This window comes from Inquilinus limosus, from assembly GCF_051487185.1.
GTDB classification, from domain to species: Bacteria; Pseudomonadota; Alphaproteobacteria; order DSM-16000; family Inquilinaceae; genus Inquilinus; species Inquilinus limosus_F.
In genome coordinates, this window is sequence record NZ_JAHVDK010000003.1 from 55,400 (window position 1) to 110,360 (window position 54,961).

The window sequence follows — 54,961 nt, forward strand, 5'->3', positions numbered from 1 at the left end:
CAGCGCGTCGAGACCCGGCTCGTAGATCGGCATCTCGTTGCGCTTCAGCTGCTCGATCCGGCCGGCGTCCTTGTCGACGCAGACGACGTCATGGCCGAACTCGGAGAAGCAGGCGCCGGAGACGAGGCCGACATAGCCGCTTCCGATCATCGCGATACGCATGGGGGCGCGTACTCCAGGGTTCCGCCGGTCGGACCGGCCGGGTCACAGATAACGGGCGACGGCCTCGCGCAGCGCGGCGGACAGGTCCGGCCGGTCGAGCCCATAGGCCAGGTTGGCGGCGATGAAGCCGACCTTGTCGCCGCAGTCGAAGCGGTCGCCTTCGAAGCGCACGCCGTGGAAGGGCTGGCTGCCGATCAGCCGGGCCATCGCGTCGGTCAGCTGGATCTCGCCGCCGGCGCCGCGCTCCTGCCGGTCGAGATGCCCGAACACCTCCGGCTGCAGAATGTAGCGGCCGACGATCGACAGGTCGGACGGCGCCTCTTCCGGCTTCGGCTTCTCGACCAGGCCGGTGACCTCGGCCACCGTGCCGTCGTCCTTGCCGATCGCCAGGATGCCGTAGCGCGAGGTCAGCTCCTTCGGCACCTCGCGCACCGCGATCATGTTGCCGCCATGCGCCTCGTAGGCCTTGACCATCTGCGCCAGCAGCGGGGTGCGGCACTTGAAGATCTCGTCCGGCAGCAGCACGGCGAAGGGCCGGTTGCCGACCAGGTGGCGGGCGCACCAGACGGCGTGGCCGAGGCCCAGCGGCTGGGCCTGGCGGACGAAGCTGAACTGGCCGGGCGGCAGCTCGGCATCGCGCGCCGCCTTCAGCTGCTCCGGCTTCTTGCGCGCCTCCAGCGTGGCGTACAGCTCGGCATGCTCGTCGAAATGGTCCTCCAGCGCCGTCTTGCCGCGGCTGGAGACGAAGATGAACTCCTCAATCCCCGCGGCCTTGGCCTCCTCGACGGCGTATTGCAGCACCGGCTTGTCGACGACGCAGAGCATTTCCTTCGGCACCGCCTTGGTGGCGGGCAGTGACCGGGTGCCGAGGCCTGCGACGGGGAAGACGGCGACCTTGAGAGATGCAGACATGAATGCCTTCTCTGAAACTCGGGACACCCGGTATGAACGCTTCACGTCCTGCCTTGTGCCATAGAGCGAAGCGAAAGGGAAATCAGCCAGAGTCTAGGCCGGTTCACCCAGTCGGAGGAGGCGGTCCGGCGCCGTTACGGCAGCACCAGCGGCGCCAGATACTGCCGGATATTGGCCTCGAACTGACGGTCGAAGTCGTTCATCCCATCCTGCAGCAAGACGCCCTCGGCCCGCGCCTGGTCGGCGGCGCTGGAGCCGTCGGTCAGGGTGGTCGAACGCTCGACCTTCACATCGGCATAGCCGCCGGTGAAGTTGAAGACAGGACCGACCTCAAGGCGGGCGGCCAGCCTCAGGGTCAGCTTCAGCGACGGCTGGTCGCGGAACACCGCGGTCAGCCCGCCCTGTGTCGCCAACGGCTCCTGGGTCAGGCTGGCCTCCTGGATGATCAACCGCGCTTCTGTGAGCCCGCCGGCTCGGCCGCCGGCCTGTAGCCGGGCGGCGCCCCAGCTGCGGATCGCCGCCGCCGGGCTCTGCGCCAGTTGGGTGGCCCCCGGCAGTGCTGCCCGGTCCACCGTGTCGATCCGGGCGACGTCCAGCCGGATCGGCGGGCGGCCGGCGAAGCTCACCGGCGCGACATTGCCCAGCTCCGGGCCGCCGCAGGCGCCGAGCAGCACAAGGGCGGCGCCGGCCAGCAGGCTGCGGCGGGTCGGGTGGGTCATCGGGTCCTCCGGTCGGGTTAGAGCCTGGGCTTTCAGGCGGCGTAGAGCGCCGCGAGTTGATCCCGGTCGAAATCATACCGGGTGTTGCAGAACTCGCAGGCGACCTCGACCCGGCCGTCGACGGCCAGGCTCTCGATCTCCGCCTTCGGCATGGACTTCAGCATCGACGCCACCCGCTCGCGCGAGCAGCGGCAGGCGAAGCGCATCGGCTGGGTCGGGAAGACCCGCACCCCATCTTCGTTGTACAGGCGGTACAGCAGGGCCTCGCCGGACAGGCCCGGCTCGGTCAGCTCGGCATCGGTGGCGGAGCCGAGCAGCACCATGGCGCGGCGCCAGTCGTCCTCGCGGTCGGTCGGCACCTGCTTCTCGGGATCGGGCAGGCGCTGCAGCATGATGCCGCCGCCGCGCCAGCCGGCCTCACCGTGCCGGACGGCGGAGCGCAGCCCGGCCTGCAGCTGCTCCGACTGCCGGAAATAGTGCTGGGCGCATTCCCACAGAGTCTCGCCCGACAGCGCGACGATGCCCTGGTAGCGCTCGGTGTCGCTGCCCTGGTCGACGGTAAAGGCCAGATGGCCGCGGCCCAGCAGCGCCGGCACCGTGGTGGCGGCGCCGGACAGCCGGGTCGCATCGAACATGGCGTTGGCGCGGACCGCGCCGTCGGTGGTGACGTCGGCGACCAGGAGGCGCACCGGCCCGTCGCCCTTCGCCTGCAGGGTGAACACCCCGTCATATTTCAGGGCGCTGGCCAAGAGGGCGGTCAGCACCACCGTCTCGGCCAGGAGATGGGCGACCGGCTCGGGATAGGCGTGGCGGCCGAGGATGTCGTCGAGCAGCGGACCGAACCGAACCAGCCGGCCGCGCAGCCCGGACGCCTCGATCTGGAAGGGGAGGACGAGGTCGTCGCCCCCCATCGTCGGCAATGCCATCGTCACATCGCTCCCAGGCACCACAAGAGGATGCCCTTCTGGGCGTGCAGGCGGTTCTCCGCCTCGTCCCAGACCACGGATTGCGGGCCGTCGATCACCCCGTCCGTCACCTCCTCGCCGCGATGCGCCGGCAGGCAGTGCATGAACAGCGCGTCCGGCTTGGCCTGCGCCATCAGCCGCTCGTCGACCTGGTAGGGCCGCAGCAGGTTGTGGCGCGACGGCGCGTCCTTGTCGCCCATCGACACCCAGGTGTCGGTGACGACGATGTCGGCGCCGCGCACCGTGGTCTCCGGGTCGGTGCCGACCGAGACGCGGGCGCCCTGGCGATGCGCCCACTGGATCAGGTCGGCCGGCGGCGACAGCTCGTCCGGGCAGGCGAGGCGCAGCTCGAAGTCGAACATGCCGGCGGCGCGGATCCAGGACCGGGCGACGTTGTTGCCGTCGCCCGACCAGGCGGCGATGCGCCCGGCGATCGGCCCGCGCTTCTCCTCGAAGGTCATGACGTCGGCCATCAGCTGGCACGGATGGGTCTCGTCGGTCAGGCCGTTGATCACCGGCACCGTCGCGTTCTCGGCCATCTCACGCAGCCGGTCCTCGTCCGAGGTGCGCAGCATGATCACATCGACATAACGCGACAGCACCCGCGCCGTGTCCCCGATGGTCTCGCCGCGGCCGAGCTGGATCTCGGTGCCGGTCAGCATCACCACCTCGCCGCCGAGCTGGCGCATCCCGACCTCGAAGGAGACGCGGGTGCGGGTCGACGGCTTCTCGAAGATCAGCGCCAGGGTGCGCCCGGCCAGCGGCTTCGCCCGCTCGCCGCGCGGGTCGGTGCGCTTGAGGTCGATCGACCGGTCGATGATCTGCCGCAGGTCGCTCTTGGACAGGTGGTGCAGATCGGTGAAGTGCCGGACGTCAGCCATTTGCCGCCGCCTTCACCGCCCGGGCGGCACATACCTTGTCAAGGATCGCGACCGCCTCGGCGATCTCCGCCGCGCCGATGGTCAGGGGTGGCAGGATGCGGATGACGTTCTCGCCGGCGCCGACGGTCAGGAGGCCCGCGGCGCGCAACTCGGGGACCAGCTCGTCGCTCGGCTGCACGCATTTCAGGCCCAGCATCAGCCCCATGCCGCGCACCTCCTCCAACACCGTGGGATGGCGGGCGACCAGCGCCTCCAGCTCGGCCTCGAGCTGCCGGCCGGTGCGCTCGACCTGATCGAAGAAGCCGTCGGCCAGGACGATGTCGAGCACCGCATTGCCCACCGCAGTGGCCAGCGGGTTGCCGGCATAGGTCGAGCCGTGGGTGCCCGGGGTCATGCCGCAGGCCGCCTCCTCGGTCGCCAGGAAGGCGCCGAGCGGGAAGCCGCCGCCGATGCCCTTGGCGACGCACATCACATCCGGCGTGATCCCGGCCCATTCATGGGCGAAGAACCTGCCGGTCCGGCCGTAGCCGCACTGGATCTCGTCGAAGAACAGCAGCAGGCCGAACTCGTCGCAGACGCGGCGCAGCTCGCGCAGAAACTCCGGCGTCGCCGCCTTGATGCCGCCCTCGCCGATGATCGGCTCGATGCAGATCGCCGCGGTCTCGTCGGTGATCGCCGCGCGCAGCTCGTTCATGTTGCCCCAGGCCACCTGGTCGAAGCCCTCGACCAGCGGACCGAAGCCCTTGATCAGCTTCTCGCCCTTGGCGGCCGAGATCGCGGCCAGGGTGCGGCCGTGGAAGCTGGAGGTGACGGTGATGATCCGCCAGCGCTTCGGGTTGCCGCGGGTGTAGTGATACTTGCGCACCAGCTTGGTCGCGCCCTCCCAGGCCTCGGCACCGGAATTGGTGAAGAACACCGTGTCGGCGAAGGTGGCGTCGACCAGCCGCTGCGCCAGGCGCTCGCCCTCCGGGATCCGGTACAAGTTCGAGGTGTGCCACAGCTTGGCGCCCTGCTCCTGCAGCGTCTTCACCAGATGGGGGTGGCAGTGGCCCAGCGCCACGACCGCGATCCCCGCCGCGAAATCCAGGTATCGTCGCCCGTCCGTCCCGAACAGATACGCCCCTTCGCCCCGCTCGAAGGCGAGGTCGGCACGCGCATAGGTCGGCATGACAGCGGGAATCATGGACAGGCTCGCTGAGAGTGAGTCTCGGTCAGAGTCTCGTGGTTGCGGGAAGGCTGCGACTAAGCCCAGTTTATGCGGCGCTTGTCAACGCGCGCGGGGGCCGTTATAACGCGCGCTCCTTCGGGCGGCGAGGCCGGGGTCCGAACCCCGGGGCATGCCCAACCGCCCTTTCACCGTCTTCCTTCGGAAGGACCCGAAATGCCCAAGATGAAGACCCATTCGAGCGCCAAGAAGCGCTTTCGGCTGACCGCCTCCGGCAAGGTCCGCTTCAACTCCGCCTATCGCCGCCACCGCCTCTTGACCAAGGACAAGCAGGCGAAGGAGCGGAACCAGGGCACCAAGATCATGTGCGACGCCGACGCGACGAAGGTGAAGCGCTATCTGCTGGTGAACGGCTGAGAACGGAGCGCTGAGAGATGGCACGAGTTTCCCGCGGCGTCACCAGCCACGCCCGCCACAAGAAGATCCTCAAGCTCGCCAAGGGCTACCGCGGCCGCGCCTCGACCAACTATCGCGTCGCGATCGAGAAGGTCGAGAAGGCGCTGCGCTATGCCTATCGCGACCGGCGCAACAAGAAGCGCGACTTCCGCGGCCTGTGGATCCAGCGCATCAACGCCGGCGTGCGCGAGCACGGCCTGACCTATTCGAAGTTCATGCACGGCATCAAGCTCGCCGGCATCGACATCGACCGGAAGGTCATGTCCGACATCGCCACGCGCGAGCCGGAGTCGTTTAAGGCCTTGGTCGAACAGGCCCAGGCCGCGCTGAAGAACGCCGCTTGATCCCGTCCCGCCAGGGGCGGGGCAGGACAGAGCGAAGAGAAGCGGGGGTCGGGCCTGTGGCTCGGCCCCTTTTTTCATGGCCGTGAGGCGGCCAACCGGTACGACCATCGGGGATGCAGGCGATGGAACAGGTAGAGACGCTGAAGCGCGAGGTGGCCGAGGCGCTGGCCCAGGCCCAGGACCTCGCGGCCCTGGACGCGGTGCGGGTCGCGGCGCTGGGCAAGAAGGGCAGCCTGACCGCGCTGATGGCGGGCTTGCGCGACCTCGACCCCGAGGCGCGCAAGGCCTTCGGCGCGGCGCTGAACGTGGCGAAGGACGAGATCACCGCGCTGCTCGACGCCCGCAAGGCCGAGCTGGAGCGGGCGGCGCTCGATGCCAGGCTGGTGCGCGAGACGGTCGACGTCACCCTGCCGGTTCGGCCGGAGCGGACGGGCCGGATCCACCCGATCAGCCAGACCCGCGACGAGATGGTGGCGATCTTCGCCGAGATGGGCTTCACCGTCGCCGAAGGCCCGGACATCGAGGACGACTGGCACAACTTCACCGCCCTCAATATCCCGCCGGAGCATCCGGCGCGGCAGATGCACGACACCTTCTACCTTCCGGACCGGCCGGACGGGAAGGCGGCGCTGCTGCGCACCCACACCTCGCCGGTGCAGATCCGCACCATGCTGTCGCAGAAGCCGCCGATCCGGATCGTCGCGCCCGGCCGCACCTTCCGCTCGGACTACGACCAGACCCACACCCCGATGTTCCATCAGATCGAGGGGCTGGTGATCGACGAGTCCACGCATATGGGCCATCTGCGCGGCTGCATCCTCGAATTCTGCCGCGCTTTCTTCGACGTGCCCGACCTGCCGGTGCGCTTCCGCCCCAGCTTCTTCCCCTTCACCGAGCCGTCCGCCGAGGTCGATATCGGCTGCTCGCGCAAGGGTGGCGAGCTGAAGCTGGGCAATTACGGCGACTGGCTGGAGATCATGGGTTGCGGCATGGTCCATCCGAAGGTGCTGGAGGCCTGCGGCATCGATTCCAGCCGCTACCAGGGCTTCGCCTTCGGCATGGGGATCGAGCGGCCGGCGATGCTGAAATATGGCATCCCCGACCTGCGCACCTTCTTCGAGGCCGACCTGCGCTGGCTGAAGCATTACGGCTTCGTGCCGCTCGACGTGCCCAGCCTGGCCACCGGCCTGACCCGCTGAACCCGCCCGCCGCATCGAGACCGCGACCATGAAGCTCACTTTGTCCTGGCTGAAGGACCATCTCGACACCACGGCGTCGCTGGGCGAGATCACCGACGCGCTGACCAGCCTCGGGCTCGAGGTCGACGGTGTCGAGGACCCGGCCGCCGCCCTGGCGCCCTTCACCATCGCCCACGTCAAATCGGCGGTGCAGCACCCGAATGCCGACCGGCTGCGGGTCTGCATCGTCGACACCGGCAAGGGCGAGGTGCAGGTGGTGTGTGGCGCGCCCAATGCCCGCACCGGCATGAAGGGCGTGTTCGCCCCGGCCGGCTCCTATATCCCCGGCACCGGCGTCGTGCTGAAGGCCGGGACGATCCGCGGCGAGGCCTCGAACGGCATGCTGGTGTCGGAGCGCGAGCTCGGCCTGTCGGACGAACATGACGGCATCATCGAGCTGCCGGAGGACGCGCCGCTCGGCGCCTCCTTCGCCGCCTGGCGCGGCCTCGACGACCCGGTGATCGAGATCGGCCTGACCCCGGACCGGGGCGACTGCGCCGGCATCCGCGGCATCGCCCGCGACCTCGCCGCCGCCGGCCTCGGCACGCTGAAGCCGCTCGACGAGACGCCGGTGGCCGGCAGCTTCCGGACCGACCTGACCGTCGACCTCGACTTCCCGGCCGAGGCCGCCTCGGCCTGCCCGATGTTCGTCGCCCGGGTGTTCCGCGGCGTGAAGAACGGCCCCAGCCCGGCCTGGCTGCAGGCGCGGCTGAAGGCGATCGGCCTCAGGCCGATCTCGGCGCTGGTCGACATCACCAACTTCTTCACCTTCGACCGCAACCGGCCGCTGCATGTCTTCGACAAGGGCAAGGTCCGCGGCGGGCTGTGGCTGCGCCTGTCACTGGGCGGCGAGACGCTGGAGGCGCTGAACGACAAGACCTACACGCTCGGCGCCGGCGTCACCATGATCGGCGACGACAGCGGCCCGCTCAGCCTCGCCGGCATCATGGGCGGGAAGTCGACCGGCGTGGAGGGCGACACCACCGAGGTGATCCTGGAGGCGGCGCTGTTCGACCCGGTGCGCACCGCGCTGTCCGGACGGTCGCTGGGCATCAGCAGCGACGCCCGTTACCGCTTCGAGCGCGGCGTCGACCCGGCGGCGGTGATCGCCGGGATCGAGCAGGCGACCCGCATGATCCTGGAGCTCTGCGGCGGCGAGGCGTCGCAGGTGGTGGTCGCCGGGCGCGAGCCGGACTGGCGCCGCAGCCTGACGCTGCGGCCCGACCGGGTCGAGAGCCTGGGCGGCGTCGCCGTGCCGCGCGACCGGCAGAAGGATATCCTCTCGGCGCTCGGCTTCGGCGTCTCCGACGGCGCCGACGGCGTGATCGAGGCGGCGGTGCCGTCCTGGCGCGGCGACGTGGAGGGCGAGGCCGACCTGGTGGAGGAGGTGCTGCGGGTCAACGGCTACGACGCCATCCCGGCGGTGCCGCTGCCGAAGCCGTCGGCGCTGACCCAGCCGGCGCTCAACCCGGCGCAGAAGGCGCGCGAGCTGGTGCGGCGGACCCTCGCCGCCCGCGGCCTGGACGAGGCGGTGACCTGGTCCTTCATGGACGGGCGCGACGCGGCCTGGTTCGGCTTCCAGAACACCGGGCTGAAGCTCCTGAACCCGATCGCGTCGGACCTCGACACGATGCGGCCCTCGGTGCTGCCGAACCTGGTCCGGGCCGCCGGCCGCAACGCCGCGCGCGGCCTGCCCGACGCGGCGCTGTTCGAGATCGGCCCGGCCTATCGCGACGCCACCGAGACTGGCCAGGCCATGGTCGCCGCCGCGGTCCGCGCGGGGCTCAGCGGCCCGCGCCACTGGGCGCAGCCGCCGCGGCCGGTCGACGCCTTCGACGCCAAGGCGGATGCGATCGCGGCGCTGGAGGCGGCGGGCGCGCCGGTGGCCAATCTCCAGGTCTCGACCGATGCGCCGGACTGGTACCACCCGGGCCGCTCCGGCTGTCTGCGCCTCGGGCCGACGGTGCTGGCCCATTTCGGCGAGCTGCACCCGGCGGTGCTGGCGGCGCTGGTGGTCGACGGGCCGGTGGTCGGCTGCGAGGTCTTCCTCGACGCCGTGCCGCAGCCGAAGAAGAAGGCGGGCACGGCCAAGCCGCTGCTGAAGCTGGCCGCCTTCCAGCCGGTGGTGCGCGACTTCGCCTTCGTCGTCGACGAGGCGGTGCCGGCCGACCGCATCCTCAAGGCGGCGAAGGGGGCGGACAAGACGCTGATCGCCGATGTCGCGCTGTTCGACGTCTATCGCGGCCCGGGCATGCCCGAAGGCCGCAAGTCGCTGGCGCTGGCGGTGACGCTGCAGCCGGTCGAGTCGACCCTGACCGACGAGGCGATCGAGGCCGTGGGCAAGAAGATCGTCGCGGCGGTCGAGAAGCAGGGCGGCACGCTGCGGGGGTAGGCGCGTCGGATTGCGAAATTGCTGAGATTGCTGTATTTTGCAGCAATCTCAGCATGAGGCCCTTCCGTGTCCTCCTATTCCACCAGTGATCTGTCCCGCAAATCCGGCGATATCATCGCCGAGGCACTGCGGCACCCGGTGACGATCACCCAGCGCAGCAAGCCGCGCCTCGTCCTGATGAACATCGAGGACTATGAGAAGCTGATCCGCGCGGCGGATCCGCGCCGCGTCTACCGGACCGATCAGGTCCCGGATGAAATCCGGGACCTCCTGCTCCCCGCGCTGGACGAGATCCTCGAGGGGAAGGACGATGACGGCCCCTAGATCTGGCCTTCTGATCCGGTATCCGTATCTCTGGGCCCGACAGCGCGACGCCGGTGAAACCGAAGGCCGCAAGCATCGTCCCTGCTGCTTGGTCGTGCCGCGCCTAGACCCGGCGAGCGGCAAGACCACTCTATTTCTCCTGCCAGTAAGCACACTCGCGCCGGGAAGCGATCAGCGGGCCGTGGCGATTCCGGAAATCGAGCGGCGCCGCGCTGGGCTGACTGACTGGAAATCCGGCTGGGTCTATGTCAGCGAGTTCAACTACGATATCGCGGAGATCTCGTTCTACTACGAGCCCGGCACCGAGCCGATCGGCGCCTTCAGCCAGAGATTTCTGAAGCTCGTCGTGTCCGAGTTCCGGGCCGCGCTTACCGAACGACGCTCGGGCAAGGTCGACCGCACCCGCGAGTAGCAGCCGCCGGACGGACGGGCGAATTTATCGGCGGCGCAGCGGCCGCGGCTTCGGCAGGGGGATGTCGGCCAGGGCGCGCGGCACCGGCTCATAGACCACCCGTTGGGCGCGGGGCGCCACGGCATGCATCGCGATCATCGCGCCGATGCCGTCGCTGCCGACGGCGCCGTCATCCTCGGCGTCGCCTTCGGCCGCCGCCATCAGGGGATCGTCCGCCGAGTCCGGCCGGCGGTCCGGCACCGGCGGCTGAAACGGCGTGGCGGCCGCCTTTGGCGCGGCCGCAGCCGGCGCCTCCGCGACATAGGCGCCGGTGCCCCCATGCGACTCGAAGCCCTCATCGAGGAGCTCCGCCATCCGGGCGTTGCGCGCGGTCGGGCTGGTGCCGCCGAAGATCACGCCGATCAGCCGGGTCTTGCCGCGCATCGCCGAGGCCACGAGGTTGTAGCCCGCGGCCCGGATGTAGCCGGTCTTCATCCCGTCCATGCCGGGATAGGTCTGCATCAGCCGGTTGTGGTTCGGGAAGTTTCGGCCGCGATAGCGGAAGTTCTTGGTCGCGAAATAGGGGTAGTACTGCGGGTAATCGTTGATCAGCGCCCGGGCCAGCACCGCCATGTCGTGCGCGGTCGAGACATTGTCCGGATCCGGCAGGCCATTGGTCGAGGTGAAGGTGGTGCGGCTCATGCCCAGTGCCCGCGCCTGCTGCGTCATCATCCGGGTGAAGCGGGATTCGCTGCCGCCGATCGCCTCGGCCAGCACCACCGATGCGTCGTTGGCGGACTGGGTGACCAAGCCCAGGATCGCGTCTTCGACCCGGACCCGGCTGCCGGCCGGCAGGCCGAGCTTGGTCGGCGACTGAGAGGCGGCGTAAGCCGAGACGGGCAGCCGCGTGTCCAGCGCGATATCGCCCCGCTCCAGGCTGCGGAACGTCAGATACAACGTCATCAGCTTGGTCAGCGACGCCGGGTACAGCTGCTGGTTCGCATTCTCCTCGTGCAGCACCTCGCCGGTGCGGGCGTCGATGACATAGGCGGCATAGCGCGGCGCCGCCTCTGCCCAGGCGGGCAGAAGCGCCAGGGCGAGGCAGGCGAGAACAACTGCCGCCGATCGCGCAACGAAACGTGCCATGCCGACCCCCCGCTCACGCCGCTTGCGGATCTCGGTTCAGGCGTGATTTCAGAACTTTAAATTAACCCGTTGATTTTTGTCCATAAACCAAATGACAGACCCGGCAAAAAGATGCCGGCCCGGTCGCGTCCGCCAGATTGCCCGGCCAATCTGACAACATCGCCCGCCCTGGCGCAACGTCTTGGGTCGCCGGGCCGGCATTTGTCCGTCATGTTGCGCTGCACAAAAATCGTTGACAGTTCGAATCGATCTGCCCATATTTGTGGCATGTTGCAGTGCAGCATGGCTGGGCGGCGCCCTCCGGCGGCGACGGTCGGCTGCGAAGATCGATTTCCGCTGGAGCCGTTCGTCATGACCACCGCCAAGAGCCGTGCCGGCGCGAGCAAGCTCGCCGCCGTCGAGACCACCACCGAGACCGTGAGGGACACCGTGGCAGACACCGTCAAGGCCGGCCAGGCCGCCGCCGAGAAGAATTTCGCCCAGGGCCTGACCCTGGCCAAGGACCAGTTCGAGAAGGCCGCCCAGGCCGCGACCAAGAATTTCGACGAGCTGGTCGCGCTGGCCAAGGGCAATGTCGACGCCGTCTTCGCGTCGGCCACCGTCGTCGCCCAGGGCACCGAGCAGATCACCCGCGCCTGGTTCGCCCTGCAGCATAACGCGGCCGAGCAGGCCGCCGAGGCGGCGCGGTCGCTGTTCGCGGCCAAGACCCTGCGCGAGGTCGTCGACCTGCAGTCGGCCTATTCCAAGACCGCCTTCGACGGCTTCGTCGCCGAGAGCAGCAAGCTGTCGGAGCTGGGCCTGAAGGTCACCAACGAGGCCGTGGCGCCGATCGCCGCCCGCGTCAACGTCGCGGTCGAGACCCTGTCCAAGCCGATCGCCGCCTGATCCGGCTCCTCCCCGGACCGGCGTCCCCGACGGCCCCGGCGACCTGCGTCGTCGGGGCCGTCTGCATTTCAGCTTTCCGCGATCTTTCGCGTTCCGGGTCTACACCTCCGGCCCCCGCGGCACTATCATCATGGTCGGGTTCAAAACCGGCAGCACGCATCCCATATCCATGAGCGACACCGAACGGAAGGATGATCGAGGAGGCGGCAACGACGCCGGCACCGGGGTTGTCGTTCAGACCAGGCCACGGACGAAGAAGCCGTCCATGTACAAGGTCCTGATGCTGAATGACGATTACACGCCGATGGAGTTTGTCGTCCATGTCCTGGAGCGCTTCTTCGCGAAGAGTCGCGAGGAAGCCACCACCATCATGCTCCATGTTCACCGTCGGGGTGTGGGCGTCTGCGGCGTTTTCACCTACGAGGTGGCGGAGACGAAGGTGGCGCAGGTGATGGACTTCGCGCGCCGCAATCAGCATCCTCTACAATGTATTCTTGAGAAGGCCTGACCAGAGGTCTGGTGGGCCCTCCCGGATGGGGACGACCGATGCTCTCGCGGAATCTGGAGCAGACGCTGCACAGGGCCCTCGCTTTCGCCAATGAGCGACGGCACGAATACGCGACGCTCGAGCACTTGCTGCTCGCGCTGTCCGAGGACCAGGACGCCGTCGCGGTGATGCGCGCCTGCGGCGTCAACCTCGAAAAGCTGCGCCGCGACCTCGTCGGCTATATCGACACCGAGCTCGCGACCCTGAAGATCGACGGGATCGAGGACGCGAAGCCGACCGCCGGCTTCCAGCGCGTGCTGCAGCGCGCCGCCATCCACGTCCAGTCCTCGGGACGCGAGGAGGTGACCGGCGCCAACGTGCTGGTCGCCCTGTTCTCCGAGCGCGAGAGCCATGCGGTGTACTTCCTGCAGGAGCAGGACATGTCCCGCTTCGACGCCGTGAACTACATCAGCCACGGCATCGCCAAGGCCGGCGCCTCGGGCGGGGCGCGGCCCGGTGCAGGGGAATCGCGCCCGGTCTCGGGCGCCGACGAGGATGCGCAGGCGGAGAAGGTCGTGAAGAAGGGCTCGGAGGCGCTCAGGACCTATTGCGTCAACCTCAACGAGAAGGCCTCGAAGGGCAAGATCGACCCGCTGATCGGCCGCGAGGCGGAGATCGAGCGCACGATCCAGATCCTCTGCCGCCGCTCGAAGAACAACCCGCTCTATGTCGGCGACCCCGGGGTCGGCAAGACCGCGATCGCCGAGGGCCTGGCCCGCCGCATCGTCGACGGCGAGGTGCCGCCGGTGCTGGCCGACGCCACCATCTTCGCCCTCGACATGGGAGCGCTCCTGGCCGGCACCCGCTACCGCGGTGATTTCGAGGAGCGGCTGAAGGCGGTGATGTCGGAGCTGGAGAACCTGCCCGGCGCGGTGCTGTTCATCGACGAGATCCACACCGTGATCGGCGCCGGCGCCACCTCGGGCGGGGCGATGGACGCGTCCAACCTGCTGAAGCCGGCCCTGGCCTCGGGCGCGCTGAAGTGCATCGGGTCGACCACCTACAAGGAATACCGGAACTACTTCGAGAAGGACCGCGCCCTGGTGCGCCGGTTCCAGAAGATCGACGTCAACGAGCCGTCGGTCGAGGATACGGTCAAGATCCTGCAGGGGCTGAAGAGCTACTACGAGAAGCACCACCAGGTGCGCTACACCGCGGATGCCATCCGCACGGCGGTGGAGCTGTCGGCCCGCTACATCGGCGACCGCAAGCTGCCCGACAAGGCGATCGACGTGATCGACGAGGTCGGCGCCGCGCAGATGCTGCTGCCGCCGTCGCGGCGGAAGAAGACCATCGGCGTGCGCGACGTCGAGGCGGTGGTGGCGAAGATCGCCCGGATCCCGCCGAAGAGCGTCAGCCGTGACGACAAGGCGCTGCTGCAGACCCTCGACCGCGACCTGAAGACGCTGGTGTTCGGCCAGGACCAGGCGATCGATGCCCTGTCGGCGGCGATCAAGCTGGCCCGCGCCGGCCTGCGCGAGCCGGAGAAGCCGATCGGCAACTACCTGTTCTCCGGCCCGACCGGCGTCGGCAAGACCGAGGTGGCGCGGCAGCTGTCCCGGCTGCTCGGCATCGAGCTGGTCCGCTTCGACATGTCGGAATACATGGAGCGGCACTCGGTCAGCCGGCTGATCGGCGCCCCGCCGGGCTATGTCGGCTTCGACCAGGGCGGGCTGATGACCGATTCGGTCGACCAGCACCCGCACTGCGTGCTGCTGCTGGACGAGATCGAAAAGGCGCATCCGGACGTCTTCAACATCCTGCTGCAGATCATGGATCACGGGAAGCTGACCGACCACAACGGCAAGTCGGTCGATTTCCGCAACGTCATCCTGATCATGACCACCAATGCCGGCGCGACCGAGCTGACCAAGCAGTCGATCGGCTTCGGCGCGACCCGCAAGGAGGATGCGGACAAGGAGGCGATCAACCGGATGTTCACGCCGGAGTTCCGCAACCGCCTCGACGCGATCATCCCCTTCGGCCATCTGACGCCGGAGATCGTCTCGCAGGTGGTCGACAAGTTCATCATCCAGCTCGAGACGCAGCTGGCCGACCGCCACGTCACCATCGAGCTGTCGCCGGCGGCGCGGCAGTGGCTGGTCAAGCGCGGCTATGACGAGCTCTACGGCGCCCGGCCGATGGCCCGGGTGATCCAGGAGCACATCAAGAAGCCGCTGGCGAACGAGCTGCTGTTCGGCAAGCTGGTCAAGGGCGGCCAGGTCCGGGTCGACGTGGCGGAGGACGGCGAGAGCCTGGCCTTCGACTATGTCGAGAACCCCTCGGCCTCGACCTCGGACGACGCGACCAAGGAGACCGAGCTGGCCTGACCGCCGGTCCGGTCCGAGACGAAAGGGCGCCCTCCGGGGCGCCCTTTTTCTAACCGCGCATCGCCTCCTCCAGCACCGCGAAGATCCGCGGGCTGGCGGATTGGGCGACGTTGAAGCGCAGGAAGCGGCCGGCGGTACGGGAGGGGCTGAAGACGTCGCCCGGCGCCAGGACCACGTCCCGGGCCAGGGCGCGGCGCGCCACCTCCGCCGAATCGAGCCCCTCCGGCAGGGCGGCCCACAGGAACATGCCGCCGCGCGGCTCGACCCAGGGCATGAGGCCGAGGGCGGCGAGCCGCCGCGCCGTCTCACCCATCGCCCGGGCCAGCCGGCCGCGCAGCCCCTCGACATGGCGGCGGTAGCTGCCGTCGGTCAGCAGCCGATGCACCAGCCGCGCCGCCAGCGCGCCGTTGGAGAAGCTGGTGGCGAGCTTGAGGTCGGTCAGCCCCTCGATCCAGTCCGGCCGGGCGGCGATGAAGCCGCAGCGCACCGCGGCCGATAGGGTCTTCGAGAAGCTGCCGATATGGATCACCCGCTGCAGCCCGTCCAGCGCGGCGAGGCGGGGCGACGGCTCCGTCTCGAAATCGGCGAAGATGTCGTCCTCGACCACGACCAGATCATGGGCCTCGGCCAGCATCAGCAGCCGATGCGCCACCTGCGGCGCCAGGCTGGCGCCGGTCGGGTTGTGCAGGGCGGCGTTGGTGACGAAGAGCCGCGGCCGGTGCTCCGCCGCGGCGCGGGCGAAGGCGTCGAGATCGGGACCCGCCGGGGTGCGCGGCACGCCGACCCCCTTGGCGCGGTGGGCGCGCAGCACGCCGAGGAAGTTGAAGTAGCAGGGGTCGTCGACCAGCACGGCATCGCCCGGCTCCAGCAGGAAGCGGCCGATCAGGTCGATCGCCTGGGTGCCGCCGTCGGTCAGCAGCATCTGACCGGCCTCGGCGGTGATGCCACGCTCCGCCAGCCGGCCCGCCAGATGCCGGCGCAGGGGCGCGAAGCCCAACGGCGAGTCGTAGTCGACCAAGCCTTCGCCCTCCGAACGGGCCAGGCCGCGCAACGCCCGCCGGATCGCCGGGTCGGGCATCCAGTCGGCCGGCAGCCAGCCGCAGCCGGGCTTCAGCACCTGTTCCCCGGCCTCCGGCGTCTCCAGCGCCTGGCGGGCGATCCACAGCGGGTCGATGGTGCGGTCCAGCCGTCGGCCGGGCTCAGCCAGGGTCAAAGGCTGCGCCCGCCGGGCGACGTAGAAGCCGGATCCGGGGCGGGCGGCGATCGCGCCCTCCGCCGCCAGCCGGTCATAGGCCTCGACCACGGTCGACTTCGACACGCCCAGCGACTCGGCCAGGCGGCGGATCGATGGCACCTTGGCGCCCGGCGCGAGGGCGCGGTTCTCGATCCGCTGCCGGATGGTGTCCATCACGGTCGAAACAAGCGTGGCGCCGCCACGCGGCGCAGGAACGAGATCGAGCATCTGTACCGGACTCCGGACCAGGACAGTTCGGCGAAACTGTACTCTACCATCTCTGGTTCGCGCCGTCGCCGGGCCCCATCGTCGGCCCCATGCAGGCGATACGGACGATCATGGACGGACCTTCGAACGAGGCGGCGGCGGGCTGGATCAACGGCATGCTCGGCGTCCTCATCTTCAGCGGCTCGCTGCCGGCGACCCGGGTGGCGGTGCTCGATCTCGACCCGCTGTTCCTGACCCTGGCGCGGGCGGCGATCGCCGGGCTGCTCGGCGCCGCGATGCTGCTGGCGCTGCGGCCCCGGCGGCCGGAGCGATCGGATCTCGGGCCGCTGGTCGTGGTCGCGCTCGGCGTCGTGATCGGCTTCCCGCTGCTGACGGCGCTGGCGCTGCGCTACGTCACCTCGGCCCACGCCATCGTCTTCGTCGGCCTGCTGCCGATCGCCACCGCCGTGTTCGGCGTGCTGCGCGGCGGCGAGCGGCCGCGCCCGGCCTTCTGGGCGTTCTCGGTGCTCGGCGCCGCGATCGTCGGCGCCTATGCCCTGCGCCAGGGGGCCGAGGCCTCTCTGCTCGGCGACGGGCTGATGCTGGCCGCTATCCTGGCCTGCGGCCTGGGCTATGCCGAAGGCGCCCGGCTTTCGCGCCGGCTCGGCGGCTGGCAGGTGATCTCCTGGGCGCTGCTGCTCTCGCTGCCGCTGTCCCTGCCCGCGTCGCTGCTGACGCTGCCGGCCTCCTGGTCCGGGGTCGGCTGGCCGGCGCTGGTCGCGCTCGCCTATGTCTCGCTGTTCTCGATGCTGATCGGATTCATCTTCTGGTATCGCGGCCTGGCGCTGGGGGGCATCGCCGCGGTCAGCCAGCTGCAGCTGCTGCAGCCCTTCTTCGGCCTGGCCCTGGCCGCGACCCTGCTGCACGAGCCGGTCGGCTGGGGCTTGGTCGGCTGCGCCGCCGCGGTCGTCCTCTGCGTTGCCGGGGCCAAGCGCTTCGCTCGCTAGGCCCGATCCATCCCTCGGACATGCTCGATGAAGCGCCGGGTCACGCCCAGCGGCTCGGCGTCACGGCGGGCCAGGTGCAGGGGCGCCGCCAGCGGCGGGCGGTCGGCCAGGGGCAGATAGGCGACGCCGCCGGTGTCCAGCCGCGACATCGAGGCCGGGACGATCGACACGCCGAGCCCGGCCTCGACCAGGCTCAGCGTCGACACCAGCCGCGGCGCCTCCTGCGCCATGCGCGGGCTGAAGCCGGCGGCGCGGCAGGCGGCGATGATCGAATCGTAGAGGCCCGGGCCGCTCGGCCGGCGGTACAGCACGAAGGCCTCTTCGGCCAAAGCCGACAGCGGGATCGGGTCCGATTCCGTTGCCAGCGGGTGCCCGGTCGGCACCGCCGCGACCATCGGTTCTTCCAGCAGCGGCTCGACCACGAGACCGGCCGCGTCGCCGACCGGCGAGCGGATAAAGGCGGCGTCCAGCCGCCCCAGGCGCAGCGCCTCGACCAGCTCGCCGGTGCTGCTCTCCTCCATCGCCATCTCGACCTGGGGTGCGGCCTCGCGGAAGCCGCGGATGGCGGCGGAGACGAAGGGGTGAAAGGCGGCCGAGCTGGTGAAGCCCACGGCGATCCGCCCCTGCTCGCCGCGCCCGGTGCGCCGCACCGTCTCGAGCGCGCGGTCAAGCTGGGCCAGGATGGCGCGCGCCTCGGCCAGCAGGACGAGACCGCTCTCGGTCGGCTGCACGCCGCGCGGCAGCCGGCGGAGCAGGGTTACACCCAGTTCCTGCTCCAGCGCCTTGATCTGCTGGCTCAGCGGCGGCTGCTGCATCCCCAGCCGCTCGGCCGCCCGGGTGACGTGCCCTTCCTCGGCGACGGCGACGAAATAGCGGAGATGGCGCAGCTCGATCATCGGCATATCCAGGCGATATGGATGGCTATGGTGCCATCTGCTGATGGTCATGCCGAGGGCCGCCGGGCCTGTTCAGGTAGTCACAAAGCCGTCATCGCGAGGTGCGAAGCACCGTGGCGATCCAGGGGCCGGGATCGCTGGATGGCCACGCCCCCCAATCAAGTGCAAAGGGCGGGGCTCGCCATGACGGTGGTGGGAGCGGTGCGGGCGACGACAACACCGCCTCTTACAACCACCCCTTCCGCTTGAACCACAGATAGGGCAGCACGGCGGACAGGACCATCAGCCCGAGCGCCCAGGGATAGCCGGCCGCCCAGCGCAGCTCCGGCATGACCTCGAAGTTCATGCCGTAGATGCTGGCGACCAGGGTCGGCGGCAGGAACACCACGGCGGCGACCGAGAAGATCTTGATGATCGCGTTCTGCTCGATGTTGATCATCCCCATCGAGGCGTCGAGCAGGAAGGTGATGTTGTTGCCGAGATAGGTGGCGTGGTCGGTCAGCGACGCCACGTCCCGGCTCAGGCTCTTCAGATGGGTGCGGAACACCTTGTCCTTGGTGGCGTCGCCGACGGCGAGGAAGCTCAGCAGGCGGGCCAGGCTGACCAGGCTCTCGCGCGCCTTCGACACCAGGTTCTGGCTGCGGCCGATCAGCTTGAGATTGGCCTCCAGCTCCTCGTTGGTCGTGCGCCTGTGCACCGCCTCGTTCACCTTGAAGATGCGCTGCGACAGCGCGTCGACCTCGCCCGCCACCCGCTCCAGGATGTCGGCGGTGCGGTCGACGATCGCCTCCAGGAGGCCGATCAGCGTGGCCGAGCCCGAGGGACACAGCGTCGGCTGGCGCTCGGCATGGGCGGTGAAGCCGGTGAAGGATTTCGGCTCGGCGTAGCGGATGGTGACGAGGGTCTGGCCCTTCAGCACGAAGGTGATCGGGGCGGTGCCGGGCGTATCGGTCTCGGTGGCGTAGAGCACGCTGGCGGTCATGAACATGCCGCCGTCTTCCTGGTACAGCCGACTCGACGCCTCGATCTCCTGCATCTCCTCGCGGGTCGGCAGGAACAGGCCGAGCTGCCGTTCAGCCAGCCGCTCCTCCTCCTGGGTCGGGTTGAACAGGTCGATCCAGACCGTGTCCGGCGGGAAGCCGGCGCCCTCGGCGGGCTCGACCGGCGCGAAACGGGCGTTCGAAAGCGTGTAGATGCGCAGCATCGCGGTCTGTCCCCTCTCGGCCGCACGCCGCGCGAGCCGGGGGCCCGCGATCGTCTAGCGGAAGCCTCCGGCCGGCCCAGCGCCCGGCCGTCCGTCCTGTCCCGGGGCGGCCCCAGGGAGGCGCCCCTTCGGTTCGATTCCGCCCCTCGCGGGACGACTGTCTGGCTCGTCCATGTCTCTTTTCGTCGAAGAAGGCGCGGGGGCCTGCCGGCACCCGTCGCCCGTCCGGCTCGGATGCCATCGCCCGCCGGCGCCGTCAAGCCGCGCGGAGCCGCCGTCAGGTCAGGGCGTCGATCGCCTCGGTCGACAGGTTGCCCGGCACGATGGTCAGCGGGATCCGCAGCCTGGCCATGGCGCGGCCGGTGGTCAGGTACTGGATCAGCGGGCCGGGACCGGCGGAGGAGACGGTGTCGGCGCCCAGCACCAGCACGGAGATCGAGGGCTCCTCGGCGATCAGCGCCATCAGCTCGTCGCGGGCGGCGCCTTCGCGGATGTGCAGGATCGGGATGGTGCCGGTCAGCTGGTTGACCTCGCGCGCCACGCGCTGCAGCCGCTGCTCGGCCTCGTGCCGCGCCTCCTCGCGCAGCACGTCCTCGATCGCGCCCCAGTGCTGGATCTCGCTCGGGCTGATGACGTGCAGCAGGGCGACCCGGCCCCCGGTGTGCTGCGCCCGCCGGCAGGCATAGCGCAGCGCGGCCCGCCATTCCTCGGTGTCGTCCACGACCACGAGGAAGATGCGTGGGATCTCCTGCATCGGGGTTTCTGGGGCGTTGTCGGTCATGGCACCCTCAAAGATGGGAGGTGATCAGGCGCGGCGGAAGACGACGCTCGCCAGCCAGCCGGAGGCGACGGCGACGATGATGGCGGCCAGCCCGTACAGCGCCGGCTCGCTCTGCGCGAACTGGTAGATCTCGGCCCCGAGCCCGACCTTGCCGACGATCAGCGGCGTGGTCTGGGCGTCGACCACCTGGCCGCCGCGGAACAGATAGACCTCGACCTGGTACTGGCCGGTCGGGACATTGGCCGGGAACTCGATCCGTGTCCGGAACAGCCGGCCGCTGAGGAAGCTGACCTGGCCGGTCTCGGTCACGTACAGGCCGCGGCGCTGCAGGCCGCGGATCAGCGCGTCGCGGAAGGCGGCGATCGCCTCGGGGCCGGCGTCGCGGTCGTCTTCGCTCACGGTCAGCTGCAGGTATTTCAGCCCGATGCCGGCGCGCTCCAGCACCGGGGGCGGCGCCAGCTCCTCCAACGGCTTGCTCGACGCCACGGCATAGAAGCCGGGCACGTTGCTGAACTTCATGCTCTCATGGTTGAGCCAGACGCCGGCGACGCGGTCCTTTTCGCGCACCGTGGCCCGGTCGGTCGGCCCGCGCACCACCACCGCCACCTGGTCTTCGCCTTCGGTGGCGCCGAACAGCAGGACCCGCGTGCCGGTGAAGCCGGTGTTGATGGCGATGACGTGGTCGGACAGGTCCGCCACCAGGTCCTGGGCGGCGCCGGGCCGGCACAGGCCCATGACCGCGGCCCAGACGGCGACGGTGAAGACGAGACGCAGCACGGCTCAGCCCCCCCGGCGCATGGCGACGGAGAACAGGTCGGCCGGCGTGCCGATCAGGTCGAAGCCGACCTTGACGCAGATGATCAGCACCAGCGTTGCCAGCAGGGCGCGGGCCTGGTCGCCGCGCAGCCGGCCGCTGGCATGGGTGCCGAACTGGGCGCCGATCACCCCGCCGGCCAGCAGCAGCAGCGCCAGCAGCACGTCGACCGTCTGGTTCTGGAAGGCCTGCAGGAAACAGACCAGGGCGGTGGTGAAGATGATCTGGAACAGCGAGGTGCCGGCCACCAGCGCGGCCGGCATGCCGAGCAGGTAGATCATCGCCGGCACCAGGATGAAGCCGCCGCCGATGCCCATGATCGCGGTCAGGAAGCCGCCCAGCGCGCCGATCGCGATCGGCGCCAGCGCGCTGATATAGAGCCGCGACTTCGGGAACCGGGTCTTGAAGGGCAGGCCGTGGAACCAGGCGTGCTGGTGCAGCTTGCGGCGCGCACCCGGGGCGCGGCGGCGGCGCAGCATCGAGCGCAGGCTCTCGACCAGCATCAGCCCGCCGACCGTGCCCAGGAAGATCAGGTAGAACAGGTTGATGGCGAGGTCGATCTGGCCCAGCAGCTGCAGAAGGCTGAACAGCCGGACCCCCAGCACGCTGCCGATCACGCTGCCGGCCAGAAGCACCAGCCCCATCTTCAGGTCGACATTGCCGCGCCGCCAATGCGCCAGCATGCCCGAGACGCTGGCCGCGACCAGCTGGTTGGCCTGGGTGCCAACGGCGACCGCCGGCGGGATGCCGATGAAGATCAGCAGCGGCGTCATCAGGAAGCCGCCGCCGACGCCGAACAGGCCGGATAGGAACCCGACCAGGCCGCCCATGCCGAGAATCAGCAAGGCGTTCACCGAGACCTCGGCGATCGGCAGATAGACTTGCATGGCGCGGGGTCCCGTCCAGTCCTATCGGCACCATAGTTGCTGCGGCGGCCGATGCGAAGGCTGATGGCGCCTGCGGCGAAGCGATGCGACAGCAGCATGGCCGGCTCGGTTACTCATGCCGTACATGCATGTATGTTTCCGATTAGGCCGTTTGTCGGCGTCTAGTGTATGGTGCTGCGCTTTTTGATTCACAGCACGAGCCCGTACGACCAAGGACGGGCCTGGGACGGAATCGCGCATGATCCTCCGCTTCTTTCTGGTCGGGATCGCCCTGATCCTCGTCGTCGGCGCGCTCGTCGGCATGAATGTCATGCGCGACCAGGTGGTGGCGGACATGTTCTCCAACCCGCAGATCCCGCCGGTCGCCGTCTCCGCCGCCAAGGCCGAAGCGAAAACCTGGACCGACTATCTCGAGGGCATAGGCACCATCTCGGCCGTCGAGGGCATCCAGGTCGCCTCCGAGGTGGCGGGTACGGTCGTGTCGATCGACTTCAAGCCCAACGACACGGTCGGCGCCGGGCAGCGGCTGGTCCAGCTCGACGATTCGATCGACCAGGCGGATGTCCGGCTGTACCAGGCGGAGATCGACCTGGCGCGGCGGACGCTCGACCGGGTGTCGTCGCTGCGGGCGCGCGGCAACGCCCCACAATCCGACCTCGACACCGCCAATGCCAATCTCCTGAAGGCCCAGGCTCAGCTCGCCCGCGCCCAGGCGACGATCGAGAAGAAGGCGGTGACGGCGCCCTTCGCCGGCATCATCGGCATCCGCAAGGTCGATATCGGCCGCTACGTCGCGGCGGGCGATCCGCTGGTCACACTGCAGCGGCTGGACCAGGTCTATGTCGACTTCACCCTGCCGGAACAGGCATTCAGCCGCGTGACCCATAGCCAGAAGGTGGAGGTCCGGACCGACGCCTTTCCGGAGGAGGTGTTCCAAGGCCAGGTCACCGGCATCGAACCGGTGGTCGATGCGGCCAGCCGCATGCTTCGGGTGCGGGCCACCATCGACAATCCGGGGCTGAAGCTGCGCCCCGGCTTCTTCGCCAATGTCCGGCTGATGCTGCCGGAACGGCCGAATGTGGTGACGGTGCCGCAGACCGCGATCACCTACAGCCTCTACGGCGACACGGTGTTCGTGATCCGCGAGAAGAAGGCGGAAGGCGACCAGCCGCCGCCGCCCGCCGGCGGGAGCGCCGTGGCCCAGGCCGCGCCGGCCGGGCCGCAGCTGGTGGTCGAGCAGGTCTTCGTCCGGGTCGGCCAGCGCCAGGGCAACATCGCCGAGATCGTCGAAGGGGTGAAGGTGGGCGACCAGGTCGTCACCTCCGGCCAGCTCAAGCTGCAGAACGGGTTCCCGGTGGTGATCGACAACTCGGTCGACCCCAGCCGCCCTCCGCAGTCCTGAGCCGGCGGGGGAAGGGGGAAACGCCGCCATGAACTTCACCTCGATCTTCATTCGCCGGCCGGTGCTGGCCTCGGTGATCAGCCTCCTCATCCTGCTGCTCGGCATCCAGGGCTTGGCGACGCTGCCGGTGCGCCAGTTCCCGAAGACCGAGGAGACGGTGATCACCATCACCACCGCCTATCCGGGCGCCAGCGCCGACCTGATGCAGGGGTTCATCACCACTCCGATCGCCCAGGCGGTGGCCAGCACGGAGGGGCTGGACTACGTCACCTCCTCCTCGGTCCAGGGCGTCAGCACCGTGTCGGTGCACATGAAGCTGAACGCCAATCCGGATGCGGCGTTGACCGAGGTGCTGACCAAGGTGCAGCAGGTCCGCAACGACCTGCCGGACGAATCGAAGGATCCGGTGGTGGTGAAGGGCACCGGCCAGGACATCGCGATCCAGTACATCGCGCTGGACAGCGATCGGATGTCGCCGGAGGAGGTGACCGAGTACATCACCCGCGTGGTGCAACCGCAGCTCTCGACCACCGAGGGCGTGGCCGAGGCCGAGATCCTGGGCGCCAAGAGTTTCGCCATGCGGGTCTGGGTCGACCCGATGCGGCTGGCCGCGCGCCAGGTCACGGCGGCCGACGTGGTGGCGGCGATCCGGGCCAACAACTTCCAGTCGGCGCCGGGCCGGACCGAGGGCGAGCTCGTCACCTTCGCCATCCGCACCGACACCACGTTGCGCACGGCCGAGGCCTTCGGCGACCTGGTGGTGCGCTCGGACGGCTCCAACATCGTCCGGCTGAAGGACGTGGCCCGGGTCGAGCTGGGCAGCGAAAGCTACGATTCGCGCGTCACCTTCAACGGGCGCGAGGCGATCTTCGTCGCCATCAACCCGACCCCTGCGGCCAACCCGCTGACCACGGCGGCCAATGTGCGCGCGGCGATGGAAGACATCATGCGCCAGATGCCGGAGGGCATGCGCGGCGAGATCGTCTACGACGCCACCGAGTTCATCGAGGCCTCGATCTGGGAGGTCGGCAAGACCATCCCCGAGGCGGTGGCGATCGTCGTCATCGTCATCCTGCTGTTCCTCGGCTCGTTCCGCGCCGTGGTGATTCCGGTCGTCACCATCCCGCTGTCGCTGATCGGCGTGCTGTTCTGCCTCTACGCCCTCGGCTACTCGATCAACACGCTGACCCTCCTGGCCATGGTGCTGGCGATCGGCCTCGTGGTCGACGACGCCATCGTCGTGGTGGAGAACATCCACCGCCATATCGAGGAGGGGCTGACGCCGAGACAGGCGGCGCTGAAGGGGGCGGCGGAGATCGCCGGGCCGGTGGTGTCGATGACCATCACGCTCGCCGCCGTCTACGCCCCGATCGGCTTCGCCACCGGCCTGACCGGGGCGCTGTTCCGCGAATTCGCCTTCACCCTGGCGGGGGCGGTGATCATCTCCGGCATCGTCGCGCTGACTCTATCGCCGATGATGACCAGCAAGATGCTGAAGCCGCACGGCCAGGGCGCCGGCCGGTTCCAGCAGGTGGTCGACCGCTTCTTCACCGCGCTGCAGGGCTGGTACCACCGTCGGCTGCACAATTCGCTGAACTACCGGCCGGTCACCGTCTTCCTCGCCATCGTGTTGCTCGCCGCCTCCGCCTTCCTGTTCGTGAAGACGCCGAGCGAGCTGGCGCCGGAGGAGGATCAGGGCTTCGTGTTCATGATCCTCGAAGGCCCGCGCTACGCCAATCTGGAATACATGAACCGGTTCAGCGACAAGCTGATCGCCGATCTGAAGACGATCCCGGAGCACGACGCGATCTTCTCGGTCAACGGCGCCGGCTCGCTGGCCTCCGGCTTTGGCGGCATGACCTTCAAGCCGTGGGGCGAGCGCAGCCGCAGCGGCGCCGAGATTCAGGCCCAGGTCCAGCAGATCGTCGGCGGCATCGCCGGGGTGGAAGGCTTCGCCATCACTCCGCCGGCCTTGCCGGGCTCCAGCGGCGGCCCGCCGGTGCAGTTCGTGATCAAGGCCCCCGGCTCGCCCCAGCTGGTCTACGAGATGGCGCAGCAGATCGCCAACGAGGCGCGCAAGAGTGGCTTGTTCCTGTTCGCCAACGCCACCCTGGCCTTCGACCGGCCGGAGCTGTCGGTCGAGATCGACCGCAACAAGGCGGCGGCGCTGGGCATCAATATGGATGACATCGGCGTCACGCTGAACGTCATGCTGGGCGGCAACGACATCGGCCGCTTCGACCGCGACAACCGCAGCTACAAGGTGATCCCGCAGGTCGGGCAGGAAAGCCGGCTGAACCCGGAGGAGCTGAACAAGTACTTCGTCCGCACCGCCGGCGGCGACCTCGTGCCGCTGTCCTCGGTGGTGACGCTGAAGACCCAGGCGACGGCGAACTCCTTCTCCCAGTTCAACCAGCTGAACAGCTCGACCATCCAGGGGGTGCCGACCCCGGTGATCGTCACCCTCGGCCAGGCGCTGACCTTCCTGCAGGAGACGGCGGACCGGATCCTGCCGCGCGGCGTGACCTATGACTACGAGGGCGATTCGCGGCAATACATCACCGAGGGCAACACGGTGATGATCGCCTTCGCCTTCGCGGTGATCGTGATCTTCCTGGTGCTGGCGGCGCAGTTCGAGAGCTTCCGCGACCCGCTGATCATCATGATGTCGGTGCCGCTGTCGATCTTCGGCGCGCTGGCGGTGCTGAATGTCGGCTCGATCCTCCAACTCACCGGCGCCAGCATCAACATCTACACCCAGATCGGGCTGATCACCCTGGTCGGGCTGATCACCAAGCACGGCATCCTGATGGTGGAGTTCGCCAACAAGCTGCAGGAGGAGCAGGGGCTGTCGCGGCGTGACGCGATCGAGCAGGCGGCGGCGATCCGCCTGCGGCCGATCCTGATGACCACGGCGGCGATGGTGCTGGGCGTGGTGCCGCTGCTCTATGCCAGCGGCGCCGGCGCCGCGGCGCGCTTCTCGATCGGGCTGGTGATCGCCTCGGGCATGTCGATCGGCACGCTGTTCACGTTGTTCGTGGTGCCGATGGTCTACACCTACCTCGCCCGCGACCATCACCGGATGGCCGAGGAGGACGAGCCGGCGCATCCGACGCCGAAGCCGGCGGAGTAGGCGCGGCAGCCGGTTCCGGCTCTCAGCGGGCCAGATCCTTCCGCATGGCGGGGGCTGGGGCGAACTCGGTCATGACCATGCCGACGATCCGGAAGCCGCAGCTTTCGTAGAAGGGCCGGGCGCGCTGATGGGCGACGACATGCAGCGAGCGGGCGCCGAGCGCCGTGGCCCGCCGTTCCGCCTCGGCCATCAGGCCGGCGCCCACGCCCCGGCGCCAGGCCGCGGGATCGACGAACAGGTCCTCCAGCTCGGCCTCGCGATCGTCGCGCGGCAGAACCGTGGCGAAGCCGACGATCTTGCCATCCAGCTCCGCGACGAAGACCGAGGGCAGGTGCTCCGCCGGAACCTGCCGCGCCTCGGGCAGTGCCGACAGCGCCTCGACATGCTCTCCCCAGGCCAGCGACGCGCGCAGCTTGAGGGCTCCGAGCGCGTCCCGGTCCTCCGGCCGCGCGGGGCGAATGCGGATCCCGGATGTCATGCGAAGGCTGTATCAGCGCCGTCGCGATCTTGGCAGCCTTTGCCGGCCATCCGTTCCGACCCTGGTGTTCGCGATCCGAAGGCGACCTCCGTGAATGGATGGGGGTGTCCGGCGCGGTCCGAAGCGTAATGGAGGTTGGCGATTGACTGCCAGCCTCTCTGGAGGCCCGGATCGGGGCGGCGCTCCGCCCCGATCCGATGGTGCTCACAACACGAAGTCGCCCGCCGTCAATGTGATGGCGCCGAGGAGGCGGATCTGCGCATCGGCCGTGCCGTCGCCATTGGCATCGATGGAGACGATGGTCTGAGCGGCGCTCACATCGAAGCGGACTTCGCCGGCGTGATGGCCGAAGGCGGCCGAGCCGATGAAGCTGCCGGCGCCGTGGGTGATGCCCGACAGGTCGATCTTGTCGCCCTGGCTCTGGGAGAAGTCGTTGATCCGATCAGGCGCCTTGGTGGAGGTCTCCGCGATCGAGGAGAAGACGAAGGTGTCCGCACCGAGGCCGCCGTCCAGGATATCAGCGCCGCCGCGACCGTTGAGCGTGTCGTTGCCGCGCCAGCCGACCAGATAGTTGGAGGCGCTGTTGCCGGTCAGGGTGTCGTTGAAGGCACTGCCGACGAGGTTCTCGATGCTGCTGTAGGTGTCGCCGGCGGCATCTCCGGTGTTCACCGCGGGGTTGGTCAGGCTTGCCGCGACGCCGGTGGACGCGTTGTCATACAGGGCGGTGTCGGCGCCGGCGCCGCCGATCAGGATGTCAGCCCCGGCGCCGCCGATGAGCTGGTCATTGCCGGCGCCGCCGTCCAGCCTGTCCGTGCCGGCGAGGCCGGAGAGGCGATTGTCGCTGCCGTTGCCGGTCAGGGAGTCGTTGAAGTTGCTGCCGCGCAGCCATTCGATGCCGCTCAGGGTGTCGCCCGCGGCGTCGCCGCCGCTGGCGGTGCCGGCGGCGAGGCTGATCACCACTCCGGCGCCCGAGAAGATGTAGTCCGCCATGTCCTGGGTGCCGGCGCCGCCGGCCAGGACGTCGGCCCCGCCGTTGCCGACAAGATTATCATTGCCGGCACCGCCGATCAGGGTGTTCGCAGCGGCATCGCCGGCCAGGTAATCGTCGAAGGCCGATCCGGTGAGGTTCTCGATGCTGTTCAACACGTCCCCCTGGGCGTCGCCACCTTGGGCGATGTGGCCCAGCAGGTTGACACAGACAGCCGCGGCGGAGTCCTGGTAGTCCGCGACGTCGGAGCCGTCGCCGCCGTTCAGCGTGTCCGCCCCGGCACCACCGCGCAGTGTGTCGTTACCGCCATGGCCGTTCAGGATGTCATGACCGCAGAAGCCGATGAGGAAATCGGCCACGCAGGACCCGGAAATCGTGTCGTCTTCCGAGAACAGGTCGGCGAGGATCGCCAACTCGTTGCCGGCGGTGACCAGCCCGGAGACGTCGCCCAGCGACTCGGAGAAGCCGGTGATGGCAAAGACCCCCGCGCAGGCGGGTTGCGAGTAAGTGATGCTGTCAACGCAGCCGGTGTAGTCGGATGGCGGGTTGTAGCCCAGGCCGCTGCCGATGACGTGGAGGAGACCACCATCGTTGAAGCGGACGTCGATGACGGTCGCCGTAATGGAGGGGTCGCCGGCGAATCCAGACGCCGCTATCTGGCCGATCGAACCGAAATGAATACCTTTGCCGTTGATGCCAGTGTCGTTCAGCACTGAAAAGACAGCCACTGCAATGTCTCCCTGACGGACAAACTTGAATTGGTCGATTTGCATAAAAGTAAGTGCAAATTTCGCTGCGGAATTTATGCAATTCGGTATTAAAGGGCCTGTACGAAAGGACGGCAGTCCCGGGACACCCTCCCCGGAAGTGGAACGTGTCGGCAAATCGTGCCGCCATTTCCCATGACCCGGGCCTATCTATCGACCGCTTGATTGACCCGCTTGGCCGATGCCGGTCGATCTGAGTGGGTATTGGAGCCGCGGTCACGACGTCCGGTCCTATCCGACCGGATGGGCGCAACCTGAAGCGGCGCCGGGCTACCGCAGCAGCTTGAGCGAGCCGGTCAGCGACCGAACCCATTTCGCCGGGCCGGCGATCCCGAGACCGTCGATCGCCTCCTCGCTCAGGTCGCGGTCGGGGAAGGCCGCCTCGTACTCGGCATAGAAGTGCAGCGACCGGGCGAAGGCCGGGAAGGGCACCACCGCCCGCTCGCCCGCCCCTTCGTCCGGCCGGGCCAGCGCCTTCAGCAGCAGCGCCCGGATCGTGCCGGCATCGGCCTGCAGGATCGGAACAGGCTGGCTGGAGCTGATGTCGATGGTGCGGTCGCCGCGGTCGGTGAGCCGCCGGGCGGCCAGGGCCGGCAGCTTCGCCCCGAGCCCGATGGCGATGGCGCCGGCGGTGTTGGCGACCAGCCCGAGCGGCAGGTCCGGGTTCACGACGACGGCGAGGCGGAGATCCTGGGTCATGGCGGCTTTCACGGCGATGCGTCCGCCCGGCAGGATACCGCTCGCCGGCTGGTCGATCCTGCCTATCATTGCGCCTGGGAAGACGGCTTCGGTAAGTTCTACCTCGACACGCACTCTGCGAGGTAGGATATGCCGAGTCCGCTCGAACCGGTCGACATCCGGATCCTGGCCGCCCTGCAGGAGGACGGCCGCCTGACCAACCAGGCGCTCTCCGCCGAGGTCGGGCTATCGACCTCGCCCTGCTGGCGCCGGGTCCGCCAGCTGGAGGAGGACGGCGTTATCCGGGGCTATGCGGCGGTGCTGGACCGGCGGCGGATCGGCCTCGGCGTGCTCGCCTTCATCCGGGTCAAGATCGACAGCCACAGCGAGACGGAAGCGGAGGAGTTCTCGGAGAGCGTCCGGCAGCTGAAGGAGGTTGTCGCCTGCTACAGCATCGCCGGGGACACGGATTTCCTGCTGCAGGTCGTCGCCCCCGACCTGGACAGCTATGCGGATTTCGCCATGGCGGTCGTCCGCCGGCTGCCCCGGATCAAGGAGATGCAGACGATGTTCGTGCTCAAGGAGATCAAGCCGTTCAGGGGATTTCCGCTGGACAGGCCCTGACGCCCTGGCTCACGGCTGGCGCAGCACCACGACGGCGTAGGCGCAGGGACGCCCGCCCTCGTTCCGGAAGACGCAGTCGGCGGGCGGGCCGAGCTCGAGGCAGTCGCCCTCCCTCATCTCGTGCCGGACGGCCCCCTCGATGAAGACGAGCTCGCCGTCCAGCACCCAGATCAGCTGGCGCTGGAAGGCATAGGCCGAGGCCGGCATAGGCACCTCCCGGCCGGCCGGCAGATCTATGCGCACGAGGTCGAGCGGCAGGTCCGTGCGCGGCGAGACGTGCCGGCGCACATAGCCGGTTTGCGGGTCGGTCCAGACCGGCTGGTCGGCCCGCCGCGACAGCCGCCCCTGCTGCATCTCGGCCCGTGCCATCAGCGTCGACATGCTGAGGCCGAAGGCGCCGGAGAGCTTGCCGAGCAGATGGGCCGTCGGGCTGCTCTCGCCCCGCTCCACCTTGAAGATCATGGCGCGGGAGACGGCGGCGCGCGCGGCGAGATCGGAAAGGGACCAGCCGCGGCTCTCCCGCTCGATGCGGATGCGGGCGCCGATGCGCTGGTCGATGCCATCGAGGGTCGCCATGCGTGCTACTATAGTAGACCATAACAGGCGTGCGTATTACTAAAGTGCATAGCTTCGCGAAAGAGCGATATCAACTGGCCGTTCGCTTGGTGAGATACGGGCGGAGAGCGAGATGCGCATTCGCGGCGCCGAGGCCGGGGACATCGCCGGCATCCTGGAGATCTACAACGACGCCGTGCTGCACACGACCGCGATCTGGAACGAGACCGTGGTCGACGCCGCCAACCGCGCCGACTGGATGGCGGAGCGCCGGCGCCTCGGCTACCCGGTGCTGGTGGCGGTCGACGAGGACGGCCGGGTGGCGGGCTACGCTTCCTTCGGCGACTGGCGCGCCTGGGACGGCTATCGCCACACCGTCGAGCATTCGGTCTATGTCCGCCGGGACCGGCGCGGCGGCGGGATCGGCGCCGCGCTGATGCTGGCGCTGATCGATAGGGCGAGGGCCCTCGGCAAGCACGTCATGGTCGCGGGCATCGAAGCGCGGAATACCGGCTCCATCCGGCTGCACGAGAAGCTCGGCTTCGAGCATGCCGGGCTGCTGAGGGAGGTAGGGACGAAGTTCGGAGAGTGGCTGGATCTGGCGTTCCTGCAGCTGCGGCTCGACCGCCGCGGCGATCCGGATGGCCGCGCCTGATGGGCGCCGCCTCGACCGTCATCCTGCTGATGTCCGCGGGCATCTGCCTGGTGCTGCAGAACCTGCTGATGGTCCGGATCACGCTGTCGGTCTCGACGGTGCTGATCGCGCTGGTGATCAACTCCGCCGTCGGGCTGACGGCGCTGCTCGGTCTGCTGCTGATCCGCAACGGCCCGGGCGGCCTCGCCGAGGCGGCGGCGGTCCTGCGCCCCTGGGCCCTGCTGCCGGGGCTGCTCGGCTCCTTCTTCGTCTTCGCCGGGATCCTCGGCTATCAGCGGCTGGGCGCCGCCCCGACCATCGCCATCCTGGTGGCGAGCCAGCTGGCGGCCGGGCTGGTCGCGGACTGTACAAGGTCCGGCGCCCCGGCTCTCTCGGCGCAGGGGCTGCCGATCCTCGGGGCGATCCTGCTGGTGGTCGGGGCCTTCCTGATCGTCCGGCCGGGCGCCTGAGTGGATCGCGCCATGTTTGCAATGCAGCACATGCGACGGTATGTAGGGTCATTCGACTGGACCCGGTGAAATCCCGGGTGGCTCTTCCGGCCGCCGATCCGCCGGACAACGCAAATGACTTCTCCGGCCGGCCGCGCGACATCGCGGCGGCGAGCGCACGTCTATTGCGGGCATCCTCTCCATGAAGACCCATTCATCCTTCCGCCGCGACTGGCTTTCCAATATCCGCGGCGACGTCCTGTCCGGCATCGTCGTCGCCCTGGCGCTGATCCCCGAGGCGATCGGCTTTTCCGTGATCGCCGGCGTCGACCCGAAGGTCGGCCTGTTCGCTTCGGTGGTCATCGCCACGGTGATCGCCTTCGCCGGCGGCCGGCCGGCCATGATCTCCGCCGCCACCGCCGCGACCGCCGTGGTGATGACCGATCTCGTCCGCGACCACGGCGTCCAGTACCTGTTCGCCGCCACGATCCTGATGGGCGTCTTTCAGATCGTCGCCGGATTTCTCAAGCTCGGGCGGCTGATGCGCTTCGTGTCGCAGTCGGTGATGACCGGCTTCGTCAATGCCCTCGCCATTCTGATCTTCCTGGCCCAGCTGCCGCAGCTGGTCGGCGTGCCGCCCGCGACTTACGGGCTGATCGCGCTGGGCCTCGCCATCATCTACCTGTTCCCGCGGGTCACCCGCACGATCCCCTCTCCTCTGGTGGCGATCGCGGTGCTGACCGTGATCACCGTCGTGTTCCAGTTCGACGTGCGCACGGTCGCCCATCTCGGCGAGCTGCCGTCGTCCCTGCCCAGCTTCGCCCTGCCCTCGGTGCCGTTCACGCTCGAGACCCTGCGCATCCTGCTGCCGGTCGCGCTCACCCTGGCGGCGGTCGGTCTGCTCGAATCGCTGCTGACCGCACAGATCGTGGACGACATGACCGAAACGAGCAGCGACAAGAACCGGGAATGCACCGGCCAGGGCATGGCTAACATCGCCTCGGCCTTCTTCGGCGGAATGGGCGGCTGCGCCATGATCGGCCAGTCGGTGATCAACGTCTCTTCCGGCGCGCGTGGCCGGCTGTCCACGCTGGTCGCCGGCGGCTTCCTGCTGGTGCTGCTGGTCGCTCTGCAGGACCTGCTGGCCATCGTCCCGGTCGCCGCGCTGACCGCGGTCATGATCATGGTATCGATCAACACCTTCTCCTGGCGCTCTCTGGCCCGGCTGCGCACCAACCCGGTGCCGTCGTCCGTGGTGATGCTGGCCACGGTGGCGACCGTCGTCGCCACCTCGGACCTGGCGATCGGCGTGGTGGTCGGCGTGCTGCTGTCCGGCGTGTTCTTCGCCGGCAAGGTGTCGCGCCTCAGCCGCGTCAGCTCCACCCTGTCGCCGGACGGGGCGGCTCGGACCTATCGTGTCGAGGGGCAGGTGTTCTTCGCCTCCGCCGGCACCTTCGCGGACGCCATCGACGTGATCGAGCCGGTGGAGAAGATCGTCATCGACGTCGGCGACGCCCATTTCTGGGACATCTCGGCCGTCGGCGCGCTGGACCGCGTGGTGCTGAAGGCCCGCCGCCACGGCCGCAAGGTCGAGGTCGTCGGCCTTAACGCGGCGAGCGCCACCATGGTCGAGCGCTTCGCCGTGCACGACAAGGAGGCGGTCGCGTCGGCGCCGGTGCATTGACGCGGATCGATTTGGGAAGAGCGTCCGGGCTTGCCAGAATGGTCCGGATGTCATCCTCAGCGGCCCCGTCATGATCCGAAGCTATCTCGATTTCGGTGCCCGGCACTGGAACCATCTGCTGTTCGGCGCCCTCCTCATGGGGCTGTCCAGCTTCGGCCAGACCTTCTTCGTCTCGCTCTACGGGGCGCAGTTCCGGCAGAGCTTCGGATTGACCGACGGCGGCCTCGGCACGGCCTATGCCATCGGCACGCTGCTCAGCGCGCTGACGCTGGGTTGGGTGGGCCGGTGGATCGACCGCACGACGGTGCACCGCTACACGATCGGCGTCGCCGCGCTGCTGAGCACCGCCTGCGCCGTGACGGCGCTCAGCCCGAACGTCGTCGTTCTGGGGCTCGCCTTCTACATGCTGCGCCTGGGCGGCCAGGGGCTGATGACTCATACCGCCCTGACGGCCACGGCCCGGACCTTCCCGGCCGATGCCGGCAAGGCCCTCGGCATCACGGCCCTCGGCTTCTCGGCTGCGCAGGCGATCTTGCCGATCGGGGCTGTCGCGGTGATGGACGCCATCGGATGGCGGGCCGCCTGGGGTGTGAACGCCGTGGTCGCGGCCGCGGGCGTCGCCTTCGCCCTTCTGTTCCTGCCGCGCGCGGCGGACGAGGCCGCTGCCCGGCGGCGTCGGGAAACGCCCGCAGCGGCGGCCGACACGACACCCCTCTGGCGCGACCGCCGGATGTGGCTCGCGCTCCCGGCGGTCCTCGCCGCGCCCTTCATCGCGACCGGCTTCTTCTTCCACCAGGCCCGGCTGGCCGAGGAGAAGCACTGGGATCTCGGCTGGATCGCGATCTGGTTCGTCGCCTTCGCCGTGGTCCAGGCCGCCATGCTGTTGGTGGCCGGGCCGGTGATCGACCGCCACGGGCCGCGGCGCCTCATGCCGTTCTTCCTGGTGCCGCAGGGCATCGCGATGGCCGTCCTCGCGATCAGCTCATCGCCGTTCGCCGCGCCGGTCTACCTGATCCTGACCGGGGTCTCGGCCGCGGTCGGATCGACGCTGGCCACGGCGCTCTGGGTGGACCTCTATGGCCCAGCGCAGCTGGGCCGGGTCCGGTCCGCGGTCGAGGCAGCGGTGGTCGTCGCCAGCGGTGCCTCGCCGATCCTGATGGGCGTCCTGATCGACCTCGGCGTGCCGCTGAGCTGGCAGGCGCTCGGATGCCTGATCTATATCGCGGTCGCCAGCCTCCTCGCCGCAGGCCTGCGCGGCGCCCGGCCGGCGACGCAGACCCCGCAGGGGTAGCGGTTCGTGAGGATGCAAGCTCTATCGCCTGCACAGATTCGGCTGAATGATGTGTAGGCCCGATCGGGGCTCACGCCCCTGGCCGGCCCAGCCAGCCTTCGCCGTCGATCACCGCATCGACGGCACGGGCGATCTCCACCGGGCCCTTGCCCTGGGCGCGGAGCTCGGAGCGTAAGAGGCCGAGCCGGGCCAGGCGGGTGCCCCAGTCGCGATGGATCAGCCGTTCGGCGGCCATCCGCAGCCGGGCGGCGAGGCGCGGGCTCCGGCCGCCGGTGGAGATCGCCACCACGAGGTCGCCGCGGCGCACGATTGCCGGCAGGTGGAAGTCGCACAGCGCCGTCCGGTCCTCGACATTCACGAGAAGGCCGAGGCGGCGGGCGAGGAGGGCGAGGTCGGCGGCGCGGCCCTCGTCCAGGTCGGCCACCAGCAGCAGCCGGTGGGCGCCGAGATCGGCGGCGTTGGGCAGCCGGCGGCACATCCGGTCGCCGGCGGCGAGGACGAGGTCGGGCGACGGATCGTCGGCGAAGACCGTGACGGTGAAGCCGCCCTCGTCGAGCTGGGCCAGGCGGCGCACCGCCTTGTCACCCTGGCCAACCAGGGCGACCGGAACCGCTTCGGGGCAGAGGGCGATCGGCAGCATCAGGCGGCCTCGGCGGTGGAGATCAGGGCGGTCAGCCGCTCCAGCCCCTGGCGGTGGCAGTAGTCGCCGAAGCCCTCGCCCGGCAGGCGCTCCTGGGCGAAGGCGGCGAAGATCGGCTCCAGCGTCGTGGCGATCGCCGCCTCCGGCACCTTCTCCGCCAACTTGGTGTTCAGCCGCGTGCCCTCGAAATCGCCGCCGACGAACAGGGCGAAGGTGCCCGGGGTGCGGCCGACGATGCCGATGTCGCCGGCATAGGGCCGGGCGCAGCCGTTCGGGCAGCCGGTCATGCGGATGCTGATCCGCTCCTCGATCAGCCCGTGCCGGTGCAGCACCGCCTCGAAGGCGTCGATCACCGGCTCGCGGATCCGCTCCGCCTCCGACAGCGCCAGGCCGCAGGTCGGCAGGGCCGGGCAGGCCAGGGCCCAGCGCCGAACCTGGGTCAGGTCCTCGGCGAAGACCACGCCATGGGCGCGCAGATGCGCTTCGATCTCGTCACGCTCGGCGGGCGCGATGTCGGCGATCAGGATGTCCTGCTGCGGCGTCAGCACCGCCGGCTTGGCCCAGTTCTCGAACAGGCTGCGCAGCGCGGTGCGCAGCCGCACCTTCGGCCCGTCCTGGATCCGGCCGCTGGCCACCGGCAGGCCCAGCCAGAAGCGGCCGTCGCCCTGCTCGTGCCAGCCGAGATGGTCGGGCACCCGGAACGGGGCGTGCGGCAGCGGGTCGGCCAGGGCCCGGCCGAACTGGCGCTCCAGCTCCTTCCGGGTCCAGTCGAGGCCCATGTCGTCCAGCACGTATTTCAGCCGGGCGCGCTTGCGGTCGGTGCGGTTGCCGTGGTCGCGGTACAGGCGGATCACCGCCTCGGCACCCTGCAGCAGCTCGCCCGGGCCCACCGAGGCGATCGGCGAGCCCATGCGGGCATAGGTGCCGGGTTTGGTGTGGGTCAGGCCGTGGCCGCCGCCGAGATTGAGGTTGTAGCCCTGCAGCTGGTCGCCCTCGAACACGGCGAGGATGCCGAGATCGTGGGTCAGGATGTCGACCGTATTGTCCTCGGGCGCGGCCAGGCCGATCTTGAACTTCCGCGGCAGGTAGGTGGCGCCGTATAGCGGCTCGTCGACCGATTCGGCCGGGGTCTGGTTCTCCTCACCGAGGAAGATCTCGTAATAGGCCCGGCTCTTCGGCAGCAGGCGCGTCGACAGGAAGCGGGCGTCGGCCTCCAGCCGCGCATGCACCGCGTCGCGGATCGGCGCCGGGGTGGTCATGACGTTGCGCACCACGTCGCCGCAGGCGGACATGGTGGTCAGCATCGAATGGTTGATGTCGGCGATCGTCGCCTTCAGGTTCCCCTTGAGAACGCCGTGGAATTGGATGCCCTGGCGCGTGGTAATCCGCACCGATCCGTTGGCATATCTGTCGGCGATGGCGTCGAGGGCGAGGTACTGCTCGGCCGTGATCCGCCCGCCCGGGATGCGGGCGCGGACCATGAACTGGTATTCCTTCTCCAGCCCCTGCTTCTTGCGCGCGGTCGCGGTGTCGCGGTCGTACTGCTCGTAACTGCCGTGGAATTTCAGCAGGTTATAGCTTTCCTCGGTGACCGAGATGCCGGGCGCGGCGAGGTCGGCGGCGATGCCGCCGCGCAGGAATCGACTCTGCTCCTTCACGCCTTCGACGGCGGAGAGCTTCGGCGGGGCGGCGGGGAGGTCGGCGGACATCGGCGGCGTTCATATCCACAATTGTGTGTTGACATTAGCTCCCTGATTCACACACAGTCAACCAGCAAATGCGCTCTATTTTACAGCAAAATTGGAGCAGTTTGCCGACCATGAGTGCCTAATGTCCGTCTCCGCCGTTGCCTTTCAGGAGCTGATCGCCGCCGAATTCGACGGGCTGGAGGGGCATGCCCTGATCGAGCGGGCGCTGGCGGATCCGCGGCTCGGGCCGATCGCGCTCGTCTCCTCCTTCGGCGCCGAATCGGCGGTGCTGCTGGCGCTGGCCGCCGAGGTGGCACCGGCCACGCCGGTGATCTTCCTCGACACGCTCCGCCATTTCGGCGAGACTCTGCGCTACCGCGACACGCTGGTCGCGCAGCTCGGGCTGGAGGATGTGCGCTCGGTCAAGCCTGACCCCGCTGAAATCGCCAAACGAGATCCCGACCTGCTGCTGTTCCAGCGCGACCCGGACGCCTGCTGTGCCCTGCGCAAGGTCGAGCCGCTGGAGCGGGCGCTCTCCGGCTTCGGCGGCTGGATCACCGGCCGCAAGCGTTTCCAGGCCGCCACCCGCGCCACCCTGCCGGCGGTCGAATGGGCTGCGGCGGAACGCCGCTTCAAGATCAATCCGCTGGCCAACTGGTCGCCCGACCGGATCGCGGCGGAGTTCGAGTCCCGCGGGTTGCCGCATCATCCGCTGGAGGCCGACGGCTTCCTGTCGATCGGCTGCATGCCCTGTACCGAGCGGGTCGCGCAAGGCGCCGACCCGCGCTCCGGCCGCTGGTCTGGCCAAGCCAAGACCGAATGCGGTATCCACCGCCCCGCCGATCCTGCCACCTCCCCGGTCACCTTCCTGTAGATCATGAATCATCTCGACGAACTCGAAGCGGAGAGCATCACCATTCTCCGCGAAGCCTTCGCCCGCATCGATCGGCTGGCGATGCTCTGGTCCATCGGCAAGGACTCGACCCTGATCCTGTGGCTGCTGCGCAAGGCGTTCTTCGGCCATGTGCCGTTCCCACTGATCCAGCTCGACACCCATATGGAACTGCCGGAGGTGTATGAGTTCCGCGACCGGCTGGTGCGGGAATGGAACCTGCCGCTGATCGTCGAGGACTGCCCGCCGGAGGAGCTGATGGATCAGACGCTGGCGCCCGGCGGCCGGGCGGCGGCGCGCAAGACCGAGGGGCTGAAGGCGGTGATCCAGCGCGAGGGCTTCGACGGCATCATCGTCGGCATCCGCCGGGATGAGCAGGGCACGCGGGCGAAGGAGCGGGTGTTCAGCCCGCGCAGCTTCGAGGGCGGCTGGGACGTGACCGATCAGCCGGCGGAGTTCTGGGGCCAATACAAGACCCGGTTCGAGCTCGGCACCCATGTCCGGATCCACCCGATCCTGAAATGGACCGAGATCGACGTCTGGCGCTACACCCAGCGCGAGGGCATCCCGATCGTGCCGCTGTACCTGGCCAAGGATGGGCTGCGCTACCGCTCGCTGGGCGAGAAGAACATCACCCTGCCGGTGGCCAGCGAGGCGGATTCGATCGAGGCGATCATCGCCGAGCTCGAGACCACCAAGGTCTCCGAACGCGCCGGCCGCATCATCGACAACGAGACCGAGGACGGCTTCGAGCGCCTCCGCAGCGCGGGGTACATGTGAGATGGACGGGATCGTGACCCTGCACCCGGCGCTGGCCGCCGCCCGCACCCTGCGCGTCGTCATCGCCGGCCATGTCGACCACGGCAAGTCGACCCTGATCGGCCGCCTGCTGCACGACACCGGCGCGCTCGGCCCCGAGCGCGTCACCGCCGTCGAGGCGATGAGCAAGAAGCGCGGCATGCCGTTCGAATGGGCGTTTCTGATTGACGCGCTGCAGTCGGAGCGCGACCAGGGCATCACCATCGACACGGCCGAGGTGCAGTTCCGCACCGCCCGCCGGCGCTACGTGCTGATCGACGCGCCGGGCCATGCCGAATTCCTCAAGAACATGGTCTCCGGCGCCGCCGGGGCCGATGCGGCGCTGCTGTTGGTCGACGCACGTGAGGGCACGCTGGAGCAGTCGCGCCGCCACGCGCTGATCCTCGGCCTGCTCGGCATCACCCAGGTGGTGCTGGCGATCAACAAGATGGACCTGGTCGATTACGACCAGGCCCGCTTCCAGGCCGTGACCGACGAGATTTCGGCCTATCTGAACAGCGTCGGCATCACTCCCAGGGTGGTGGTGCCGGTGGCCGCCCGGCACGGCGAGAACATCGTCTCCCGCTCGGCCCTGATGCCCTGGCACAAGGGGCCGTCGCTGGTCGAGGCGCTGGACGGGCTCGAGGCCGCGCCGGCGCCAGTCGACCAGCCGCTGCGCCTGCCGGTGCAGGACGTCTACAAGTTCGACGAGCGGCGCATCGTCGCCGGCCGGATCGAGAGCGGTGCGCTCGCGGTCGGCCAGACCCTGCGCTTCGCGCCCTCGGGCAAGGTCGCGCGCATCGCCACGATCGAGAGCTGGCCGGCGGCGGAGATCACCAGCGCCCGGGCCGGCCAGGCGGTCGGGCTGACTCTCGACCCGCCGGTCTTCGTCGAGCGCGGCCAGATCGCGACCCTGGTCGAGCAGGCGCCCGCCACCGCGGCCCGGCTGAAGCTGCGCCTGTTCTGGCTGGCGCGCGAGCCGCTGCGCCCCGGCGCCCGGCTGACGCTGCGCCTGGCCACCGCCGAGCACACGGTGACGGTGGAGCGGATCGGCCATGTGGTCGAGGTGCACACGCTGGAGACCCGGACGGCGGAGCTGGTGCGGCGCAACGAGACGGCGGAGATCGAGGTGGTCGGCCGCACCGCCATGGCCTTCGACCGCCATGCCGAGCTGCCGGCGACCGGCCGCGGCGTGCTGGTCGACGGCTACGACGTGGTCGGCGGCGTCACCATCCTCGATGCCACATCCGACAGTCGGCTCCTGTTCCCGACCGAGCGGCGGGTCGACGCCGCGGCGCGGCGCCTGGCCAACGGCCATGCCGGCGGCGTGGTCTGGCTGACCGGCCTGTCCGGCGCCGGCAAGTCGACCCTGGCGACGGCGCTGGAATCCCGCCTGTTCGCCCGCGGCTGGCAGGCGACGGTGCTGGACGGAGATTCGCTGCGCACCGGCCTCGGCCGCGACCTCGGCTTCTCGGCCGAGGACCGGGCCGAGAACGTCCGCCGCGCGGCCGAGGTGGCGAAGCTCTTCGCCGAGGCCGGGCTGATCGCGATCGTGGCGCTGATCTCGCCCGAGCGCTGGCACCGGGCGCTGGCCGGCGACGCGATCGGCGAGGGCTTCCGCGAGGTGTTCGTGAAGGCCGATCTGGCGATCTGCGAGCAGCGCGACCCGAAGGGCCTCTACGCCAAGGCCCGGCGCGGCGAGATTCAGGGCTTCACCGGCGTCTCGGCCCCGTACGAGGAGCCGGAGACCCCGGACCTGACGATCGACACCGGGGTCCTGTCACGGGAAGCCGCGATCGATCTCCTGGAGTCCTTCGCCATCACCAGCTTCGCCGGCTCGGCCAAGCGGGCCAGGGAAGACGAGGACCCGTCGATCTAGCCTTCTCACTTCTGTCATGCCCGGGCCTGACCCGGGCATCCAGAGGCTGTCGACATCTTCTGGATTGCCGGGTCAAGCCCGGCAATGACAGGTGGAGGGAACGTGTAAGTTGGTTGAGCGGAGCTCAACCCAACAAAATGTTGGGTTCGCCAGCGAACCCAACCTACCGACCCTAACCGGTCGCCGTCACTCCACCCCGGCGTCGCGGCGCAGCAGGGCGCGCAGCTCCTGCGGCAGCGAGGCCCAGTGCTGGTTGGTCAGGGCGCCGTGCAGGGCGTAGAGCGCGTTGACCGTGATCACCTCCGGCTGCGCCGCCTTCAGACGCTGCCAGGCGGCGATCGGGCCGACCGCGCGCAGCTCCGCCTCGGTGGTGATGCCGACGGCGGCGAGCCATTCCGCGGTCTTGGGGCCGAGATTGGGCAGGTCGGAGATCGGGCGCTCTCTCACGGCCGCAACAGCCCCATGATGTCCTGCACCTCGGCCAGGACCGGCGCCGCCAGCGCGGTCGCCTTCTCGCCGCCCCGGCGCAGCACCGAATCGACATGGCCTGGATCGGCCATCAGCCGGCGCATCTCGCCGCCGATCGGCGCCAGCACCGCGACCGCGATGTCGGTCAGGGCCCCCTTGAAGGTCGAGAACGGGGCGCCGCCGAACTCGGCCAGCACCGCTTCCATGCTCTTGCCGGCCAGGGCGGCGTAGATGTTGACCAGGTTCTCGGCTTCGGGCCGGGCCGCCAGGCCCGCCGGCTCGGTCGGCAGCGGCTCCGGGTCGGTCTTGGCCTTGCGGAACTTCAGCGCGATCGTGTCGGCATCATCGGTCATGTTGATGCGGCTGTAGTCGGAGCTGTCCGACTTGCTCATCTTCTTGGTGCCGTCGCGCAGGCTCATCACCCGGGTGGCGGTGCCCAGGATCTGCGGCTCCGGCAGCGGAAAGCACTCGACCCCGTAGCGCTGGTTGAAGGACTGGGCGATGTCGCGGGTCAGCTCCAGATGCTGCTTCTGGTCCTCGCCCACCGGCACATGGGTGCCCTTGTACAGCAGGATGTCCGCCGCCATCAGCACGGGATAGGCGAGCAGACCGTGCATCGCCGTGTCCTGCTGCTTGCCGGCCTTGTCCTTGAACTGGGTCATGCGCCGCAGCCAGCCCAGCGGGGTGACGCAGGAGAACAGCCAGGCCAGCTCGCTGTGGGCCTGCACCTGGCTCTGCGCGAACAGGATGCTGCGCTCGGGATCGATGCCGACGGCCAGCAGCGTCGCGGTCAGCTCGCGGATATGGGCGCGCAGCTCGCCCGGCACCTGCGGCACGGTCAGCGCGTGCAGGTCGACGACGCAGTAAATGGTCTCGAACTCCGCCCCGTCCTGCAGCGCCACCCAGTTCCGCACCGCGCCGAGATAGTTGCCGAGGTGCATGTTGTGGGTGGGCTGGATGCCCGAGAAGATGCGCTTCATGTCCGCCGGTGCCGGAGAGGGGTGGGGAGGCTCGGTTTATGGCCGGGCCCATGCCGCCGGGTCAACCCGCCTGATGCCCGCGGCGGCGGAACCGGGCCAGTTCGCCGCGGTCGACGGCGCCGAGCCACAGGCAGAGGGCGACGTAGAGCAGCGCACCACCGGCGATCAGCGCCGCCAGCGTCGCGCCGCCAATGGTTGTTACCTCGTGCCGGGCCAGCAGCAGCCCGGCGGCCATGCCCAGAGCCGCCAGCAGGATCCGCCCGCCGCGCCGGCGCAGCCCGGCGTCGAGCGGCAGGGCGCCGCGGCGGCGCAGCGACCAGGCCAGGAGCCCGGCATTGGTCCAGGCCGAGACGGCGGTGGCGAGGGCAATGCCGACATGGCCCAGCGGCCGCATCAGCAGGACGGCGCCCGCCACGGCCAGGACCGTGGCGGCCAGCGCGGTGCGCATCGGCGTCGCCGTGTCCTGCCGGGCGAAGCACAGGGTCGAGAACACCCGGATCAGGATGTAGGCCGGGATGCCGGCGGCATAGGCGGCGACGGCGCCGGCCACCGCCGCGGTCTCGTGCGGGCCGAAGGCGCCGCGTTCGAACAGCACCAGGATGATCGGCTGGGCCAGGAGAATCAGCCCGGCCGCGGCCGGCAGGCCCAGCAGCAGCGCGACCTCGATCGCCCGGCTCTGGGTCGCTGCCGCCGCGTCGGTCCGGCCCTCGACCAGCAGGCGGGTGAGGGTGGGCAGGAGGGCGGTGCCAAGCGCGATGCCGACGATGCCGAGCGGCAGCTGAGTCAGCCGGTCGGCGTAGTAAAGCGCGCTGACCGCGCCGGCCGGCAGGAAGCTGGCGATCAGCGTGTTCAGCACCATCTGGATCTGGGTGATGCCGGTGCCGATCGCGCCCGGCCCCATCAGCACCACCAGGCGCCGCAGCCGCGGCCCGATCCGCGGGGGCATCAGGCGGATCGACAGGCCGTGGCGGCGGCAGGCCAGCGCCAGCCAGAGCAGCTGGACGATGCCGGACAGGGTGACGCCGATCGCCAGCGCCCGGCCGGGCGACCCGGCCAGGCGTGTGCCGAACAGCAGGGCCGCGATCAGCACCAGGTTGAACAGGATCGGCGCCGCGGCGAAGGGGGCCAGCTTCTCCTGCGCGTTCAGCACGCCCCCCAGCAGGGCCGTGATCGACATCAGCAGCAGATAGGGGAAGGCCAGGCGGGCATAGTCCAGGGCCAGGGCCTGACGCGCCGGGTCGTCGACGAAGCCGGGGGCGATCACCGCCAGAATGCCGGGCATGGCCAGCAGCGCCAGCAGGGTGAGGGGGATCAGCACCGCCAGCATCGCCGCCAGCACCTCGCCGGCGAAGGCCAGCGCTGCTTCGCGGCCGCGCTCACCCCGCTCGGCCGCGTATTGCGGCACGAAGGTGACCATGAAGGCGCCGTCGGCGAACAGGCGCCGGGCCAGGTTCGGCAGCTTGATCGCGATCACGAAGGCGTCGGCCATCGGCCCCGCGCCCAGCAGCGAGGCGGTCAGGATATCGCGGGCGAATCCGGCGATCCGGCTGACGGCCGTCAACCCCCCGACCGTTGCCATGCCGCGCAGCAGGGACATGGGGCGCAGCTTTAGCCGGGTTTCGTGGCGGCGGGAAGGCCCGCCGGGGGCGGTGATTCCGGCGCCGCTTGACAGCGCAGCGGCATGAAGAGAGATTACGCCAAATTGTATGAGGATTGGTTCGGCAAGGCCGACCCCAAGCAGCCACAAGGGCTTCCAGTCGCGTGAGAGGGAGGAGCATATGGATTTCCACACAGAGCTGAGGCGTCGGGCTTGAGCCACCGGCGGCAGGCTGTCCGGCGTTCCGGGAGGAGCGTGCGCGGAGGCTCGCCGCCGATCGGCGTCCCGCGGGATCGCCGTCATCGCAGTCACAGGAGGCTCGTGACCGCGGGCAGCCCGGCTGGAAGGGCCTGGGCCGCGGCGGCATCATGAGCGGCCATGCGGCAACAGCGCGTCGGACTCCCGGCGGAACGACCGGCCCGGGCGCACAACAGAACACCAGAGGGAGAAAACGGTGAAGCTGATCACATCCGTCACGGCGCTGGCGCTGGGGCTGTCCGCCTTCGCGCTGTCCGCACAGGCTGCCGAGAAGGGCCTCGTCGGCGTCTCGATGCCGACCAAGACCTCGGCGCGCTGGATTGCTGACGGCGACAACATGGTCAAGTCGCTTCAGGCCAAGGGCTACGAGGCCGACCTGCAATATGCCGGCGACGACATCCCGACCCAGCTGTCGCAGATCGAGAACATGGTCACCAAGGGCGCCAAGGTGCTGGTGATCGCCTCGATCGACGGCACCACGCTGTCCTCGGTGCTGCAGCAGGCGCATGACGCGGGGATCAAGGTCATCGCCTATGACCGCCTGATCCGCGACACCCCGAATGTCGACTACTACACCACCTTCGACAACTTCCAGGTCGGGGTGCTGCAGGCGACCTCGTTGGTCGACGCGCTCGGCCTCAAGGACGGCAAGGGCCCGTTCAACATCGAGCTGTTCGGCGGCTCGCCGGACGACAACAACGCCTTCTTCTTCTACGACGGCGCGATGTCGGTGCTGCAGCCCTACATCGACAGCGGCAAGCTGAAGGTGCCGAGTGGCCAGTTCGGCATGGACAAGGTCGGCATCCTGCGCTGGGACGCGGCCACCGCCCAGGCGCGCATGGACAACCTGCTGTCCGCCTACTACGGCGACAAGAAGGTCGACGCCGTGCTCTCGCCCTATGACGGCCTGTCGATGGGCATCATCGCCTCGCTGAAGGCGGTGGGCTACGGCTCGGGCGACCGGCCGCTGCCCTATGTCTCCGGCCAGGACGCCGAGGTCCCGTCGGTCAAGTCGATCCTCGCCGGCGACCAGTACTCGACCGTGTTCAAGGACACCCGCGACCTGGCCAAGGTCACGGTGGACATGATCGACGCCGTGATGTCCGGCGCCGAGCCGAAGGTCAACGACACCAAGACCTACAACAACGGCGTCAAGGTGGTGCCGTCCTACCTGCTGACGCCGGTGCCGGTGACCAAGGACAACGTCCAGAAGGTGCTGGTCGACAGCGGCTACTACACCGCCGACCAACTGAAGTAATCTGATGTGCCCCAGGGCCCCGCGTCTCCGGACGCGGGGCCCTGCCGTTGCACCTGCCGTGGTCGAGCGGCAGGTCGGCGCCCGTGGCGAGCGGAGCCCAGAGGTGGATACAATTAATCCTGCCGTTGATACGATCCTGGAGATGCGAGGGATCACCAAGACGTTTCCGGGCGTGAAGGCGCTCAGCAACGTCAATCTCGCGGTCAAGCGCGGCGAGATCCATGCCGTGGTCGGCGAGAACGGCGCCGGCAAGTCGACGCTGATGAAGGTCCTGTCCGGCGTCTATCCCCATGGCTCCTACGAGGGCGAGATCCATTTCGAGGGGAAGGAGCGGCAGTTCCGCTCGATCTCGGACAGCGAAGAAGCCGGCATCATCATCATCCATCAGGAGCTGGCGCTGGTGCCGCTCCTGTCGATCGCCGAGAACCTGTTCCTCGGCAACGAGGTGGCGAGCCGCGGCATCATCGACTGGAACGAGACGCTGGTCCGGGCCCGGGCGCTGCTGACCAAGGTCGGGCTGAAGGAGAACCCGGCGACGCTGGTCACCAATATCGGCGTCGGCAAGCAGCAGCTGGTCGAGATCGCCAAGGCGTTGTCGAAGGAGGTGAAGCTCCTGATCCTCGATGAGCCGACGGCCAGCCTGAACGAGAGCGACAGCGACGCGCTGCTGGAGCTGCTGCTCGACTTCAAGCGCCAGGGCATCTCCTCGATCCTGATCTCGCACAAGCTGAACGAGATCACCAAGGTCGCGGATTCGATCACCATCCTGCGCGACGGGTCGACCATCGAGACGCTGGACGCCCGCGGCGGCGAGGTCAACGAGGACCGGATCATCAAGGGCATGGTCGGCCGCGACCTGACCGACCGCTACCCCGAGCGCGAGCCGAAGCTGGGCGAGACCCTGTTCGCGGTGAAGGGCTGGAGCGTCCATCACCCACTGCGTTCGGAGCGGCAGGTGATCAAGGGCATCGACCTGCATGTCCGCGCCGGCGAGGTGGTGGGCATCGCCGGGCTGATGGGGGCAGGGCGAACCGAATTCGCCATGAGCGTGTTCGGCCGGTCCTGGGGCCAGAAGATCACCGGCACCGCGACGATGCGGGGGCAGCCGGTCGACCTCGCCACCGTGCCCAAGGCGATCGCCGCCGGCCTCGCCTATGTCACCGAGGACCGCAAGCAGCTGGGGCTGGTGCTGGGGGATTCGATCCAGCACAACATCCCGCTGGCCCATTTGCCCGGCGTGGCGCGCCGCGGCATCATCGACGAGATGCGCGAGCTCCGGGTCGCCTTCGACTACCGGCGCAAGCTGAACATCCGCTCCTCCGGCGTGCAGCAGCAGACTGTCAACCTGTCCGGCGGCAACCAGCAGAAGGTGGTGCTGAGCAAGTGGCTGTTCGCGGGGCCCGAGGTGCTGATCCTCGACGAACCGACCCGCGGCATCGATGTCGGCGCCAAATACGAGATCTACACGATCATCAACCAGCTGGTCGCCGCCGGGAAGGGCGTCATCATGATCTCGTCCGAGATGCCCGAGCTGCTGGGCATGTCGGACCGGATCTACGTCATGAACGAGGGCCGCATAGTCGCCGAGATGCCGGCCCAGGAAGCCTCTCAGGAAAACATCATGCGGGCGATCATGCGCTCGAGAGAACGGGTCTAAGGAAGCACGGCCATGACTACCGACACCACTGCCCTGCAGACTCGTGCGAACAGCCGGATCGGCGAGTTCCTGAAGCACAACATCCGCGAATACGCGATGCTGCTCTCGCTCGTCGCGATCATGATCATCTTCCAGGTCGCGACCGACGGCCGGCTGTTCACACCACTGAACCTCAGCAACCTGATCCAGCAGAACGCCTATGTCATCGTGCTGGCCTTCGGCATGCTGCTGGTCATCGTCAGCGGCCATATCGACCTGTCGGTCGGCTCGGTCGCCGGCTTCGTCGGCGCGGTCGGCGGCGCCCTGATGGTGTGGCAGGGCGTCGACCCCTGGCTCTCGGCCATCGCCTGCCTGGCGCTGGGCGCGGCGATCGGCTCGGTTCAGGGCTATTTCATCGCCTATCGCAAGATCCCGTCCTTCATCGTCACCCTGGCCGGGATGCTGGCCTTCCGCGGCCTGTGCATCATGGTGCTGGCCGGCGAGCGGGCCGGGCCGGTGCCGAGCGACTTCCAGAAGATGTCCTCGGGCTTCATCGCCGAGCTGTTCGGCTCGATGCCGGAGCTGTTCTCGGGCACCGGCAAGGTCTGGATCACCACGTTGCTGATCAGCCTCGCCGTACCCCTGATCCTGGTCTGGTTCAACATCCGGAACCGGCGCAACGAGATCCAGCACGGGGTCGAGCAGGAGCCGCTGCTGTTCTTCGTGATCAAGAACGCGGCGACGGTGGTGGCCCTGGCCGGGCTCGGCTACCTGCTGGCCACCTATAACGGCCTGCCCAACATCCTGATCCTGATGGGCGTGCTGGTCGTGCTCTACGCCTTCGTCACCACCCGCACCACCCTCGGCCGGCGCATCTATGCGGTGGGCGGCAACGAGAAGGCGGCCAAGCTGTCCGGCATCAACACCGAGAAGCTGGTCTTCCTGACCTTCGTCAACATGGGGGTGCTGGCGGCGCTGGCCGGGCTGATCACCACGGCGCGCCTGACCTCGGCGACGCCGCAGGCCGGCAACCAGTATGAGCTTGACGCCATCGCCGCCTGCTTCATCGGCGGCGCCTCGGCCTCGGGCGGCGTCGGCAAGATCACCGGCGTGGTGATCGGCGCCTTCATCATGGGCGTGATGAACAACGGCATGTCGATCCTCGGCCTCGGCATCGACCTGCAGATGGTGATCAAGGGCTTGGTGCTGCTCGCCGCCGTGGCCTTCGACGTCTACAACAAGAACAAGGTCGGCTGAGCGCCGTGTTTTAGGGCCGGGACTCATAACCACCAGAGGATGGCGGCGACGAGGCGGTCGTATCGGGTGGCGAGCCGGCGGCAGTCCTTCAACCGGCAGAACATGCGTTCGATCGCGTTCCGGCCTTTGTAGAGCACGCGGCTGAAGCAGCTTTTCCAGCGCCGATTGGCCTTGGGCGGGATGTTCGGGACGGCGTTCTGGTCCTCGATCAGGGCGCGGATGCGGTCGCTGTCATAGGCGCGGTCGGCATGCACGATGCAGCGTGGCGGCAGATCGGCGAGCAGCACCTCCGCCGCCCGGCAATCGGCGGCCTGGCCGGGCGTCAGGTGGAAGGCGAGCGGTCGGCCGCCTTCGTCGCTGACGGCGTGGAGCTTGCTGTTGCGGCCGCCCCGGCTGCTCCCGATCGCCTGGACGTGCGCCCCCCTTTTCCGCCAGCCGCCGACCGGTGCGCCTTCACATGCGTGCTGTCGATCAGCACCTCGGCCGGTGGTCCGCCCGCCGCCGCCAGCGCCTCGAACACAGAGCGCCAGACACCCTTTTCCGACCAGCGCTTGTGCCGGTTGTAGAGCGTCTTGACCGGCCCGTAGATCGCCGGCGCGTCTTTCCACCGGCAGCCCGACACCAGCACATGCACGATGCCGCTGATCACCCGGCGATCATCAACACGCGGCACCCCGCGTGGCTTGTTCGGCAGCAACGGCGAAAGCCGGCCCCACTGCTCATCGCTCAACCAAAACTCCGACGCCACAAACACCTCCCGATCAACGGGGGGGCTGAATCACATCTCGGCGCCGCTGTGAATCCTGTTTATAGTCCCCAGCCCTAGCGCCCCATTTGTTGCCTTTGGACATACTAAAAGGCATACTGTCAGCATGAAGAAGAAGGATAACCATGACGCCTATATAGCTGCCGCACCGGAGCAGTTTCGCGCCATGTTGGGCCAACTACGTGCACAGCTATCGCGGGCACTACCAGACGCCGAAGAAGTCATTAAGTACGATATGCCCGGATTTCAGATCGAAGAAATGATCATCGCGGGCTATGCTGCCTTTAGTAAACAATGCGGTCTATATGTTGACCCGGGTGCAATTGCTGCTCATGCCGACGAGATCGTTTCTTTGAAACTCAAGGCAACCAAGACCGGAGTTACGTTCTCGTTGAGTAACCATATCACTGATGAACTAGTTGAGAAATTGGCAGTTAGTTCGCGCAGCAAAAAGGGGGTTTAGCGACTGTCTTCGGCAACCCAAAGTTCGGTTTACAAACCGGCGCGAACTTGTAGCGAGGTCATTTGGACTTGAAGCGTTCGGCCAAAGCGGACATTAGATAATCACATTTCGAATGCAGCTTGGGCTCATTGCCGTCATTCGATACTATCGGAATTAATGAGTCCTGACCCTAGTCTGAAGGCGGGCGCCCGGGGCTCCGGCGCCCGTTTTTTTGGATCTCTTCTTTTCTGTCATGCCCGGGCTTGACCCGGGCATCCAGAGAGCGTCGACATCTTCTGGATTGCCGGGTCAAGCCCGGCAATGACAGAGAAGGAGGCCTTTCGCAGCCATCACCCCCACCAGCGATGGAAATGGTGCAGGGGTCCGTGGCCGCCGCCGACCGACAGCCGGTCGGCCGCGGACAGCGATGCGGTCAGGTAGGCCTTCGCCTCGCGCACAGCCGTCTCCAGGTCCGGCCGCTGTGGCAGGAAAGCCGCAATGGCGGAGGACAGGGTGCAGCCGGTGCCGTGGGTGTTGCGGGTGGCGATCCGCGGCGCCGACAGGGTGACGGCGCCATCCGTGGTCAGCAGCAGGTCGGGGCTCTCGGCATCAGCCAGATGACCGCCCTTCAGCAGCACCGCGCGGGGGCCGAGCGCCAGCAGCGCCGCCGCGATCTCCGGCATCTCGGCCCGGCTCTGCGCCTCGGGGCGGCCCAGCAGGTCGGCGGCTTCCGGCAGGTTCGGGGTGATCACCGTGGCCAGCGGCAGCAGTTCCTCGCGCAGCGCCGCCACCGCGTCACGGTCGAGAAGCCGATCGCCACTCTTCGCCACCATCACCGGGTCGACCACCACCCGGGTCAGCCCGTGCCGGCGCAGCGCGTCCGCCACCGCGCGCGTGATCTCGGCGGTCGCCAGCATGCCGATCTTGACCGCGTCGATCCGGACATCGGCGAGCAGACAGTCGATCTGCCGGGCGACGAAGGCCGGCGGCACCAGCTCCACCGCCTGCACGCCGCGGGTGTTCTGGGCGACGAGGGCGGTGATCACCGAGCAGCCATAGGCGCCGAGCGCCGAGAAGGTCTTCAGATCGGCCTGGATGCCGGCGCCGGCGGACGGGTCGGTGCCGGCGATGGTCAGCACATTCGGGATCATCGCGCCCTCCGCCCCTCGGCCACCGCGGCGGCGATGGCCCGGGCCGCCTCCTCCGGGTCGGACGCGGCGCAGATCGCCGAGACCACGGCGACGCCGTCGGCCCCGACCGCGATCACATCGGCGGCCCGCGCCGCATCGATGCCGCCGATGCCGACCGCGGGCAGCGGCACCAGCCGGCGCAGCGCCCGGAATCCCTCGGTTCCGATCGCCGGCCGCGCCCCGGCCTTGGTCGTAGTGGTGAAGACCGGGCCGATGCCGGCGTAGTCGGCGACGGCCGGGTCGACCGCCCGCGCCTCGGCCGCGTCGTGCACGGTGACGCCGACGATGCGATCGGGGCCCAGCAGGCGCCGCGCCATGGCCGCCGGCATGTCGCGGTCGCCGAGATGGACGCCGTCGGCCCCGACCGCCAGGGCGACGTCGACCCGATCATTGATCACCAGGGGAATACCGTGCGGGGCCAGAACCGCCTGCAGCGCCCCGGCCGCGGCGATCAGCGCCCGGGTGGTGGCGTCGGGGTCGCGCAGCTGCACCAGCGTGATCCCGCCCCGCGCCGCCGCCGTGGCCACGGCGGCGACTCCGCGCAGACCGCTCAGCCGCGTGTCGGTGACGAGATAGACCGAAAGGTCGAAGCGCCGCCTCGGTTCCGTTGCTTCAACAGCCGCGCTCATTCCGCTCCTCCTCCGGCGAAGGGCGGTCGGCGATCGATCCTGAGGGACCGGGGCCCGGGCGGGCATCGCGTGACGGCTCCCTTCGCTGGCATGACCCAGATCAGGTTCGACGGGTATGATCTCAGCCCCCCGCAGATCGACCTTGGCGGGCACCCCGTGTCACTTCCGGACTGAGGCTCGCAAGCCGGGTGGGCCGGTGTCAAGCGGGTGGAGAATCGCTCCAAGGATTGAGGAGGGCTGTCACCGAAGCCTCGAAGTCCGAGATATTGCGGGTCACCAAAGTGAGGTCGTGAACCTGGGCGGTGGCGGCCATGAAGGCGTCCATGGCGCCGATCGGCCGTCCCACGGCGGCTCGCCGCGCGATGATGACACCCCAGGCGTCCGCCACGGCCGGGTTGATCGGCAGGATCCGGGACTCGAAGCGCGTAGGCAGGCCGTGCCGCAGCCACCGGTCGAGCAGGCTGCGCCGCTTTCCATCGGGCAGGCGGTCTATGCCGTATCGCAGTTCCGCCAGGGTGATGACGCTCAGAAAGGTTCGGTCTTCGTCAGTGTTGGCCAGCCAAGCCATGAGGCCGGCATTAGGAGAGGGCTTCTTCCACTCCGAAACGACGTTGGTGCGAGAAGGTAGGTCAAAGATCGGTCGCGCGGGGGCCGTCATTGAGTCGCTCGGTATCCAATTCCGAGCCGCGGAGGGGAGAGGCGGCAAAAAAGTCAGCTAGAGTGCCGACGCGCTTTGTCTTTCGCTCCCACTCCTCGGCGGATACCACGACCACGGCGGAATGCCCGTTACTGGTGACGGTCTGCGGCCCTTCCCGGCGGGTACGATCGATGACTTCGCTGAACTTCGTCTTGGCTTCGGCGACGGTCCATGTTCCTGCGCTCACGGTGACCTCCATCGCGAGATGGTCATATTGGTCATCTTGCCCTGAAGCACAAGCGCCATCGCAAACAGAAGGGCCCGGCCATCGCCGGCCGGGCCCTTCGCACCTCGCTCCCGAACCGATCAGACCGGGAAGGTGTAAGCGGTCTTGACCACGGTGTAGAACTCCGCGGCGTAGCGGCCCTGCTCGCGCGGGCCGTAGCTGGAGCCCTTCCGGCCGCCGAACGGCACGTGATAGTCCACGCCCGCGGTCGGCAGGTTCACCATCACCATGCCGGCCTGGCTGGCCCGCTTGAAGTGGCTGGCGTATTTCAGGCTCGAGGTGGCGATGCCGGCGGACAGGCCGAACTCGGTGTCGTTCGCCGTGGCCAGCGCCTGCTCGTAATCCTTGACCCGGATCACCGAGGCGACCGGCCCGAAGATCTCCTCGCGGTTGATCCGCATGTCGTTGGTGGTCTCGGTGAACAGCGCCGGGGACAGGAAGTAGCCCTCGGTCTCGCGGTTCAGCCGCTCGCCGCCCACCGCCAGCTTGGCGCCTTCCTTCACGCCGATGTCGATGTAGCGCAGATCCTGGTCCAGCTGGCTCTGGTCCACCACCGGGCCGATATCGGTGCCCTGCTTCAGCGCGTGGTCGACCTTCAGCGTCTTGAGCTTCTCGGTCATCGCCGCGACGAAGCGGTCGTGGATGCCCTCGGTCACGATCAGGCGCGAGGAGGCGGTGCAGCGCTGGCCGGTGGAGAAGAAGGCGCTGTTGGCCGCGGCCGCGACGGCGGTGTTGAGGTCCGCGTCGTCGAGCACGACCATCGGGTTCTTGCCACCCATCTCGAGCTGCACCTTCTTGCCGATCTCGGCGCAGCGCACGGCGATGCCGCGGCCGGTCGCGACCGAGCCGGTGAAGGTGATGGCGTCGACGTCCTTGCTGGCGACGAAGGCCTCGCCGACCACCGAGCCGCGGCCCATCACCAGGTTGAACACGCCCTCTGGCACGCCGGCGTCGACGATGATCTGCGACAGGGCCCAGGCGCTGCCCGGCACCAGGTCGGCCGGCTTGAACACGATGCAGTTGCCGTAGGCCAGCGCCGGGGCGATCTTCCAGGCCGGGATCGCGATCGGGAAGTTCCACGGCGTGATCAGGCCGATGACGCCGATCGGCTCACGCGTGATCTCGACATCGATGCCGGGGCGGACCGAGGCCAGCTTCTCGCCCTGGATGCGCAGCACCTCGCCGGCGAAGAACTTGAAGATCTGGCCGGCGCGGGCGGCCTCGCCGATGCCCTCGGGCAGGGTCTTGCCCTCCTCGCGCGACAGCAGGCGCCCCAGCTCCTCCTTCCGCGCCAGGATGGTGTTGCCGATCTTGTCCAAGAGGTCGTGCCGCTCCTGCAGCGTGGTCATCGACCATTTCGGGAAGGCGGCGCGCGCCGCGGCGATCGCCTGCTCCGCCTGGGCGCGGTCGGCGCGGGCGTATTCGCCGATCACGTCCGACAGGTCCGACGGATTCACGTTCTTCACCGCGTCCGGGCCCTCGACCCAGGAGCCGGCGATGTAATTGGCGTGGACGCTCATCTCGTTCCTCTCTCGACCTATTGTCGGATGAATGATGACTGGATAGGGCGCACGGCCGCCCGATGCAACAGGGCTATGGCGTCTCTTCCTCCGCTGCCGCCGGCATCTCCGCCTCGGGCGCGTCGAGCTCCAGAACCGGCCGGGCGCGGTCCATCGGCAGCTCCTCCACGTCGCGCAGCTTGCGGTGGATGGCGCGGCTGCGCACGCCGATCTGGTGGATCACGTTCTGGCCCTCCTGCAGCTTCTTCTCGACCTTGGCCATCAGCTCGCCATAGGTGCGGAACTCGGTCTTCACCGCGCCCAGAACCTGCCAGATCTCGGCCGATTTCTGCTGGATCGCCAGGGTGCGGAAGCCCATGCGCAGGCTGGACAGGAAGGCGCCCAGCGTCGTCGGCCCCAGGATGGTGACCCGGTGCTGCTCGCGGATGGATTCGCGCAGGCCGGGCCGGCGCAGCACCTCGGCGAACAGCCCCTCGGTCGGTACGAACAGCACGGCGAAGTCGGTGGTGGTCGGCGGGCAGATGTACTTCGTGGCGATCCGCTTGGCCTCGTCCCGCAGCCGCCGCTCCAGCGCCGTGCCGGCCTTGGCCGCGGCCTCGGCGTCGCCGGCCTCGACCGCCTGGATCAGCCGCTCGTAATCCTCCTGCGGGAACTTGCTGTCGATCGGCAGCAGCACGCCCTCGGGCAGGCGGATGGCGAACTCCACCGTCTCGGTCGAATCCGCCCGCGGCCGGGCGTTGCGCACCAGCTGGTCCTCGGTCAGCACCTGCTCCAGCAGGGCGTCCAGCTGCTCCTCGCCGAAGGTGCCGCGGGTCTTCACGCCGGACAGCATCTTCTTCAGGTCGCCGACGCCGCCGGCCAGCACTTGCATCTCGCCCAGCCCCTGATGCACCCGCTCCAGCCGCTCGCTGACAGTCTGGAACTGGGACTGCAGCCGCGCCTCCAGCGTCGCCTGCAGCTTCTCGTCGACCGTGGCCCGCATCTGCTCCAGCTTCGCCTCGTTCTCCTTCCGCAGCGACTGCAGGTTCTGGTCCAGCCGCTCGCGCAGCCGGTCCTGGCTCTGCGCCATCGATTCGGACAGGGCCTGCAGCCGGGCGGCGACGGTGTCGAGGCGGGTCTGCTGGGTCTCGCCGATCGCCTTCATGGCGCCGGCCAGGGTCTCGCCGGTGTGGCGCAGCGACGCCGCGATCTCCTGCCGCTGCCGGCTGTCGCGCGCCTCGGCCGAGGCCTCGATGCGCCGCTCCGAGGTCTGCAGCTCCTGCTCCACCCGCGCCAGGTCGCGGCGCAGATCCTCGATCGCGCCGGTCAGCGGCGCGAAGTCCGGCCGCGGCCGCCGGAACAGCGCCACCAGCAGGATCAGGACGGCGACGCCGAGGATCACGAGGCCGAGGATGCGCAGGTCGATCGAGGCGAGGTCGAAGCTCATGGACTCATCCGGTTGCGGGCAGGGCAGAACAGCCCAGATGGCCTACCCGCGCAAGACGCTTCGGCCGGCGAAGCTGGCACGGCCGCCCAACTCCTCCTCGATCCTGAGCGCCGCGTTCCATTTCGCCATCCGCTCCGACCGGGC

The 54,961-nt window shown here is 68.9% G+C and carries 54 protein-coding genes, 1 riboswitch and 1 other annotated feature (2 of these 56 cut by a window edge); of the genes, 24 read left to right on the forward strand and 30 right to left on the reverse strand.

The annotated features are described in order from the left end of the window. From KXR53_RS03825 to KXR53_RS03850, 6 genes are all read right to left on the reverse strand, one after another. Positions 1-162, reverse strand: the beginning of a protein-coding gene (locus tag KXR53_RS03825) for a UDP-glucose dehydrogenase family protein (protein ID WP_437373563.1). Its footprint begins 1,161 nt before the window's first position; only the first 162 of its 1,323 coding nucleotides appear in the window; it begins with the start codon at positions 160-162; its stop codon lies off the left edge, out of view. A 42-nt stretch (positions 163-204) separates the two neighbouring features. Next, complete coding sequence (locus KXR53_RS03830; RefSeq protein ID WP_437373565.1) at positions 205-1,074, reverse strand: UTP--glucose-1-phosphate uridylyltransferase; 870 nt, start codon at positions 1,072-1,074, stop codon at positions 205-207. Between the two features lie 134 nt (positions 1,075-1,208). After that, entirely contained in the window at positions 1,209-1,793 is a 585-nt protein-coding gene (locus tag KXR53_RS03835; RefSeq protein ID WP_437373567.1) for a hypothetical protein, read from the reverse strand. Between the two features lie 32 nt (positions 1,794-1,825). Then, on the reverse strand, positions 1,826-2,719 hold the full coding sequence (locus KXR53_RS03840) for an Hsp33 family molecular chaperone HslO (RefSeq protein ID WP_437373569.1): 894 nt from the start codon (positions 2,717-2,719) through the stop codon (positions 1,826-1,828). Between the two features lie 2 nt (positions 2,720-2,721). Then, positions 2,722-3,639, reverse strand: a complete 918-nt coding sequence (gene argF, locus KXR53_RS03845) for an ornithine carbamoyltransferase (protein ID WP_437373571.1) — start codon at positions 3,637-3,639, stop codon at positions 2,722-2,724. Beyond that, positions 3,632-4,822: an aspartate aminotransferase family protein gene (locus KXR53_RS03850; RefSeq protein ID WP_437373573.1), complete on the reverse strand. Its 1,191-nt coding sequence runs from the start codon at positions 4,820-4,822 to the stop codon at positions 3,632-3,634. Before KXR53_RS03850 ends, argF begins: the two co-directional genes overlap by 8 nt. Positions 4,823-5,020: 198 nt before the next feature. On the opposite strand from KXR53_RS03850, the gene rpmI reads away from it, so the two are divergent. The 6 genes from rpmI (at position 5,021) to KXR53_RS03880 (ending at position 9,970) form a co-directional block, all read left to right on the forward strand. Beyond that, positions 5,021-5,221 (forward strand): 50S ribosomal protein L35, encoded by a 201-nt coding sequence (gene rpmI, locus KXR53_RS03855; RefSeq protein WP_437373574.1) that lies wholly within the window; start codon positions 5,021-5,023, stop codon positions 5,219-5,221. Between the two features lie 17 nt (positions 5,222-5,238). Next, positions 5,239-5,604: a 50S ribosomal protein L20 gene (gene rplT, locus KXR53_RS03860; RefSeq protein ID WP_437373576.1), complete on the forward strand. Its 366-nt coding sequence runs from the start codon at positions 5,239-5,241 to the stop codon at positions 5,602-5,604. Positions 5,605-5,726: 122 nt separating this feature from the next. Continuing rightward, a complete protein-coding gene (gene pheS / locus KXR53_RS03865) occupies positions 5,727-6,803 on the forward strand; it encodes a phenylalanine--tRNA ligase subunit alpha (protein ID WP_437373578.1) in 1,077 nt (358 codons plus the stop codon). A 28-nt stretch (positions 6,804-6,831) separates the two neighbouring features. Beyond that, entirely contained in the window at positions 6,832-9,234 is a 2,403-nt protein-coding gene (gene pheT / locus KXR53_RS03870; protein WP_437373580.1) for a phenylalanine--tRNA ligase subunit beta, read from the forward strand. A 66-nt stretch (positions 9,235-9,300) separates the two neighbouring features. Next, positions 9,301-9,558 (forward strand): type II toxin-antitoxin system prevent-host-death family antitoxin, encoded by a 258-nt coding sequence (locus KXR53_RS03875; RefSeq protein WP_437373582.1) that lies wholly within the window; start codon positions 9,301-9,303, stop codon positions 9,556-9,558. A gap of 181 nt (positions 9,559-9,739) precedes the next feature. Further along, complete coding sequence (locus tag KXR53_RS03880; RefSeq protein WP_437373584.1) at positions 9,740-9,970, forward strand: hypothetical protein; 231 nt, start codon at positions 9,740-9,742, stop codon at positions 9,968-9,970. Between the two features lie 24 nt (positions 9,971-9,994). Here the strand turns inward: KXR53_RS03880 and KXR53_RS03885 are convergent, their stop codons facing one another. Continuing rightward, positions 9,995-11,095: a D-alanyl-D-alanine carboxypeptidase family protein gene (locus KXR53_RS03885; RefSeq protein ID WP_437373586.1), complete on the reverse strand. Its 1,101-nt coding sequence runs from the start codon at positions 11,093-11,095 to the stop codon at positions 9,995-9,997. Positions 11,096-11,446: 351 nt separating this feature from the next. Here KXR53_RS03885 and KXR53_RS03890 point away from each other — a divergent pair, with 351 nt between their 5' ends. The 3 genes from KXR53_RS03890 to clpA all read left to right on the forward strand — a co-directional run bounded on the left by KXR53_RS03890 (position 11,447) and on the right by clpA (position 14,857). After that, positions 11,447-11,980 carry a phasin family protein gene (locus KXR53_RS03890; protein WP_437373588.1) on the forward strand — a complete coding sequence of 178 codons (534 nt, stop codon included), beginning with the start codon at positions 11,447-11,449 and terminating at the stop codon, positions 11,978-11,980. Positions 11,981-12,149: 169 nt separating this feature from the next. Then, positions 12,150-12,488, forward strand: coding sequence for an ATP-dependent Clp protease adapter ClpS (clpS, locus tag KXR53_RS03895; RefSeq protein WP_034844418.1), 339 nt, complete (start codon positions 12,150-12,152; stop codon positions 12,486-12,488). A 38-nt stretch (positions 12,489-12,526) separates the two neighbouring features. Beyond that, positions 12,527-14,857 carry an ATP-dependent Clp protease ATP-binding subunit ClpA gene (gene clpA / locus KXR53_RS03900; protein ID WP_437373590.1) on the forward strand — a complete coding sequence of 777 codons (2,331 nt, stop codon included), beginning with the start codon at positions 12,527-12,529 and terminating at the stop codon, positions 14,855-14,857. Between the two features lie 49 nt (positions 14,858-14,906). Here clpA and KXR53_RS03905 read toward each other — a convergent pair whose 3' ends face one another. Further along, positions 14,907-16,319, reverse strand: a complete 1,413-nt coding sequence (locus KXR53_RS03905) for a PLP-dependent aminotransferase family protein (protein WP_437373592.1) — start codon at positions 16,317-16,319, stop codon at positions 14,907-14,909. 110 nt (positions 16,320-16,429) lie between these two features. Here KXR53_RS03905 and KXR53_RS03910 point away from each other — a divergent pair, with 110 nt between their 5' ends. Beyond that, positions 16,430-17,305, forward strand: coding sequence for a DMT family transporter (locus tag KXR53_RS03910; protein ID WP_437373594.1), 876 nt, complete (start codon positions 16,430-16,432; stop codon positions 17,303-17,305). On the opposite strand, the gene KXR53_RS03915 is transcribed toward KXR53_RS03910, so the two are convergent. The 5 genes from KXR53_RS03915 to KXR53_RS03935 form a co-directional block, all read right to left on the reverse strand. Further along, the gene (locus KXR53_RS03915) at positions 17,302-18,201 is read right to left on the reverse strand and encodes a LysR family transcriptional regulator (protein ID WP_437373596.1); all 900 of its coding nucleotides are present in this window, start codon (positions 18,199-18,201) and stop codon (positions 17,302-17,304) included. The genes KXR53_RS03910 and KXR53_RS03915 overlap by 4 nt on opposite strands. Before the next feature lie 226 nt (positions 18,202-18,427). After that, positions 18,428-19,405 (reverse strand): magnesium/cobalt transporter CorA, encoded by a 978-nt coding sequence (corA, locus tag KXR53_RS03920; RefSeq protein WP_437373598.1) that lies wholly within the window; start codon positions 19,403-19,405, stop codon positions 18,428-18,430. A gap of 277 nt (positions 19,406-19,682) precedes the next feature. Beyond that, positions 19,683-20,186, reverse strand: coding sequence for a universal stress protein (locus tag KXR53_RS03925; RefSeq protein WP_437373600.1), 504 nt, complete (start codon positions 20,184-20,186; stop codon positions 19,683-19,685). A gap of 24 nt (positions 20,187-20,210) precedes the next feature. Continuing rightward, complete coding sequence (locus tag KXR53_RS03930) at positions 20,211-20,963, reverse strand: TIGR02186 family protein (protein ID WP_437373602.1); 753 nt, start codon at positions 20,961-20,963, stop codon at positions 20,211-20,213. 3 nt (positions 20,964-20,966) lie between these two features. Then, on the reverse strand, positions 20,967-21,887 hold the full coding sequence (locus tag KXR53_RS03935; RefSeq protein WP_437361224.1) for a sulfite exporter TauE/SafE family protein: 921 nt from the start codon (positions 21,885-21,887) through the stop codon (positions 20,967-20,969). Between the two features lie 238 nt (positions 21,888-22,125). On the opposite strand from KXR53_RS03935, the gene KXR53_RS03940 reads away from it, so the two are divergent. Beyond that, positions 22,126-23,289, forward strand: coding sequence for an efflux RND transporter periplasmic adaptor subunit (locus KXR53_RS03940; protein ID WP_437373604.1), 1,164 nt, complete (start codon positions 22,126-22,128; stop codon positions 23,287-23,289). 28 nt (positions 23,290-23,317) lie between these two features. Next, complete coding sequence (locus KXR53_RS03945; RefSeq protein ID WP_437373605.1) at positions 23,318-26,422, forward strand: efflux RND transporter permease subunit; 3,105 nt, start codon at positions 23,318-23,320, stop codon at positions 26,420-26,422. Between the two features lie 22 nt (positions 26,423-26,444). Here the strand turns inward: KXR53_RS03945 and KXR53_RS03950 are convergent, their stop codons facing one another. From KXR53_RS03950 to KXR53_RS03960, 3 genes are all read right to left on the reverse strand, one after another. Beyond that, entirely contained in the window at positions 26,445-26,900 is a 456-nt protein-coding gene (locus KXR53_RS03950) for a GNAT family N-acetyltransferase (protein ID WP_437373606.1), read from the reverse strand. 204 nt (positions 26,901-27,104) lie between these two features. Continuing rightward, positions 27,105-28,772 (reverse strand): calcium-binding protein, encoded by a 1,668-nt coding sequence (locus KXR53_RS03955; protein WP_437373608.1) that lies wholly within the window; start codon positions 28,770-28,772, stop codon positions 27,105-27,107. Positions 28,773-28,925: 153 nt separating this feature from the next. After that, the gene (locus KXR53_RS03960) at positions 28,926-29,354 is read right to left on the reverse strand and encodes a DUF2000 domain-containing protein (protein WP_437373610.1); all 429 of its coding nucleotides are present in this window, start codon (positions 29,352-29,354) and stop codon (positions 28,926-28,928) included. 129 nt (positions 29,355-29,483) lie between these two features. Here KXR53_RS03960 and KXR53_RS03965 point away from each other — a divergent pair, with 129 nt between their 5' ends. Next, complete coding sequence (locus KXR53_RS03965; RefSeq protein ID WP_437373612.1) at positions 29,484-29,957, forward strand: Lrp/AsnC family transcriptional regulator; 474 nt, start codon at positions 29,484-29,486, stop codon at positions 29,955-29,957. A 9-nt stretch (positions 29,958-29,966) separates the two neighbouring features. On the opposite strand, the gene KXR53_RS03970 is transcribed toward KXR53_RS03965, so the two are convergent. After that, positions 29,967-30,533 carry a helix-turn-helix domain-containing protein gene (locus KXR53_RS03970; protein WP_437373614.1) on the reverse strand — a complete coding sequence of 189 codons (567 nt, stop codon included), beginning with the start codon at positions 30,531-30,533 and terminating at the stop codon, positions 29,967-29,969. A gap of 112 nt (positions 30,534-30,645) precedes the next feature. On the opposite strand from KXR53_RS03970, the gene KXR53_RS03975 reads away from it, so the two are divergent. The 4 genes from KXR53_RS03975 to KXR53_RS03990 all read left to right on the forward strand — a co-directional run bounded on the left by KXR53_RS03975 (position 30,646) and on the right by KXR53_RS03990 (position 34,570). After that, positions 30,646-31,167 (forward strand): N-acetyltransferase family protein, encoded by a 522-nt coding sequence (locus tag KXR53_RS03975; protein WP_437373616.1) that lies wholly within the window; start codon positions 30,646-30,648, stop codon positions 31,165-31,167. Continuing rightward, positions 31,167-31,616 (forward strand): DMT family transporter, encoded by a 450-nt coding sequence (locus tag KXR53_RS03980; RefSeq protein ID WP_437373618.1) that lies wholly within the window; start codon positions 31,167-31,169, stop codon positions 31,614-31,616. The genes KXR53_RS03975 and KXR53_RS03980 overlap by 1 nt, the downstream gene beginning before the upstream one ends. Before the next feature lie 55 nt (positions 31,617-31,671). Further along, positions 31,672-31,727: a sequence feature (sul1 is cis-regulatory element that is thought to sense ions involved in sulfur or methionine metabolism; They are found in Alphaproteobacteria), on the forward strand. Between the two features lie 70 nt (positions 31,728-31,797). Continuing rightward, positions 31,798-33,279: a SulP family inorganic anion transporter gene (locus KXR53_RS03985; protein WP_437373620.1), complete on the forward strand. Its 1,482-nt coding sequence runs from the start codon at positions 31,798-31,800 to the stop codon at positions 33,277-33,279. 70 nt (positions 33,280-33,349) lie between these two features. Then, entirely contained in the window at positions 33,350-34,570 is a 1,221-nt protein-coding gene (locus KXR53_RS03990; protein ID WP_437373621.1) for an MFS transporter, read from the forward strand. Between the two features lie 70 nt (positions 34,571-34,640). Here KXR53_RS03990 and KXR53_RS03995 read toward each other — a convergent pair whose 3' ends face one another. After that, complete coding sequence (locus KXR53_RS03995; protein ID WP_437373623.1) at positions 34,641-35,210, reverse strand: precorrin-2 dehydrogenase/sirohydrochlorin ferrochelatase family protein; 570 nt, start codon at positions 35,208-35,210, stop codon at positions 34,641-34,643. Next, on the reverse strand, positions 35,210-36,919 hold the full coding sequence (locus tag KXR53_RS04000) for an NADPH-dependent assimilatory sulfite reductase hemoprotein subunit (RefSeq protein WP_437373625.1): 1,710 nt from the start codon (positions 36,917-36,919) through the stop codon (positions 35,210-35,212). The genes KXR53_RS03995 and KXR53_RS04000 overlap by 1 nt, the downstream gene beginning before the upstream one ends. Before the next feature lie 121 nt (positions 36,920-37,040). Here KXR53_RS04000 and KXR53_RS04005 point away from each other — a divergent pair, with 121 nt between their 5' ends. From KXR53_RS04005 to cysC, 3 genes are read left to right on the forward strand one after another with little or no spacing between them, the layout of a single operon-like run. After that, positions 37,041-37,772, forward strand: coding sequence for a phosphoadenylyl-sulfate reductase (locus KXR53_RS04005; RefSeq protein ID WP_437373627.1), 732 nt, complete (start codon positions 37,041-37,043; stop codon positions 37,770-37,772). Between the two features lie 3 nt (positions 37,773-37,775). Beyond that, positions 37,776-38,570, forward strand: a complete 795-nt coding sequence (gene cysD / locus KXR53_RS04010; protein WP_437373629.1) for a sulfate adenylyltransferase subunit CysD — start codon at positions 37,776-37,778, stop codon at positions 38,568-38,570. Between the two features lies 1 nt (position 38,571). Continuing rightward, positions 38,572-40,467, forward strand: coding sequence for an adenylyl-sulfate kinase (gene cysC, locus KXR53_RS04015; protein ID WP_437373631.1), 1,896 nt, complete (start codon positions 38,572-38,574; stop codon positions 40,465-40,467). Between the two features lie 186 nt (positions 40,468-40,653). Here cysC and KXR53_RS04020 read toward each other — a convergent pair whose 3' ends face one another. The 3 genes from KXR53_RS04020 to murJ form a co-directional block, all read right to left on the reverse strand. Then, the gene (locus KXR53_RS04020) at positions 40,654-40,914 is read right to left on the reverse strand and encodes a TfoX/Sxy family protein (RefSeq protein ID WP_437373633.1); all 261 of its coding nucleotides are present in this window, start codon (positions 40,912-40,914) and stop codon (positions 40,654-40,656) included. Further along, on the reverse strand, positions 40,911-41,915 hold the full coding sequence (trpS, locus tag KXR53_RS04025) for a tryptophan--tRNA ligase (protein ID WP_437373635.1): 1,005 nt from the start codon (positions 41,913-41,915) through the stop codon (positions 40,911-40,913). The genes KXR53_RS04020 and trpS overlap by 4 nt, the downstream gene beginning before the upstream one ends. A 61-nt stretch (positions 41,916-41,976) precedes the next feature. Beyond that, a complete protein-coding gene (gene murJ / locus KXR53_RS04030; RefSeq protein WP_437373637.1) occupies positions 41,977-43,512 on the reverse strand; it encodes a murein biosynthesis integral membrane protein MurJ in 1,536 nt (511 codons plus the stop codon). A gap of 454 nt (positions 43,513-43,966) precedes the next feature. Here murJ and chvE point away from each other — a divergent pair, with 454 nt between their 5' ends. From chvE to mmsB, 3 genes are all read left to right on the forward strand, one after another. Further along, a complete protein-coding gene (chvE, locus tag KXR53_RS04035; protein ID WP_437373639.1) occupies positions 43,967-45,028 on the forward strand; it encodes a multiple monosaccharide ABC transporter substrate-binding protein in 1,062 nt (353 codons plus the stop codon). Between the two features lie 142 nt (positions 45,029-45,170). Further along, on the forward strand, positions 45,171-46,685 hold the full coding sequence (gene mmsA / locus KXR53_RS04040) for a multiple monosaccharide ABC transporter ATP-binding protein (RefSeq protein WP_437373641.1): 1,515 nt from the start codon (positions 45,171-45,173) through the stop codon (positions 46,683-46,685). Positions 46,686-46,697: 12 nt separating this feature from the next. Further along, complete coding sequence (gene mmsB, locus KXR53_RS04045) at positions 46,698-47,921, forward strand: multiple monosaccharide ABC transporter permease (protein WP_437373643.1); 1,224 nt, start codon at positions 46,698-46,700, stop codon at positions 47,919-47,921. A 23-nt stretch (positions 47,922-47,944) separates the two neighbouring features. Here mmsB and KXR53_RS04050 read toward each other — a convergent pair. Further along, positions 47,945-48,669 (reverse strand): IS5 family transposase gene (locus KXR53_RS04050; RefSeq protein ID WP_437373645.1). Its coding sequence is split into 2 segments (ribosomal slippage): positions 47,945-48,331 and positions 48,334-48,669, totalling 723 coding nucleotides; the frame shifts between segments, so codons are not numbered across the junction. Between the two features lie 124 nt (positions 48,670-48,793). Here KXR53_RS04050 and KXR53_RS04055 point away from each other — a divergent pair. Further along, complete coding sequence (locus KXR53_RS04055; protein WP_437373646.1) at positions 48,794-49,150, forward strand: iron chaperone; 357 nt, start codon at positions 48,794-48,796, stop codon at positions 49,148-49,150. A gap of 329 nt (positions 49,151-49,479) precedes the next feature. Here KXR53_RS04055 and thiD read toward each other — a convergent pair whose 3' ends face one another. The 7 genes from thiD to eno all read right to left on the reverse strand — a co-directional run. After that, entirely contained in the window at positions 49,480-50,280 is an 801-nt protein-coding gene (thiD, locus tag KXR53_RS04060) for a bifunctional hydroxymethylpyrimidine kinase/phosphomethylpyrimidine kinase (RefSeq protein ID WP_437373648.1), read from the reverse strand. Further along, positions 50,277-50,948: a thiamine phosphate synthase gene (gene thiE / locus KXR53_RS04065; protein WP_437373650.1), complete on the reverse strand. Its 672-nt coding sequence runs from the start codon at positions 50,946-50,948 to the stop codon at positions 50,277-50,279. Before thiE ends, thiD begins: the two co-directional genes overlap by 4 nt. 59 nt (positions 50,949-51,007) lie before the next feature. Beyond that, a riboswitch (TPP riboswitch) is annotated at positions 51,008-51,115 on the reverse strand. 32 nt (positions 51,116-51,147) lie between these two features. Next, a complete protein-coding gene (locus tag KXR53_RS04070; protein ID WP_437373652.1) occupies positions 51,148-51,606 on the reverse strand; it encodes a type II toxin-antitoxin system VapC family toxin in 459 nt (152 codons plus the stop codon). Beyond that, positions 51,578-51,844, reverse strand: a complete 267-nt coding sequence (locus KXR53_RS04075; protein WP_437373654.1) for a type II toxin-antitoxin system Phd/YefM family antitoxin — start codon at positions 51,842-51,844, stop codon at positions 51,578-51,580. Before KXR53_RS04075 ends, KXR53_RS04070 begins: the two co-directional genes overlap by 29 nt. Before the next feature lie 107 nt (positions 51,845-51,951). Beyond that, a complete protein-coding gene (locus KXR53_RS04080) occupies positions 51,952-53,391 on the reverse strand; it encodes an aldehyde dehydrogenase family protein (protein WP_437373656.1) in 1,440 nt (479 codons plus the stop codon). A gap of 73 nt (positions 53,392-53,464) precedes the next feature. After that, entirely contained in the window at positions 53,465-54,817 is a 1,353-nt protein-coding gene (gene rmuC, locus KXR53_RS04085; RefSeq protein ID WP_437373658.1) for a DNA recombination protein RmuC, read from the reverse strand. Positions 54,818-54,859: 42 nt separating this feature from the next. Next, on the reverse strand, positions 54,860-54,961 hold the 3' portion of the coding sequence (gene eno / locus KXR53_RS04090) for a phosphopyruvate hydratase (protein WP_437373660.1). Its footprint extends 1,173 nt past the window's final position; only the last 102 of its 1,275 coding nucleotides appear in the window; its start codon lies off the right edge, out of view; the stop codon is at positions 54,860-54,862.

Coding starts and splice junctions, on each gene's coding strand:
- KXR53_RS03840 (WP_437373569.1), bottom strand. CDS start 2,719: ATGGCATTGCCGACGATGGGGGGCGACGACCTCGTCCTCCCCTTCCAG.
- rmuC (WP_437373658.1), bottom strand. CDS start 54,817: ATGAGCTTCGACCTCGCCTCGATCGACCTGCGCATCCTCGGCCTCGTG.
- KXR53_RS03915 (WP_437373596.1), bottom strand. CDS start 18,201: ATGATCGAGCTGCGCCATCTCCGCTATTTCGTCGCCGTCGCCGAGGAA.
- KXR53_RS03960 (WP_437373610.1), bottom strand. CDS start 29,354: ATGACCCAGGATCTCCGCCTCGCCGTCGTCGTGAACCCGGACCTGCCG.
- cysD (WP_437373629.1), top strand. CDS start 37,776: ATGAATCATCTCGACGAACTCGAAGCGGAGAGCATCACCATTCTCCGC.
- KXR53_RS03925 (WP_437373600.1), bottom strand. CDS start 20,186: ATGACCGACAACGCCCCAGAAACCCCGATGCAGGAGATCCCACGCATC.
- thiE (WP_437373650.1), bottom strand. CDS start 50,948: ATGAGCGCGGCTGTTGAAGCAACGGAACCGAGGCGGCGCTTCGACCTT.
- clpA (WP_437373590.1), top strand. CDS start 12,527: ATGCTCTCGCGGAATCTGGAGCAGACGCTGCACAGGGCCCTCGCTTTC.
- trpS (WP_437373635.1), bottom strand. CDS start 41,915: ATGAAGCGCATCTTCTCGGGCATCCAGCCCACCCACAACATGCACCTC.
- KXR53_RS03890 (WP_437373588.1), top strand. CDS start 11,447: ATGACCACCGCCAAGAGCCGTGCCGGCGCGAGCAAGCTCGCCGCCGTC.
- mmsA (WP_437373641.1), top strand. CDS start 45,171: ATGCGAGGGATCACCAAGACGTTTCCGGGCGTGAAGGCGCTCAGCAAC.
- murJ (WP_437373637.1), bottom strand. CDS start 43,512: ATGTCCCTGCTGCGCGGCATGGCAACGGTCGGGGGGTTGACGGCCGTC.
- KXR53_RS03835 (WP_437373567.1), bottom strand. CDS start 1,793: ATGACCCACCCGACCCGCCGCAGCCTGCTGGCCGGCGCCGCCCTTGTG.
- rpmI (WP_437373574.1), top strand. CDS start 5,021: ATGCCCAAGATGAAGACCCATTCGAGCGCCAAGAAGCGCTTTCGGCTG.
- KXR53_RS03995 (WP_437373623.1), bottom strand. CDS start 35,210: ATGCTGCCGATCGCCCTCTGCCCCGAAGCGGTTCCGGTCGCCCTGGTT.
- KXR53_RS03985 (WP_437373620.1), top strand. CDS start 31,798: ATGAAGACCCATTCATCCTTCCGCCGCGACTGGCTTTCCAATATCCGC.
- KXR53_RS03885 (WP_437373586.1), bottom strand. CDS start 11,095: ATGGCACGTTTCGTTGCGCGATCGGCGGCAGTTGTTCTCGCCTGCCTC.
- KXR53_RS03950 (WP_437373606.1), bottom strand. CDS start 26,900: ATGACATCCGGGATCCGCATTCGCCCCGCGCGGCCGGAGGACCGGGAC.
- KXR53_RS03990 (WP_437373621.1), top strand. CDS start 33,350: ATGATCCGAAGCTATCTCGATTTCGGTGCCCGGCACTGGAACCATCTG.
- KXR53_RS03970 (WP_437373614.1), bottom strand. CDS start 30,533: ATGGCGACCCTCGATGGCATCGACCAGCGCATCGGCGCCCGCATCCGC.
- KXR53_RS03830 (WP_437373565.1), bottom strand. CDS start 1,074: ATGTCTGCATCTCTCAAGGTCGCCGTCTTCCCCGTCGCAGGCCTCGGC.
- corA (WP_437373598.1), bottom strand. CDS start 19,405: ATGCTGCGCATCTACACGCTTTCGAACGCCCGTTTCGCGCCGGTCGAG.
- KXR53_RS04055 (WP_437373646.1), top strand. CDS start 48,794: ATGAAGAAGAAGGATAACCATGACGCCTATATAGCTGCCGCACCGGAG.
- cysC (WP_437373631.1), top strand. CDS start 38,572: ATGGACGGGATCGTGACCCTGCACCCGGCGCTGGCCGCCGCCCGCACC.
- KXR53_RS03935 (WP_437361224.1), bottom strand. CDS start 21,887: ATGCAAGTCTATCTGCCGATCGCCGAGGTCTCGGTGAACGCCTTGCTG.
- KXR53_RS03965 (WP_437373612.1), top strand. CDS start 29,484: ATGCCGAGTCCGCTCGAACCGGTCGACATCCGGATCCTGGCCGCCCTG.
- KXR53_RS03945 (WP_437373605.1), top strand. CDS start 23,318: ATGAACTTCACCTCGATCTTCATTCGCCGGCCGGTGCTGGCCTCGGTG.
- argF (WP_437373571.1), bottom strand. CDS start 3,639: ATGGCTGACGTCCGGCACTTCACCGATCTGCACCACCTGTCCAAGAGC.
- rplT (WP_437373576.1), top strand. CDS start 5,239: ATGGCACGAGTTTCCCGCGGCGTCACCAGCCACGCCCGCCACAAGAAG.
- KXR53_RS03850 (WP_437373573.1), bottom strand. CDS start 4,822: ATGATTCCCGCTGTCATGCCGACCTATGCGCGTGCCGACCTCGCCTTC.
- mmsB (WP_437373643.1), top strand. CDS start 46,698: ATGACTACCGACACCACTGCCCTGCAGACTCGTGCGAACAGCCGGATC.
- clpS (WP_034844418.1), top strand. CDS start 12,150: ATGAGCGACACCGAACGGAAGGATGATCGAGGAGGCGGCAACGACGCC.
- KXR53_RS04075 (WP_437373654.1), bottom strand. CDS start 51,844: ATGGAGGTCACCGTGAGCGCAGGAACATGGACCGTCGCCGAAGCCAAG.
- pheS (WP_437373578.1), top strand. CDS start 5,727: ATGGAACAGGTAGAGACGCTGAAGCGCGAGGTGGCCGAGGCGCTGGCC.
- KXR53_RS03940 (WP_437373604.1), top strand. CDS start 22,126: ATGATCCTCCGCTTCTTTCTGGTCGGGATCGCCCTGATCCTCGTCGTC.
- KXR53_RS03975 (WP_437373616.1), top strand. CDS start 30,646: ATGCGCATTCGCGGCGCCGAGGCCGGGGACATCGCCGGCATCCTGGAG.
- KXR53_RS04005 (WP_437373627.1), top strand. CDS start 37,041: ATGTCCGTCTCCGCCGTTGCCTTTCAGGAGCTGATCGCCGCCGAATTC.
- KXR53_RS04080 (WP_437373656.1), bottom strand. CDS start 53,391: ATGAGCGTCCACGCCAATTACATCGCCGGCTCCTGGGTCGAGGGCCCG.
- KXR53_RS04070 (WP_437373652.1), bottom strand. CDS start 51,606: ATGACGGCCCCCGCGCGACCGATCTTTGACCTACCTTCTCGCACCAAC.
- pheT (WP_437373580.1), top strand. CDS start 6,832: ATGAAGCTCACTTTGTCCTGGCTGAAGGACCATCTCGACACCACGGCG.
- KXR53_RS04000 (WP_437373625.1), bottom strand. CDS start 36,919: ATGTCCGCCGACCTCCCCGCCGCCCCGCCGAAGCTCTCCGCCGTCGAA.
- KXR53_RS03905 (WP_437373592.1), bottom strand. CDS start 16,319: ATGCTCGATCTCGTTCCTGCGCCGCGTGGCGGCGCCACGCTTGTTTCG.
- KXR53_RS03980 (WP_437373618.1), top strand. CDS start 31,167: ATGGGCGCCGCCTCGACCGTCATCCTGCTGATGTCCGCGGGCATCTGC.
- thiD (WP_437373648.1), bottom strand. CDS start 50,280: ATGATCCCGAATGTGCTGACCATCGCCGGCACCGACCCGTCCGCCGGC.
- KXR53_RS03910 (WP_437373594.1), top strand. CDS start 16,430: ATGGACGGACCTTCGAACGAGGCGGCGGCGGGCTGGATCAACGGCATG.